This is a genomic window from Vibrio sp. D173a, assembly GCF_030248475.1.
In genome coordinates this window covers 1-45199 of record NZ_JAHGAH010000076.1, presented here as the reverse complement: position 1 = coordinate 45199, position 45199 = coordinate 1, and the positions used below count along the sequence as shown (strand labels likewise).

Genomic DNA, 45199 nt, shown 5'->3' with positions numbered 1-45199 from the left:
GGTCCAAGTGCACTGAATGTGATCACCAAAATGATGGGTTTGATCCTAGCCGTGATTGGTACCCAAATGTTTATTGATGGCGCAGCAGAGGCGTATAAAACCGTTTTTTCCTACCCCCCCCCCCCCCCCCGTTTCTACTGCTTAGAATCCACATTGACTACTCAGTTGATGTGGATTTTTTGATCCTAAGTTTCCACTTAAAAAGCAAGAAACACATAGACTTCGCCTATCTCAGTAATAAGAATAACCGATTGTTGCTGTAGCACGAATTTCAGTAATCTTTTTAACGTCTTTATTGGGGGGAAACATGGCAACAAAAGCAATCGTAGTCGAAGGTGGTGCAATGCGTGGTGTCTTTGCTAGCGGCGTATTGGATGCATTCTTAGAACAAGACTACAAACCATTTGATTTTGCGATTGGCGTATCGGCAGGGGCTTCAAATTTGATCGGTTATTTGACCGATTACCCGCACCGTAGCATCAACGTCATTACTAAATTAGCAACCAGCAAACGCTTTTTCGATCCTACTCGTTTTTTAAAAGGCGGTGATTTGATCGATGTGAAATGGTTGTTTGAAGAATCAAATCGTTTGTACCCAGTCGATGAAGCGAAACTGTTTGAAGGCATTCCTTTCTTAGCGGCGACAACGAACGTAAATACGGGTAAAGCGGATTATTACCGTGTAAATCGTCATAACTTCCATAATGCGATGGAAGCGACGACGGCACTGCCTATTGCGTACAAGCATACTCCTTGCTTCTCTGGTGGTTGTTATACCGATGGTGGTGTGGCGGATTCCATTCCGGTTCGAGAAGCGTACCGCCGTGGTGCTCGTGATATAACAGTGGTTCTCTCACACCCGTTGGCCTACGAGAAAAAGCCGGTAAAAACGCCTTGGTTGATGAAGAAGTTGTTCGCTGAGCATCCACAGATGGCAGAGGCAATGCTGCACCGTTCAGAGAACTACAATGAATCGCTAGATTTCATTCGTAACCCTCCAAAAGACACGCACATTCGCGTTATCGCACCACCGGATGAATTCAGTGTACAACGTCTATCAATGCGCCAGACGGTATTGCTAGAAGGTTACGAAATGGGATTGGAAGCAGGGCGCGCTCACCTTACCAACCGGGCCGGTGAACACGGCTTAGACAGAGAAAACTGCCACTTCTGTATTTAGCTTTTGATATGTAAAGAGGTTAGTTCATATCGACTTCAAGTGCTCCCCAAGATGAAGGCTCTCCTTCTCTCGTTAGAGGAAATAGGCGAGAGTCTGGTTTGGCATAACTTAACCGATGTAGACGTTGCGTGACGTGGTAGCTATCCAGCCCGGAAATGGTCACTAAGTCGAGCAGCTCTAGGTCGAGATAACCATCGGGCATGATGGCTCTTTCAGGTGCGTGCACCGCCAACACTTCACCAATCAACATCTCTGTCTGATTGCTTTCGATCTTGATGTGCTCTCTCAACACCAACCCCATTTTGAGATTGCTCTCCAGGACGAAAGGCGCAGGAAACGCATCATCGTAGTAAGGAGTAAGTCCTACCGCTTCAAACTCTGATATCTGTTTTGGGTAGCGGGCGGAGGTCTGGTGTGCTTTTTGGACGAAATCGACGCCGATGGCATTAATGGTGAAGTGCTTGGTATCGAGGATGTTTTCTAATGTATGACGACGGCTTTTGCGTGGACGTACAATAAAACCAAACAGTGGTGGATGTGAGCCTAAGTGGATCACAGAGCTTACGATAGCCAGGTTCTCTTGTCCTTGCCTGTCTCTTGTTCCGATGAGGTTCGCGCTTTTGTATCCTGCAAGGGAGTTGACCAATCGAGTTCTTTGGCGCTGCTCCATCGTTTGTATATCGTGCTTTGAAAGTTTGATGTTTTCCATGTCCTAAAAAGGGGCGAGAAACCTCGCCCTTCCATGTTATGTCGCTATTTCGGCATGATGACGGTGTCGATCACATGTATCACGCCATTCTTGGCTTTAACGTCAGTCGCAATGACAGTTGCGTTATTTACCATGACTTTGTCGCCCATGGTTTTTATCATCACGTCTTGTCCTTGGACTGTCGTCGCTTTATTCATTTTGACCACGTCTGCGGCCATCACTTTTCCCGGAACCACATGGTAAGTGAGAATCGCAACCAGCTTATCTTTGTTCTCGGGCATGAGTAGCATTTCGACTGTTCCATCTGGAAGCTTAGCAAATGCTTCATCCGTGGGAGCAAACACAGTGAATGGACCTTTACCTTTCAGCGTATCCACTAAGCCTGCGGTTTTGACTGCTGCGACCAACGTATTGAACGAGCCATTTGCTGCAGCCACATCAACGATGTCTTCTTTCATCATTCCATGTTCATGTGCTTTCGCTGGCAGTAAAAAAGTTAGGGTTGCGAACAAAACCGTGGTCGTAACCAAGATGCGTTTCAACATAATGCGTTCCTTTTGTTGTTTGGGTACTGCTCTCTCCCTGATAAAGTCCCTGTTTGTACGCACGCCTTTTTCTTGGCGATCAACTGGCTTTCTTTTTATTAGAAGGACGGACGTGCTGAGCTAAAATGCGTGTGCCTTCCATTTTTACGTCGACACGTTTTCGCCAAGCCCATAAGCGTTCTCTGGCTGCTTTCGCACTCGCTTCTAAATCGATTGTTGGGGCGAGGTATTTTGAATCCGGTTCTAACTGGTACATTACGACTTCCATTGCGGTCATTTTCCAAGGTTCAAACAACAGTGGGGCGGGCACCTTAGCGAGCTCCGGAATCCACTTATGAATGAATTCACCATCTGTATCGTGTTCTTGTGCTTGTTTCGTCGGATTGTAGATACGGATGGTATTGGTGCCAGTCACGCCAGCCTGCATTTGAAATTGTGGATAATGGATACCTGGCTCAAAGTCGAGAAATAGCTGCGCTAGATGAGTTACGCCATCGCGCCAGTCCATGTTCATATGATGTGTTAAAAAGCTCACTAACATCGCACGCATGCGAAAGTTGATGTATCCGGTGTGATGAAGGCAGCGCATACAGGCATCGACGAGAGGTATGCCAGTGATTCCCTCCTTCCAAGCATCTAGTCGGATTGGGTCGTTGTTGCTCGCTTGGCGAAGCAAAGGGTCATAGGCTTGGTTCACACAGCGAAATTCCATCTCACATTCAGATTCAAATTTCTGCATAAAATGACAATGCCAATGAAGCCTTGAAGACAACGCAATTAGGCTGCGACGAAACCCCGTCACTTGCCAATGTTGCAACAGGTACTGATACACTTCTCGAAGCGAAATATTACCCCATGCAAGATAGGGAGAGAGGCGAGTACAGGCTGTCCGAGATGCAGTCGGGCTAGAAATACTTCGGTAGTAATCTCGTCCTCGGCGTTGAAAAAAGTCTTCCAATGTTTGCCAAGCGAGTGAGCTCCCGCCAGTTTGCATGCCTTTTACTTTTTCTAACCAAGAAGGGGGAGGAGTAAAGGTGAAACCAAGCGCTTCGACATCGAGAGTAATAAGAGAAGCGCTTTCAAGCTCAACCTCTTCTATCGGAGAACGCATAATGGTATCCCAATGTTTGTCCCAGCCGAATCGGTCTTTTGCGCCTCGCACAACTGCGCCATGTTCAAACTCATGCCATGGAATGCCTTGTGCTTGAAGCCATGCTGATACTTGTTTGTCTCGCTCAAACGTACAATTCAATCCAATTTCTTGATGGGAGAAAACGGCATCGATGCTGAATTGGTTTTGAATCGCACTCAAACAATCCCGAGCATTGCCAAACATTACTGAGACTTTTTGGCCGTATGAAGTAAGTTGTGCGTTCATGTCTTGGAGTGACTGCCAAACAAAGCGCCAATGACGTTCGGAGTAATGTGGGTCATCCAGCAGCATGGGCTCGAAAATATAGAGCAGCACTGTTGGATTCTTAGAAGATAGAGCATGCTGCAAAGGGAGGTGGTCGGTCAGGCGTAAGTCGCGTTTTAGCCATACTAAGTTGATTGTTTGCATCGGAGCCCTCACTGGTTTTCCGATTTCTACGCATGAGAGAGGCAAATTTCTCACTCGGTGATCGATTTTATTGCAGTTGACGTACTGGCACGGAGCAAGGAGGTGCTTTATGTCTATGCCACTCAGTAAACTGGAAAAATTTTTCTATATCGACAAGCTTGTCATCCACTCTCTCGATCTCGCTTTGTATCAAGTCTCGGTTCTAGTCGACGGGAAGGAACACTTTGTTACTGATGATAAAGGGCAGTTTTTAAGGGCGCATTCGATATTGGAGTTGCAAAAGCAATGTCGTAACTTGAAAGTGAACAAACAGGTGCTTCGCCAGCAAAGTGCCTATGATGAAATGGTTGGGCAGCCAAGTAGGAGTGGTACTAATGAGCTGGAAGTGTTGCTGAAAGACAACGAGCTCTATTGAAATTAGATCTAAAGGAGAGAAAGTGCGAGCTGGGTTTGTTAGCTCGCACCTTACTAGTTACGCTTGTTTACGTTGTGCGTCTTTCTTTGCCAGTTTTTCAGCGCGTCGTTGCTGACGTTGTTTGGCACTCTCACCGCCGACGTGCTGCTCGCCACGAACCGCAGCTAACGACACTTGCTTTTCACGTTCGCGGAAGCGTGCTACCTGTTCTTCGCTGTGTTTACCAAAACATTTTGGGCAGCTTACGCCTTGCTCAAACTGCTCTGATCGTTTGTCTTCTTCTGTGATTGGCAGTCGGCAAGCGTTACACAAGTCGTAGTCTGCTTTTTCCAACTGATGGTTAACCGCAACGCGACCGTCGAATACGTAGCAGTCGCCTTCCCACATGCTTTCTTCTTCTGGTACTTCTTCAAGGTATTTCAGAATACCGCCTTCTAGGTGGTAAACCTCATCAAAACCCTGCTCTTTCATGTAAGCAGTCGACTTTTCACAGCGAATACCACCAGTACAGAACATCGCGACTTTTTTGTGTTTCTCTGGGTCCATGTTTTGTTTTACATAGTCAGGAAATTCGCGGAACGTGTCCGTATTTGGGTTAACTGCACCTTTAAATGTTCCGATCTCAATTTCATAGTCGTTACGAGTATCAACCACAAATACCTCTGGATCAGCAATCAGATCGTTCCAATCTTGAGGCTTCACATAGGTGCCAACGACATGGCGAGGATCGATGCCTTCAACGCCCAATGTCACGATCTCTTTCTTGAGTTTTACCTTGGTGCGGTTAAACGGTTGAGTATCTGAGTATGACTCTTTGTAAACAATGCCATTGAGGCGAGGCTCGTCATTTAGCCATGCAAGCAGTGTATCAATACCTTCGCGTTTCGCTGCAACCGTACCATTAATACCTTCACTCGCCAGTAGCAACGTTCCATGTACACCGTGGGCTTCCATTAGGGCAAGCAATGGCTCGCGTAACTCTTGGTAGTTTTCCAGTTCCACAAACTTATACAGGGCGCAGACAACATACTGACTCATGATTATTCCTTACTTTAAGGTTCGATGGTTCGACACGTCGCTAGTTTGACGACTCGATACCTAACAATTTTAGCGGCTCGGAGTATACCTGAGTAATTTAGTCGGAAATACGGACAAACTATGCGGATATTTCTTCCATCAATACAGCACCGTGCTATTGAGGGTTATTGGATTGAATCACCCTAAATTCTTTGTGGGTGTTCAAGTTATCAGTAAAAACCCAGAAAAGTGTAGAAAACGTACTCGACATGGATGGTCGAAATTTGTACTGTTGATTTGCTTCACATTCCTAAAACTTCTTATCCGATAACCAGTTGAAGCAAAGATCTGTGCTTGATGCAGATCGGTTGGCAAAGGAATTCAATATGCAACAGTTCCATATCAGAAGATTAAGAGAAGAAGACGTACCACTGTTGAAAACGCTCTTAGTTGAACTCGACACTTCCCACTATGAGGCCGAGCCAGACTTCTACCGCTCACCGGAGGAAATGGCAAAGCTCAGAGAGGAACGTAATACCTTCGATAAATACTTTGATGGCAGCATCACGGCTTTTATTGCTTGTTCACACCGAGAAGTGGTTGGTTTTATCTCTGGTGCCGTTCGAGAGGTTAACTCGATGCTTTCTCCGGAAAAGCGCGTCGGTTATATCAACGAGTTGGTGGTGTCTGAAAGCCACCGAAACTTAGGTATTGGTTTGTCTTTGATGGATAAAATCGAGAGCGATTTATGCAACCAAGACATTGAAGAAATTGGTTTAACCGTGGCGTCATTTAATCACGAAGGCGAAGATTTCTACCATAAGATGGGTTACCGCGTGATCACCAAAATGATGACTAAACGAGTCAAAGACTAGCGCTAATTTAAACCTGAATCGAACCAAAAAACGCCTCTCTATCTTGTGATAAAGAGGCGTTTTTCTATCTAGGTTTTCTAAGCGTTAGCCGCTTATTTCAGTGTCGCTTTGGTCTGTTTTCCTATCGCAATTAACTTGTCGAGAATGCGCTCGCCATCCGCGCGAAGACCGTTATGCTCATATTCGTTGGTGATCCACGCTTTTGAGTTCGGTATTGCAGCGAGTGTTTCACGGCTAATGTCCATTTCTACAAACATATCGTCGGCATAGACGGCACAGCTCACAGGCACCTTATTGTTTGCCAGTTGCTGCGCATCGTATAACGGCGTCCAATCGGCTTTCTCTGCCAGTAATTCCGCCGCTTCTTTCAGTGGCTTTAAGTTTAAGTATTGATCGAACATCCAAGGGAAGACCATTTCTCCAGTGAAGAAGAACGGCTTACCTTGTTCGTAATTGAACGCATCATGCTCTTGGCGCACTCGGTGAGCGCTCCATCGAGAAGCAAACCCTTGGCAGTAAATCGACTCGTGCAGAATCGCGTAAATTGGATTGGTCTGGAAGTTTTGCTGCGCCAACATGTCGTTGAGGAATTCATAACGAAGCTGAGGCTTACCGTTCACCTCAATCAACGCACTTTCTAGCCAGTAGTAAGTTGGCAAGAAGGTATCACTGACACCAAAGTTAATCCCGATTTGTTGGAACTGTTCGGCAGTAAAACGCTGACCATTCGGTAGAAACTCTTCATTCTCCAACAGATGATTAGCAATGTTCTGGCACAGCTGCTGCGCTTGTGGGAATTGCTGGAAGAAGGCTTGGTTCTTCTCCATCGTACGTTTGAAGGTGGCGTGATAGACATCATCCGCATGACGAGAAACCGAAGGCACACCACCTGTGATATAGCTTTGCAGCAAACTGTCTGGGAATAGCGATAGGTAAGTTAATGAACAGAAACCACCAAAGCTCTGACCTAAAATCGCCCACTTCTTAACGCCAAATTGTTCGCGGATAAATTCCGCATCGCGAACAATGTTGTCTGCGCGGAAGTGGCTTAAGTAGTCTGCTTGTTGCTCCGGCGTGAGGTGCGTAAGAGTCTGATGATTGATCACGCTGCTGTTGCCAGTGCCGCGTTGGTCGAGCAGCAGTACACGATACTCACTCAGCGCGCGCTTGATCCAGCCGTTGTTTCCGTTTGGACGAGGAGAAGGGAAGCCTGGACCGCCTTGAAAATACACTAGCCATGGTTTGTTTGAGTCTTTATCGCCGACTAAACAAACGGAGCGAGCGAAGACGTTGATCGTGCCTTTGCTTAGATCTTGGTGATCCAGTGGCACGGTGAACGAGTGGGACTTGTAATGCAATCCTGCGTCGATAAATGATTGAGCGTTCATTGTTATGGTCTGTCCTTGTTTATAGTCGCTTTACGATATCGAATTCCTCATTAGAAACAATAGATTTGTTGTAAGAACTCGATTTTTGAAGCCGGAAAGGCAAGGAATGACACTCAAAACAGAAACTCTTCGATCTTTCCATGTTGGTATGCACTGAGTGAACTATGATCTGATAGGTGCAGTTTAGACTTCACTGTCTTACCGTTTTTATGAAACGAGACAATTGGCGGTCATTGACCATGGAGGATGCTTGATGAACACGTCATTAACCCGAATCACGCTCGCTTGTTTATTACTACAGACCATCAGTGCCCCTGCATTGGCAGTCGTAACGCCGAATCCGCCTCAGTTGCAGGCAAAAGGCTATGTTTTAATGGACTTTCAGTCCGGTGCCATCATAGCGGAGCAAAACGCGCGTGCCGGATTAGCCCCTGCCAGTTTAACTAAGTTGATGACCGCTTACGTCGTGGGGCAAGAAATCAAATCTGGGCGGCTCCAATGGGACGATAAAGTGACGGTGAGTGAGAATGCATGGTCAGCTAAATTTCCAGACTCCTCCAAAATGTTTATCCAACCCAAAGATGAAATCACCGTCGCCAACCTAATGCGTGGTGTGATCATTCAATCTGGTAATGATGCTTGTGTGGCGCTCGCCGAACATGTTGCCGGTGGTGAAGGGGCGTTTGTTGCGTTGATGAATGGTTGGGCAGATAAACTCAGCTTGAACGATACCTACTTCGTTAACTCGCATGGTCTGGATAGCGAGGGCATTCAAACTTCTCCTAATGACATGGCGACGCTGATGCAATCCATCATCAATGACGTGCCTGAAGTCTATGCGCTCTATAGTGAGAAGGTATTCAAGTGGAACAAGATCACCCAATACAACCGCAATAAGTTGCTATGGGACAAATCGATGGATGTCGATGGAGGTAAAACGGGCTACACCAGCAATGCGGGGTACAGTTTGGTGAGCTCTGCTAAACAAGGAAAGATGCGATTGATCTCGGTAGTGATGGGGACGCCAAGTAAACAATCGCGAATCACCCAGTCTAAGAACTTACTCAGTTACGGCTTCCGTTTTTATGACACCAAACAAGTGGCAAAACAGGGAGAGGTGCAGGCGAGTGCAAAAGTGTGGAAAGGCAATGTCAGTGAGATTGATTTGGGCTTCGCTCAAGATGCGTACCTGACGCTGCCTCGTTCCCTAACCGCTGGTTTAGACAAGAGCGTGGTCGTGAATGAACCGTTGATAGCACCCATCGCGAAAGGCGATGTGGTTGGTAAAGTCGTGTGGAAGAGTGACGATCAAACAGTAGCAAGCTATCCATTGGTAAGTAACCAAGCGGTGGAAGAGGGCTCATGGATTGGTAAGTTATGGGACAGTTTGGTGCTGTGGGTGAAATCGTTGTTTAATTAGCGTCAGATAAATTTTCAAATTTATTTTGAAAAAGTTATTCGCTTAGGTCGATTTTTCTCTTGGGTGGAAAGGAGTAGATTGTTGGAATATAGAAACACACTCAAAGAGATAAAAAATGATCCATCTAGTCGCAGAAATTAAAGCTTTTCCTGACCATATTGAACAGGTGACTCAGTTACTTACTGAACTACTCGCTCCCACTCGTGAAGAAGAGGGATGTTGCCAATACGAGCTGTATTTGGATGAAAAAATCGAAGGCCTGTTTATGTTCCAAGAAATGTGGGCATCGCAAGAAGCTTTAGACAAGCACTTACAAAGCCCTCACATTACCCAATGTTTTTCTACATTAGAAAAGAACGGCCTACTTGAGTACACCCATATCCGACCGATGACGTTCGTTGGTTAACGCTCTGAACAGAATGTTGTCAGTACAGACTTCCTTTGCTGGCAACATTTCTCTTGGATAAAATCTCGGAAAGTACGAATCGTTGGTGTTAGCAATCGACGATCAGCGCACACCATGTAAAGCGGTACGGAACCACAATCCCACTCAGGCAGTACGCGTACCAATCTTCCTTCAATCAAATCTTGGCTGATGTCCATCAGTGATTTATTGGCAATGCCTCTGCCTTTAATTGCTAAGCGATGGGATAAGTCACTGTCGTTACTGAGTAGCTTGCCACTTACGACAACCTGTTCTGTTTCACCTTCGCGAGTCAGTGTCCATTTGTTGTAAACCGAGTCCGCTACCATGAAACACAAGCAGTTGTGCTGGTGGAGATCTTCTGGTTTGGTCAATTCTGGATTGCTTGCAACGTATTCTGGGGAGGCACATAAGATCCGTTCGTTCGCACCGCATAATGCCAGCACAACTAAGTTAGAATCTGCGGGCTCACCGTATCGAATCGCGATATCGACGGGTTTGGTGTACATATCCGTCAAGCTGTCAGACAGCTCTAACTTGATGGAGACGTTCGGGTAGAGCTCGATAAACTCATCGACCCAATCAAGCAGCATGTTACGACCAAAGTCAGATGGTGCCGTGATGTGCAATTGACCTGATAGCTCACCACGCGCGCTTGAGATCTGATCCAAACCTTCTTGCAATGTTGCCAATGCTTGGGTGGTTTTATCTAGGAACAGTTCACCTTCGGAGGTTAGGCGCAGGCTGCGAGTCGAGCGTACAAACAGCGGAAAGCCAATCTGCCCTTCAAGACGTTTGATCGATGCACTGATGGCTGCAGGTGTCATGTCCATGCTGTTGGCGGCTTTCGAAAAACTGCCTTGGCGTGCGGTTTCGACAAAGATATTCAGATCGTTGAGGGCTTTCATAATGAAAAGGGGCTTTTAAGAAGTTTGAACTACTATAGGGGAGAGTCGCAGGGCAATTCAAGGCTAAAACATTAGGTTGCACGGCGAGTTTGAGTTAGATTAGCGCGCAACTTCACTTTACTGGATCCATAGCATGAGCCAACAGCAGCCGAATAACCCACTTCACGGGTTGAGTTTAGAAAAAATCCTTACCCGTTTAGTTGAGCACTTTGGGTGGAAGGGAATGCATGAGCGCGTTCGTGTTAATTGTTTTCAGAAAGATCCTTCGATTAAATCGTCGTTGAAGTTCCTGCGTAAAACGCAATGGGCGAGAGATAAGGTGGAAGCGCTGTACATCGAGACGTTCTGTTAGTTGTATTTGATGAGCGTCTCAAAGAGAGATTCCGGATGGCTCGCTCGGGCTCGTCCGGAATGACGTCTGAGCTCGTATTGTAGGGGCTAACACCCAAGCGAGAATCTACTCTCAGAATATATTGAGGTAATTCATAGCTCTATAGTTCGCAGCAGGCTGTAATAAGATTCTTAGTCTCGCCTTGGCTCGCTAGAATGACACAACTTTTCTCATCGAATAGGCTGGAAGAGTTCCTCTGCGTCATTCCCGATAGCGACGAAGGAGCGCAGTCGGAAATCTCGATTCTAATCTCTCGCATCTCGCCTCTTTATTGTTCCAAATGATGCGTACTGCCTACGTTGCTTTCCAGTTCTAAAATCGACTGGCGAACATGGTCTGGAATTGCGGCTTTCACGTTGTTCTTAAAATCAAACATCACACCAGTGGCGGTGGCGACAGTCACAATCTTGCCCCACTTCTTGCTAAGCACTTGGTATTCCATTGTCATGCGATCGTCTTGCATGTCGATAACGCGTGAGCCAATTAAAAGCGTATCTGGAAAAGTAACGGGCAGCTTGTAACGGCATTGAGTTTCACTTAAAACCGGACCGATGTGAGACGTCTGCAAATCTACCAATAGATTAATCTTGTTGAAGTAGTCCAAGCGCGCGGTCTCGAAGTAACGAAAATACACCGCATTGTTAACGTGTTGCAGGGCGTCCATCTCTCCCCAAGCGACTTTGATTTCCGTAATCACTGGGAATTCTTTTAATAACGTATCCATTACTCATGTTCCTTTTTCATCGACGTTGCCGCAATTTGCTAAGCGACTTATCACTTTGAGTATTTATTCTAGATGGAACTGATTAAATTGTAATAAAATTGTATCTAAATTGTGAAATGGAATGGTTGCTTGTTTTTGTAAACTAAAAACTTTACATAGTCAGTTGTGAGGCGTAGGTTTAAGTAAGTGCAACCAAAAGGAGATGTCCGATGACAGAGCTGAAAGGTTTCAATCTTGCCAGAGTAGAAAAACGAATCGACTGGACAGGTGAGCTGTTCAGTTTAAGGGTGTCCGGTGCGCCTCTCTCCTTCAAAGCTGGGCAATTTACTAAACTTGCTCTGCTCGACGAACAGGGCAACTCAATCAGTCGTGCGTACTCGGTGGTAAATGCCCCCAGTGAGCAGTTTGAATGGCTTGAATTCTTAATTGTCGCGAATCCAGAAGGGCAACTAACTCCAAGGCTGCAGCAGCTTCAAACAGGCGACAGCATCTATGTGGGTGAAACCGCTCATGGCGATCTGGTCCACGACACCATCCCAAAACACGCCAATGATCTCTGGCTACTTTCTACGGGGACGGGGATTGGTCCTTTCCTTTCTTTACTCGATGACATCAACTTGTTGCCGCACAGCGACCATATTGTGTTGGTACATGGCGTGCGTTATGAAAGGGACTTGGTGTACAAATACTTGATAAAACAGCTTCAGCAGCGTTATGACGGTCGCCTGCGTTACGTGCCGATTGTTAGCCGAGAAAATGCTCCGAATAAGTTACAAGGTCGTATTCCAGCCTTGATTTCTTCAGGGGAGCTGGCTAATCGTGCTGACCTACCTTTTTCTAAAGAAAACAGCTTTGTGATGATGTGCGGTAATCCTGAGATGATCAAAGATACCTCGCCTGTTTTGCAAGAGTTGGGGTTAGAAAAATATCGAGCTCGTACGGGTGGTAATATCATTTACGAGAGATATTGGTAAGCACTGACTAATTTTTAGACCATCTCACTTCTGAGAGAGCGTCACAAATATAACGTCTCTTAATTGAGCATGGTCAATCTCGTCCCTAGAATGCATCAGATTGCATTTGAGGGGATTAGGTATGAGTCGTTCTATTGCCAAGAGAAAGCAAAGGATTATTGGCGGTTTCATCGATCTGATGATCGTAACGGGATTCGTGTTGCTGATCGCGTTGACCATCAATTCATTTGTCAATGGCTTTGAACTCTCCTTGAGTGAAAACCTTCAGTTAGTAAAAGATACCAAGGCTAGCTATGTGCTAACCATACCTATGTTGATGCTAGTGAATTGGAATTTGCTTAGGGAAGGGCAAACCATAGGTATGCGGCTCGTTGGTATTAAAGTCGTTATGAAGAACGGTCACGATACGACGAAAGTCACTGCTTCACTTCGATTGTGTCTAAGCTATTTGATTGAGATGCTTATACCATTTACTTCACTAGTGAACATCGTTTTGCTTTTTTGCCATCCAGAGCGACGTTTGTTGCACGACATGCTTTCGGGCACCAAAGTCGTCAATTGCTAAGCCACTCGCTTATCCTGCATTACAATCTTTGTTTCATTCAGAGTTGCGATCGAGTCAACTTTTCATATCTCCCTTCCTACAACTACACTTACTTCAGACATAAATTCAATCGCTTAGGATTCAAGGATGATGAAAAAAGCAGGTTGGGCAGTGTGCCTTGCGGCGCTCACTTCTTTTGCTACGATGGCTGGCGAATGGGAGGTGGAAATGGGTGGCTTTTTCTCTCGCACTGATACAAAACTCAACGCTTACGACCCTTACCTCGACAAAATTCGCACCATTGATTTCGAATCTGATCTCGATTTGAAAGAGTTCACCGTGCTGCCTTATGTCGAAGTAGAGTATTACTTCAACAAAAAGCACAGCGTGTACGTAGATTGGCGTAGTTTGCACCGGGAGGCAACTCGCACGGCGGTGACTAAGCCTTTTGAGGTCACTATAAATGGAACAACTTATGCGGTTCAGGCTGGTTCAAAACTGACCACAGAGCTGAATATCGATATCGCTCGCCTAGGCTATGGTTACCAGTTTTATACTAGCGATAAATGGGCCGTGGACGTGTTGGCAGGCTTGCACGTGATGTGGTTGTCGTTAGGCTTGGACGGCAAGCTTGGCGCAAAGGTGAGTGGCGTTGATGAGATCCCAGTGATGTTCGTCGATGACGCGGTGTTGAGCGATGTTACGGCGCCTTTGCCTGATTTAGGAATCCGAGCCGAATACTCACTGAATGAAGATTGGATCTTGAAAAGTCATGCGCAGATTTTCTATCTCGCAGTGGATGATATCGAGGGCTATTTATTAGAGCTCGATGTCGGTGCGAAATACTTCTTTACCGATCAGTTCAGTATGACGGGGTCATTCAACTATTACGAAGTCGGCGTGGACTATGAAAGTGATAAGTCCGCGCTCGATGTTACCTACCGATTCTATGGTCCAATGCTGACCTTGGCGTATAAATTCTGAATTAAAAAAGCCACACTCGAGTGTGGCTTTTTGCATTGAATCTTTCGTTAACTACACAACGGGCTTATTGCTGGTTGATGTAGTCTTTAAAGCGCGCTTGTGTCTCAGCGTCCGCTTTTTGGTACCAGAAATGCAGCATTTCTTCAGCTGTAGAATCTGCTTTCATTGTCGCAGGCTTAGTTTGCTTCATGTCTGCTGGAATTTTTGCAGGAAGTGTTACAGGTTGAACCGCTGCTGTTGCAACACCGATTGCCGCTACGCCACCAGTCTTGTTGTAATCTTCCACTTCGCGCACGTAATCACGACCGATTTGCATGCCAGGTTTGATTAGCTTGTCTTGCTCTACCGCAATTGCGTTGCCAGAAGCATCAATCAGTTTCCAATCTAGGTCTTTGATTTTGTCTTCCGCTTGGCGAAGGTCACGGTATTCAGGAACTTGTAGGCTTAGTTCTGCGTCCGCTGCGTCGAAACGAGTTACGATAACGTCACTTTCCACGCTTAGGCGATCATTGCCTTGGCTGAAGTATGGTGAGTAACGGAATACAACTTGGTTAATGCCATCTGGTAGAGTTAGTGAACGTTCAGAAGCAAAGAAGCCACCCGATAATTTCACTTTCTCGCCGTTAGCCGCCAAAATAGAAACGTCGTCAGGAACGGTTACTGTCACATCCGCGAAAGCCATGCCACTCATTGCCAGAGCAAGCGCGCAAGTTAAAGGCTTGATCAATTTCATTGTTTTTATCCTAAGCACTGTATTAGTGGTCATCGAGAGTGCATCGTTCATTGCCTGATTGCAACTCCCTAATGTAAGAAGATTGAAAATTTAACAAGAACGTCATTTTAATCGGATAGCAAACAATGAAAATGTGAACTTAGTTGCGCAAACCGCTGCAAATGCAGCGGTTTGTTTCAATTGATGAGGTGATTAATAAAGATTAGATGCCCGCACCGTGTCCTGATTCGGCTTGTGCTTCATCCTGCTCTTCTCGCAAGCTCTCTTCTTGCTGTTGTGCTTTCTCAATGCTCAACCACCAAACGAACAGTTCGTACCAAATTGCTAGGATAACGGCACCCAAGAACAGACCAACGATGCCGTAGAAGAGCATGCCGCCGATAGCACCAAGCAGAATCACTGGCATTGGAACATCAACACCGTGGCCCATCAACATTGGTTTAAACAAGTTCTCAGACAGCGCAGCGACCACAACCCAAACCGTAAACATGGTTGCTGTGCTCGTGTCGTTGGTCATATACATGTAGCCAACCACCGGCAGTACAGCAAGCAGTGCAGGGAGCTGAGCGATACAAAGAATCATCAGGATCAGAGTCAGTAGGCCTGCTGCCGGAACGCCAAAGATAAAGAAGCCCGCACCAATCAGTAGCGCTTGGATTGCAGCGACACCCACTACGCCAAGCAATACACTCTTAATGGTTGCGGCAACAAGCGTTGTCCAACTCTTCGCGTTATCACCTGCCGTACGCACAGCAACGGTTCGCAAGCCAGAGGCGATTGACTCCGAGTAAGTCATAAAGCCAGCAGCAATCGCCAGTGAAATGATAGAAAGTAGCAAGCTACCTAGAGCACCACCGACCATGCCAAGCAGAGACGTTAGACCCGACTTGATTTGTGGCATGAAGGTTTGAATTGCTTTTTCTAAGTTAAAAGCTCGGATAAAGTGCGGTTTCTGCGACCCCAATCTTGGCGCTTTGTGCGCGAGCCTGCATCTCTGATACTTGAAGATCAGGTCGACGCATCACTAAGCTCGCATCCACTTTGTCATCGAGTCGAGGTGGGCGAGGTACGATGGAGCGCTCGTCACTGCCTGATAAAGCAGGCTTTCTGCCGGATGATTTGAACTGGTTTTCATAATCCGCCATGCGCTGAGCGAAGCCTTCTGATTGCAGCAGTTTCTCCATCTCTTCCGGTAGTACGCCTAAAAGCAGTGCTAATGCCGTGCGGGATTGTTTCATCGCGATTTCAAGAGAAGGCTGTGCCGCTTTGGTGTTGAAGAGCTGGTTCTTCGCTTGCTGAACGTCGAGTTCAGTTACGTTACCCGAATCAAACTGCACCTGAGTAATATTCACCACACGCTCTTGGATCTCGATGTTTCGACGAGAGAGCAAAATACGCTCTTGGAAAGTGCGGTAGTTGATGTAGTTACGCGCGACTTCGGCAGTGATGGTCACCATGATGTCGTGGTAAGACGCAATCGATGCATAGTATCCCGCTTCGGCAGATTCAATGCCGCGTGCGTATTTGCCCCAGATGTCCATTTCCCAGCCTGCGTCAAACGACAAGGCAGCGTTATTCACACCTTGGTCGTTAACATAAGCTCTGGCTAGGTTACCGGAGACGGTTTGCACTTGTGGGTATTGCAATCCTGTGGAAATACCCAATAGTGAACGTGCTTGGATGATACGTAGCCCCGCCGCCTCAAGATCGAGGTTTTGTTGGCTCGCCATCTCAATCAGTTGATTCAGCGTTGGATCGTTGAACTGCTGCCACCACTGCTGCAGTTTTTGCTCGGATTGCAGTGTGTCTTGCGCCGCTTTTTCTACCGGCCAATCACTTGGCAAGGTGCTTTGCTCTGGGTGGACGTAATCCGGACCCAAAGTTGTACACGCACTCAACCCGAGAACAGAGAGTATGGCGAGGCTTGGTTTAGTTAGTTTTAGAAGCATCATATCCTCACCTTTAAAACCGCTTCTGACGTAAGTTCACCCAATCGATATCCTCGTAGGTTTGCTTGCATTGATTTATCGCTTCGAACACGTTTCGTTTTAAATTCAGCAAGATATAAAAACCAGCTATCTCTGAATAAGCGCAGTCAGATAAATCCAACTCACTAAAGAAATCTTCTAGTTTATTTTCAAAGGATTGGTAATCCTGGCTGTATTGTTCGAACACAGAATCGAGTTCGTCGGTCGTCTGGTGGCTTGCTAATGCACCGGCCATCAGAGGTAATATGGAATCGGTATGTTTGCTACGTAACTGTTTGATAAGTTGGTTACTTAATAGCTTTTGCTCGGCGGCAATCAAGATGTTTACGTGGTTGCTTAAGGCGTCACAAGACTTGTTGAATGCGCCAATTGCTTCTGGCTGTGTCTTGTCGAAGAGCTTGTGGTTGATCTTCGACCCCCACACTTTGAGCTTTTTAGAGGAAACGTTCAGCGTCACCAAGTGCAGTGAGCGTTTCATCTTATTAAATGTGGATTCAGACTGTTCATGATAGCTGGCAAATAGGTCGCCAACGTGCCTGAAATAGCGCTCTTTCAGTGTTAAGAACAAGTGTTCTGGACGAGAACTGAAAGGGAAGTAGTGCGCGAAGATGATCATGAAAACCACCATGTAGAACAAAGTCATGATCGTCATCAGAATACCAAAGTGATAGGTCATGTTGTTGTCTAGACCGAGGACAAACAAGCCAATCATGTAGAAGATGGTCACCGGTCCTTTAAACAGGTAAAAACCGATAAAGGTGTAGATGAAGATGAACAAGCCCAGTTCGCCTCCGAGTTCCAATCCCGGTAGGATGAATACGTATGAAGGCACCGCAAACAAGAAGCCAAACGTAAACAAGATCAGCAACATAAATGGGTGAACCGGAACAAACGACAGCAGTGACATGAAGATGGTGGAGAAGGTAACAAACGAGTAGCCACCGGTTGGATTGAAGTAAATCCAAATCAATCCTGCTACCCAATAGGTGGTGAAGGTTTTTACTGCGGTTTTGAAATTCTCTGCATCCCACCAAAGGAATTTACTCTTCTGCTTCGGCAGATCTTGTTTGAACGAGACATTATTGGTGACCGAATCAATACAGCTGATGCTCTCCGCAAGGCGAGATAAGCTCTGATGCATTAGCTTGAGTAAGTGGCCCAGTGTCAGGGCGGAGCCTTTGACTAGATTGGGAGCGTCTGACAAAGCTTGTTGGTTGTAATCAACCTTAAATTCCTGAGCGAGGTAAGCTGGCCCCTCGTTGTCCCACATCTCTTGGCAGGTTTTGAATAGCGCTTGAATTTCTTCGATGGCTTGATCGAAGTTATTGATGCAGCTTCGGTCTTGCTGGTGGCTAAAGTGGCTGTGTGCTGCCACGCTGAGTTCTTGGGTAATTTGCTTGTTGAAGTGAACAGCGAGTTGCCATTCTTTCATGTAAGCCGATACGTCACTGCACTCGACACTTACGGCTGCGAAGCGTTGCTCTAACGCGTTTTGTGCGGCGAATACTTTGTCTAATAGGTCTTCTATGGTGGGGTGAGGCTCTTCATCTTCCTCTTCAGTATCTTGTTTGCCTGAAGCTGGGACTCCCCCTTGCTGCTGAGCTTGCCTCTCTTCGAAGTTCTGTAAGATTGCCGCGAACAGCGCTTGCTGAGCTTGGTTGAGCTGTTCAATTAGCTAACGAAGGTTTTGTTCTGTCTTCGTCGGCCATAAGAAAGTACCCACCAAAGTGTAAAGCACTACGCCAAAGATGGTCATGTAAGCACGGTCAACCCCATACATGAAGGCACCTTCTGCATCGCCACCATTTGACATCATCAAGGTCATCACACCGGTTAGCGCCAGCAAGGTTGGGTCTTTTTGATAGGCGTTACGGAAATAAAAGATAAAGGACACGACCACAGAAACGCTGAGCATGTACATAATGCCGGTCTTGAGCGAACATGCCCACGAGCAATAAACCAATAACAGCCCCAACCAGGGTACCAAGCACACGCAAAGTACCTTTAGCTAAAGATTCACGTCGGCTGCCTGTTGAAGCGATCAGCATAACAGTGGTCGCCGCCGTAGACGCTTACAGCCAACCCATTGAAAACGGTATAAGATAAGCCAGAGTCAGGCTAAGCGCTACTTTTGTGGCGAATTTGCTTTTATCGTTCATAGTGTCACAGTTAGCTCAGGTTTATGGTTGTAAGTCGATGAATTTATTCAATTAATAATCAGAGTTTCGTTCTGAATAAATCGCGGAGGCGGAATATAGCGATTGAAAAGAGGTGGTTTGTAATTCCTTTGTCAAAACCAAATGAGGTAAAAGTGCCCAAATCACCGTTCACTCCCCACCGCTTATGGCATGAGGGAAAAATGAGCAAGAAAACGTTTAACTAGAAAATCTCATTACTGATACATATTTGCAGGAATTACCACACCAAATCTTTAATCGATATTCACCGCCAATGCGTCAGGCGTTGTTCGTTTCCACAGTACGGTGAAAACAAATGCCTAACAAAAAGCATAGATGATGGGAGATAAGCTGAGAGGAAAGTTATTATTTTTTATTGGCTTGCGGGGTTGGTTTTGGATTTTTGAGAGCGAGATAAAAATACCAATGCAATGCCGCCAAGAATAACTGAGCTGGTAGTGATGGAATGTACAGTCAGCACTTCACCCAACAGAAAGCTTCCTAGCACTAAAGCAATAACTGGCACGGAAAGTTGGCTTACCGCCGCTTGCAATAATGTTAGTTTCTTCATCACTTGATACCAAAGCACGTAACCGCAACCAGAAGCGATGGCTCCTGATGCCACTGCTAACAGTATGCCTTTCGGCGTAAATTGTATCGATCCAAGTAAAAAAGGTGAGAGCAAAAGTCCTAAGATAGAAGCAGTAATGAATCCCCAAGTAATACCGCTGGTTGGTGTTGGCGCTTGCTTACCTAAGGCGGTAAACCCTGCCCAACAGATACCAGAAACCACCATTAATAGGGCAGACCAAACATCTGGGCGTGTTGCAGATGGCAACATTAGCCACGCAAATCCAATCAAAGAAACGGCAATACCAATCACTTCGAGGGGTTTAAAGCGCTCTCCTTGCCACCAGTAAATCACGAGTAGAGTCAGTTGTACGGCACCAAAAAGTAGCAGTGCGCCCGTTCCGGCTGCTAGTTTTACATAAGCAAAAGAGAACAGTGCAGCATAGCCAAATAAGGTCATCCCAGCGAATAAACTGAATCGACGAGAAGGGATCTTGCTGCGCCAGTTTCCGCGCAGAAGTATGATGACCATTAAAGTGACTGCGCCAGAGAACAAACGGATAAGAGTGAAACTGCCCGCGTCAATCAAATCGGCTGCCAGTGCTAAACGGCACAGCAACGAGTTAGCAGCAAACGCCAACATAGCAATTGCGGTCAGTAAAAATGTCGACATTCCTTATCCTCACGTTCGGTCAGAGCTGCAGTGTAGCGTTAAACAGAAAGCGTTAATTAGTTGATAAAGCGATTAGTTATAGCTGAAAACATAGTGCAGCATTGAGTCAAAAAGTCATCATGTTGCGAAATTGAGTAACAACCACAAGTGTTATAGTATAACAATTTGGTTTTAATGCTCGATATAGAATGAGGAATTCAGATTGAATCTATTTGTTAACGATCTCACGGTTATTGATGCTTCATACCTGTGTCAAACACGAGGCATGGTGGGTGAGAGTTGGATTCTGGACGTAGTAATGCATGGTGATCTCAATGAGATGAGCATGGTGCTGGATTTCTCTAAAGTGAAAAAACAAATCAAGCAATTGGTGGATCAATATGTTGATCACCGTTTGCTTATACCCGTAAAGAACGAGGCGGTGGAAATTACCAATGCCAAAGCGGGGTATTCTCAAGTGGATCTTATGCGTGGAGAAAAGAGTATTCACCTGCATTGCCCCGATGAAGCATTTTGTTTTGTGAATTCGGAAGACATCTCAATAGAGAGTGTAACGCAGCACATTCACGATGTTTTGCAAGGTCATCTGCCAAGTAATGTCGCATCGATTGATCTGACCTTGCGTCATGAAAAACTTGATGGTGCTTACTATCACTACACCCACGGTTTAAAAAAGCACGATGGCAATTGTCAGCGCATTGCACATGGGCATCGTTCACCGATTAAAATTCTGGTTGATGGTCAGCGAGATACCGCTCGTGAGCAAGCTTTTGCACAGCGTTGGCAAGATATCTACCTCGCATCCATCGAAGACCTAGTCGAGATTGGCCACCTGGAGCTAAGCGAACATGCAAGCCTCATCAACTGTGACACGCATTTTGGCTTCCGATACACCACTTCACAAGGTGACTTCCAACTCGCTATCGCGCACAGCGAAACCGAGGTGTTGAACACCGATACGACGGTAGAGTTGTTGGCTGTGTTTATCGCCAATGAAATCGCTCCTTCATTGGATGCAGGACAGTCGTTACAAATCATTGCTTATGAAGGCGTAGGGAAAGGAGCAATGGCGTTTCGCTAAGAAGGCGCCGCCGAATCTCAATCAAAACTCACTTTTACTCAATATTTGGAATATCACTTTTATGGACAAACTTAATCGTGTTCTGCTCGTAGCTGGTACGCATGGTAATGAGCTTTCTGGCATTTATCTTCAAAAGCTCATCAAAGATCGTCTTTACGATGCTGAACGCTCAACGTTCAGCACTCACTGTGTGCTTGGCAACCCGGAAGCGGTAAAGCAAAACGTTCGTTATGTTGAGACGGATTTAAACCGCGAGTTTGCGCTTGCGAATTCATCAGCCTCTTCTCATGGTGAAGGCGGGAGCCTGCAAGAGACAGAATTGGCAAAGCAATTTACCCAAACTCATGCCGCTGAAGAAAAGCAACTTATTGTCGACCTACATAACACCACCAGTAACATGGGCGCGACCTTGATTTTGGTTTCTAACGACGTGTTCTATCGCAAGATGGGGGCTTATGTGAAGCAACGCATGCCAGAAGCCAACATCTTGTTTGAAGACAGAAAAGCGTGGGATGATCAACCTTACTTGTGCACCACTGGGCAGCATGGTGTGATGATTGAAGTTGGGGCTCAAGCGCATGGTTCGCTAAAGTACGAGACTCTTGAGCTGATGAAAAAGATGCTTACTATGGTGCTCGATTACCTTGAACAGCATAACCTTGGTCGAGTTGGTGAGTTGAACGACTACGACGCGTATTTTTACACCGAAGAAGTGATGATCCCTGTCGACCACGATGGTATGCGTGCCGCAATAGTGCACCCTATGATCTGTGGACGAGATTTCGAAGTGGTGAAACCTGGAGAACCCTTACTCGCAACTTTCTTTGGTTACGACATTTTTTGGGAAGGCAAACAGGAGATCTATCCGCACTTCATCAATGAGAGTGCGTACAGCAAAGCCAATATCGCTATGGCACTTGCTGAGAAAAGGCAGGTTAATGTGGAATAAGTAGCGGCTGATTTGAAGAGCAATTTGAAACTCTAAGTGGGATGACATTTTCACCCCACTTAGCTGCTAGTTGCTCGTCACGATTGGCTGGAAAAAAGCGACTTAATGGTATTTCGTAACTACACCAGTTTTGGATTGTACGCATTACGTTTGTGCCAAAGCATGGTGAACGGGATCAGCAGTTTATCTTGTTGAGTTTGTTCCAATGGAATGGGTAGGCATACCAAATCTGGATGCAGTTTCTTGGTGTAACTCTCACCGTATTGCGGTGCGGTGGTCAGCATATTGTGGTGTGGTTGCGCGGCCATAAACAGAGACTGCTCGAAGCTCGACATGGTTAAGCCAATAGAGCGCTGTAGGCCAAGTTCACTCAACACTTCATCTAAAGCCCATGTTTCACTCTTTTCCCAAACAATGTTGATGTGTTGATAGCTCAAAAAGGTCTCAAGATTCCATGCCTGCTCCAAAGCAGGGTGATTCTTGTGCAAGTAGACCATAGGTAGGTCTGAGAACAGCACTTCAAAATCGAGGAAGTAAGGGAGCAGGTCGAGTGACTCTTTCGAGCGGGGATGGCTCTCTCTTCCGGTAAAGCCGATGTCTGCTTCTCCACGCACAATCGCATCGAGTGAATCGTAATCCCAGTTACTGGTTTTGACTTTAGCATCCGGGTAACGCTGGTGGATTGCAACAAGAAGATCATCAAGAATCGTCAGCACTAACGGGGATTCAATAGTCAGATCAAAGCGTACGCCTTTTGGGGCTATATCGCTGCGTTTTTCCGCAATTTGGCTGCCATTCCCGCGAGATAGATAGAGAACGCGATATGTAATTGTGACTCGTTGGCGTGTAAATCGGCTGCAATTTGTGGCAAACCTACAAGGTAAAGATCAATCGCGGTAGGATAGAGTAATACAAGGGAAAAACTACAAAGCAGAAAACGGAACATAATAACCTCACTGACAATTGGCGAGGATAATAAAATGTGCAACGTTTGCCTGCGAGTGGGAATTACGACCGCAGGTATTTCCATTTCCGACATACCCTGTATAAATCGAACGGAAATTCAACAAGGATGACCATGATTACCATTGAAAAGTACACGCCATGCCGTCATGAGCAAACCATTGAGCTACAAGTCTTGGAAGAGCAGGCTCAGTTTACGATTGAGGATATTGGTAAGAAATTAGAAAGTCTTAAACCGACAGAGCTGCCCCATTTGATCCTAGAAAATGATCGTGTGGTCGGGTTCTTTTTATTTGATGCTGCGTACAGTGAAGATTATGACTTTTGCCCTCAAAGAAGTTTAGGTGTTCGCTCATTACTGGTGGATCATCGCCATCAAGGCAAAGGTATTGCGAAGCAAGCAATCGGGCTGTTTGGGGATTTTGTTAAGTTGTATTATCCAACGTTTGAATTTCTCTACCTAACGGTTAATTGTCGAAATATCCCCGCCTACCAGTGTTACCTAAAGGCGGGGTTTGAAGATACTAACGAGCTTTATCATGGTGGTCCGGTTGGGCCTCAGCATATTATGCGACAAGCCTTGTAATTATTTTTCCAGATACTAAAAAGCCGCCCAGTTCCACACTGTGCGGCTTTGCTTTAGGCATATTGTTGGATTAGCGAATGAAGGCTTTGCGGCCAGCAAACATCGCCATTGAGCCTAACTCGTCTTCAATGCGCATGAGCTGGTTGTATTTTTCGACACGTTCACCACGGCATGGTGCGCCTGTTTTGAGGTGACCTGTGCGAAGTGCGACTGTCATATCGGCAATGAAGCTGTCAGTGGTTTCCCCCGAGCGGTGAGAAACAAACGCGCCCCATGCAGCGTGATGACACATTTGAATCGCTTCAATGGTTTCGGTTAAAGAGCCAATCTGATTCAGTTTGATCAATGCTGAGTTGGCAGCATTCATCTCAATCGCTTTCTGTATGTACTTGGTATTAGTAACGAGAAGATCGTCACCGACGATTTCGATCTTACCGCCAAGCTTCTCATTTAGTAGTGGCCAGTTGTCCCAATCGTCTTCTGCCAAGCCATCTTCAAGAAGGACGACCGGAAAATCTTCAACCAACTTCTCGTAGTATTCAATCATCTCTGCGGAGGTCAGTTCACGGTTCTCTGAGCGCAACTTGTATTTACCATTCTCATAGAATTCACTAGAGGCTGGGTCCATACAGATACCTACATCGACACCGGGTTTCAGTCCAGCTCTCTCAATCCCTTTGACAATCAGCTCCAATGGTTCGCGGTTTGACTTCACTGCAGGAGCAAAGCCACCTTCATCACCGACACCAACAGAGTAATCTGACTCAAGCAGAACCTGACGTAGGGCATGATAGACTTCGCTGCCCCATTGCACCGCTTGTCTGAAGTTTTTAGCTCCATATGGCGCGATCATGTATTCCTGAAAATCCGGGCCTTGCCAGCGAGCATGTACACCACCGTTGAGGATGTTCATGCAAGGCACGGGTAGAAGGTTAGCGCCTACACCACCGAGATACTGATAGAGTGGGATGTCTGCTGTCATCGCGGATGCGCGAGCTACGGCCAAAGAAACCCCAAGAATGCCGTTTGCGCCCAGACGAGACTTATTTTCGGTGCCGTCTAACTCGATCATAATGCGATCAATCAGTGCTTGATCTCGAGAGTCTAAACCAACAATAGCCTCAAGCACTTCGGTGTTGATCAGTTGAACGGCATTGAGTACACCTTTGCCACCAAAGCGGGTGTCGTCACCATCTCGCAGTTCAACCGCTTCTCGTGAACCAGTACTGGCACCCGAGGGCACCGATGCTCTTGCTGCAATGCCGCAACCGAGTGTGACTTCGACTTCCACAGTCGGATTTCCGCGTGAATCTAAAATTTCGCGCGCCAGAATATCCTCAATCAAGAAATCCATATTTTGTCCTTAATGATCATTTAGATGGAGAAACGATTTTAGAGTGTAGACTACGATTTATAATGTGGGCGGCTTTTGATAGCTTTGATGTTCAAGGATGTTGTTTATGTAGCTGTTTTCACATAAATTTCATAAAGATTTACCCCTCGTCATCAAGGAAGACATGTGAAAATTGAAGTCGACAATTTAGAAAGAACAGCCGTAATCGCATTACTAGAAGAACATCTACAAGACATGTATGCCACATCGCCACCAGAGAGCGTACATGCGCTAGATTTGGATAAACTGAAAGCGCCAGAAGTGACATTTTGGACTGGATGGAAAGAGGAACAGCTACTTGGTTGTGCTGCAATTAAGGAATTGGACGAGCAACACGCAGAGCTGAAATCAATGCGCACTACGCCATCGGCAAGAGGCCAAGGTGTAGCGTCTCAATTATTGATTCATGTGATTGAGCAAGCAAAGCAAAAAGGGCTACGACGATTAAGCCTAGAAACGGGTTCGATGGAATTTTTTGAGCCTGCCCGTCTGCTGTATGAAAAACATGGCTTTGTCTACTGTGAGCCGTTCGGGGATTACGAACTCGACCCGAATAGCCAATTTATGACCCTAGAGCTGAGCTAGGGCCATGGAGTTTTAGCAAACGAAATGCAGCGGTTTTAGAAGTTCAAATTGAAATTAATGGTTGGTGTGAGCAGTTGTGAGCGCTCATCTGCTAGCCTTTTTCTCTTTTCTTTTAATCGCTTAGCATTTTCTTTATCAGGATTGTTGTCTAGCTGATTGTCGATAACCGAGATTTCGGTATCGATTTGTTGGATACGCTGTTGGCGTTGATATTCCTGACGACCTAATTGGTAATTTTCAAGAAATTGCTTGTTGCTGCATACGCCATAATATTCTCCGCCCTCACTTCCCACGGTGTAACCGTTGTCTGGAGAGCAATAGATGATAGTGCCTTTATCGAAGCCTTCTTTCCACTGCGCGCGATTTGGAGTCACCCCGGCTTCGTTACAATCTTCAGTATAACTATTAATAATGCTTGGCGCGTTGCCGTTTAAGCCATTTTGGTAGCCGACGTTGTACCAGTCCGCGGTTTTACATTCTTCGGGAGACATGCTGGCACAGCCAGAGAGCAAAGTGATTAACGTTAAGGGGAGTAGTGCTCTTTTCATCCGTTATTGTCCTTTAAACTGATTCCAGCCAAAGAGTGTAAAATGAACACTGTTCATATCAATGGGTGAAATCATTGTATTCGCAAATGTAGTGAGTCATCAGTGCGGGTGATAAGTTCCATTATTTGAATGAATTTTGTTTTATTAATATCTCTCGCGGACTTTGCCATTGCTGTATCAATCCGATAGCCTTTGCATCAAAGTAAGGGATAACCCCAACACAAAAATAAATATCGTCAACGAGGTTAAGACAATGAGCGACCAATCAACCGTCGTTATTATTGAGGATGAATCTGCCATTGCAGAAAACCTCATTCATGTATTAGAGGTGGATGGCTATCATGCGGCGTGGTTTGCAACGGCAGGAGAGGGTTTAGCCTTTTTGCAACAAAACCCAGCAGCGTTACTTGTGTTGGATGTTGGTTTACCGGATGGCAATGGTTTTGAATTGTGCAAAACCATCCGTGAGTTTTCTGATATTCCGATTATCTTTCTCACAGCAAGAAGCGATGAAATTGACCGTGTAGTGGGCTTGGAGATTGGCGCGGATGATTACGTGACTAAGCCATTTAGCCCGCGTGAAATGTTGGCTCGCATTAAACTTAGAATCAAAGCCAAAGCGCCGATGATGGAGCACAAACCGGAGTCTGTGGCTGTTCCAGAACAACCTCAATTGAACCATGATTTGGTTGCACAAAACTTCGACTATGGTATTGGCGGGCAAATGCTTGGGTTAACTGCGGTGGAATTTAAGATCCTCGAAAAACTGATTTCTGTCTCTTCCAATGTATTGAGCCGAGAGCAGCTCATGGTCGCTGCAGACATGGCGCCAGAGGCTGCATATGAGCGTAATATCGATACTCATATCAAAGCGATTCGCCACAAGTTGAAGCCGTTTGAGATGTCTGAACGCATCTGTACTAAGCGTGGCTTTGGGTACTTTTACTGCATTAAAGGTGAATGATGAATCGCTGGCCGAAGATCCCGCTTGGACTCAGACTGTTTTTTCTCTACTTCATCTTAGTCGGAATGACGGCTTACATGGTGAGTAAAACTGTCGTCCAAGAGCTTAAGCCAACTGTGCGTCAAACCACCGAAGAGACGCTGGTGGATATGGCGAACTTACTCGCGGTATTGGCTGAAGAAGACGTCGCGAACGACAAGTTATCTGAGAGTCGCTTTTCCAAACTGCTAGCGGCTTATGGGCAGCGAGAACCTCAAGCGCGCATTTGGGAAATCGGCAAAAAAGCGATTAACCATCGAATTTACATCACCGATAAACAAGGCATTGTGATTGCAGATTCTTGGCAGCAAGATGTAGGCAAAGACTACTCGCAATGGAATGATGTGTATCTCACGTTGCGTGGTCAATACGGCGCGCGCAGTACCATTGAAGACCCGAAAGATCCACTCTCAACCGTTATGCACGTTGCTGCGCCCATTTACCACAAAGGCGAAGTAACGGTGGCAAAATCCAATCGCTCAGTACAACCTTTCATCGATCTTTCTAAACGCAATGTGTTGTTTTGGATGGTGTGGATGAGTGGCTTAGTGCTACTGGCAGGGGCATTGTTTGCTTGGCGAATTCACTCGGCACTGAACAAGCTAGAAGACTACGCGACCAAAATGGGTGAGGGCGAAAAGGTCTCTAAGCCGACATTTCGTATCTTCTATGAGTACGGCACGCTAAGCGACGCATTGGAGAAAATGCGCAACCAACTCGACGGCAAACAATATGTGGAAGAGTACGTACAGACGCTGACTCATGAGCTGAAAAGTCCGTTATCAGCGATTAAAGGCGCGAGTGAAATATTGCAAATGCCGTTGCCTGAAGAAAAGGTCACGCGCTTTGCTGGCAACATTGAGCGAGAAAGCGACCGCATGCAGTCATTGATTGATAAGTTGCTAGAACTTGCTCGTCTTGAAAAGCGCCCCGAGCTAGAACAAGTCGAAGCTATCTCGCTAAAACAAATGGTCAATGAAGTGGTTCAATCGGCGGATGCGCGTTTGAGTGCTAAGTCGGTCACTGCCAACATCCAAATTGATGACCATCTCGCCGTGCTTGGTGATGCCTTCTTACTGAAACAAGCCGTTTTTAACTTGATGGATAATGCGCTGGATTTTGTTCATTCAGAGGGACGTATTGAATGGAAAGCTGAGGTCACGAAAGAGAAAGTGTGCTTATCGATTTTCAATTCAGGTCCTCACATTCCCGACTACGCGATGCCTCGTTTGACCGAGCGCTTCTACTCCCTCGCTCGGGAAAATGGCGTTAAGAGCACTGGGCTTGGGCTTAATTTTGTTGAGCAAGTGGTCAAGCTGCACAAAGGTAAGTTGCAAGTAGAAAACGTCGATTCTGGTGTGAAAGTGACCTTGATTTTACCAACTCCATAGAAACTCCACATTAGCTCCATTCGTTCTCCAAATTTCTGATTTAGATTACTCCCATCAGCAAATGGAGAATGAAATATGAAAAAGATCCTCAATAACCAACTCGGCACGAAGTTCGCCTTCGTGCTGTTTTTGTTTGTTTTACTGCAAATCCCACTTTCAATGGTCACAGGGCTGATCTCAGAACGCTCATATCGCCAAGATGAAGTCAGAAATGACATCGCACGCAGCAGCAGCGGCGAACAGCGCATCATTGGTCCATTCATCATGGTTAACTACACCGAAACCAGTTACCGAGATGACAAAGTACAGATTAAAGAGCGTCGTAAATTCCTCCTACCTAGCACTTTTGATATGAGCGCAAATCTGGACAGTTTTGAAAAGTACCGAGGTATTTACCGTGCGCGTTTATACAAAGCGCAAGTGTCGCTGAAAGGCGCTTTTGATGCAGACGATGTCGCGGCGTTGCAGGGGCTTGATATTGAAAACATGAGTCTAGTGGTTGGCATTGAAGACAGCCGCGGATTGATTCGTTTGGATGACATGACCATGGCGAGTGCTGATATCGAAGTCGCACCGGGAACAGGGCTAGACCAGTTACCACAAGGCTTCCACAATGCTCTGACACTTGCAGACCTAAACACAGCGCAACCTTTGGCGTTCGATCTTAACTTCTTGCTGCAAGGGATGGGGCAGCTTCAAGTCACACCAATCGGCAGTCAAACAACGGTTGAGCTCTCTTCAGCTTGGGCACATCCAAGCTTTATCGGTGATTACTTACCGGTGTCGTCAGAAGTATCTGAAGATGGATTTAACGCACAATGGGCGAGCAACAATTTCTCAACCAATATCGCGCAGCTGTTCCAAAGCTGTTTGTCATCGAATCACGCTTGTCACGAGCTTGAACAGCGACAAATGGGCGTAGATTTAATTGATCCCGTGGACCACTATTTGAAATCTCACCGAGCAGTGAACTATTCACTGTTGGTTATCACATTAGTATTTGCGAGTTTCTTCTTGCTGGAGCTGTTCCAAGCGCGTCCGGTTCACCCAGTACAATACGGCTTTATTGGTCTGGCTTTAGCGCTTTTCTATCTGTTGCTGATTTCGATGAGTGAACACCTTGGCTTCAACTGGGCATATGTGGTGTCGGCAGTCGCATCGACTGGGCTTTTAAGTGTGTACGTGAGCGGTATGTTGAGTAACACCAAACACGGCGCGATATTCGGAGCGTGTTTGCTCACTCTTTATGGATTGCTGTTTGGCTTGCTACAAGCAGAGAGTTACGCATTGGTCATGGGGACATTACTGTGTTTCGCTATTTTGAGCTTCACTATGGTTATTACACGCAACATCGACTGGTACGCACGAAATAAGAAAGCGGAAGAAAGCGCAAAGGCGAATCATGAAGATGTTTAAGCGAGCCACTCTCGCTGGTCGGCCAAGCGATATGGTGATAGAGACGTCCGCTATCCACTTGCAATTTTCTGCAAAAAATGGACTCAGAAGCTTGGTGTGTTTTATCGCATTGGTCGTTATCGCGCTCTTTGTTCGAGACAGCTTTATTCGTCCGACATTTGGCGATGTTCTGGTTGTGGTTTGGCTCTACTACTTTCTCGCAAGCTTGTTTTCCATGTCCGTTAACTGGCTGGTTTCATTGGTGGTGTTGATTGCGTTTGCCGTCGAGTTGGGGCAATTGTTACGGGTTGCTGCTTGGCTTGGTATCGAACCTTCATCGCCTCTGGCTGTAATTTTGGGCGCCACATTTGATTGGAAAGATCTGCTAGCTTACTGCATCGGAGGTTTACTGTGTTGGTGGATGGAAAAGAAATGAAAACCGAGCTGAAAGCCATTACTTTGCCAAGCCGACTGCGCTATTCCAAACGAGGTATTCGTAAGAGGTTCAAAATCAGTTTACTCAAGCGCGTGTACCTTTGGTCACTGCCCAATAGAGAGCTGCTGTAGCGCTACTTCTTTATCTGAAACACAAAAGGGAATCTTAAACTCACCGGCGCACAGGGTGAGTTAAGATTCCCTTTATTGTTCATTGAGACGTCTAGCTGCTACTTTTAATTAGCTTTCAAATGAAAGTTTCTCGCCAAACGTCTCTTTCCAGTCTTTATCGAACTGTTCAACCGCCGGTTTTACTGCTGGGTGAGCGAACATTTGTGCCGCCACATCTGTTGGTAATGTAATGGCTTCGATGCCCAGTTTCATCACCTCCATCGCTTGTTGAGTGTTCTTGAAGCTGGCTGCCAAAATCTTCGCTGGTAGTTGGTTTTGATCGAGCAACAATTGAAGATCCGCAACCACTTCAATACCGTTGCCGTTCATCGTATCAATGCGGTTTACGTAAGGTGCTAGGTAGTCTGCGCCGCACAGTGCAGCTAGGAAGCCTTGTTGAGCCGAATAGATAGCGGTAGCAAGAACCTGAATTCCCTCTTTTTTCATTAGCTTAATTGCGGCTAAGCCGGTTTCTGTTGCTGGTACTTTTACCACCATATCGTAAGGTAATTCATTCAGTTGGCGCGCTTCTGCCACCATGCCTTCGACGGTTGAACTCACGACTTGAGCGTGAAAGCGAGGTGTACCGCCAAGTGCTTCTTGCATGCCTGTTAGGGTTTCATTCAGTCCCTGTTTTGACTTCGCCAAAATGCTTGGGTTTGTCGTCACGCCTTTTAGCGATAGGCACTGGTTAAAGCGTTTTACTTCTGCCACATCAGCAGTATCTAAATAAAGTTCAATCATGGTTTCTACCTTAAACAAAATCTTCGTTTTGATGATGGGATCACTATAGATCTGACAATCGAACGAGATCTTGACTCTGATCAATTGAAATTTCATTTGAAACCACAATAATTTCATTAGGTGAAAGTTAAGTGAAACTTGTAAACGCTCAAATGAAGCTTTCAGTTCGAACAAAGAAAAGCCGCTGATAAGACTTGACCAGCAAGAAACGGATTAAGTACACAGCGGTAACACAGACCAAGAGGCAAGCAGAGATGTATTTCAATATTCAACGATTCTCTACCCATGATGGCGATGGCATTCGTTCCATTCTTTTTCTTAAAGGATGCAGCTTGTCTTGCCCTTGGTGTCAAAACCCAGAAAGCCGCAGCGAAAAGCATTCACTGTTGTTTGATCAGCGAAGCTGCATGGAAGGTTGCCCGCTGTGCGTTTCTGCTTATCAAGCCACAACTGAACCCACAGCGGGTAGTGAAACGGTGGGTGATGCTATTCAACGCATCGACAACCAGATCATCATCAATCGAAAAGCAATCAAAGAAGACCAACTGATCGCGCTGCGCAATGTCTGTCCGACGCAAGCACTGACCGTCTGCGGTGAAGAAGCGAAATCAGACATGTTGTTCGACACCTTAATGAAGGACAAACCTTTCTACGACCAAAGCCAAGGTGGTGTGACCTTCTCCGGTGGTGAGCCACTCATGCAAGCGGATTTGGTGGCAGAACTCGCACAGCGTCTGCATGACAACCAAGTCTCTACCGCTATTGAATCGTGCATGCATGTGCCGTGGAAGAACGTCGAAAAAGCCGCGCCGCATATTGATTGCTGGTTGGCGGATTTAAAACACACTGATGAAGAAAAGTTTCTTAGCTGGGCGAAAGGTTCACTAAAACGCATCAAAGACAATTTCCGAAAACTGGCACCTATCACGAAACGCATTGTGATTCGCGTTCCCGTTGTGCCGGGGTTCAATGACACCATCGAAGAGTTGAAAGAGATCATCGATTTTGCGGCTTCACTAGAAAGCTGCCAAGAACTTCACTTGCTGCCGTACCACACGCTCGGCATCAATAAATACCGTTTGCTCGATATGCCTTACGAGTGTTCTGACAAGCCATTAAACAAACCAGAACTGCTAGAAAGCGCCATGCAATACGCAAGCGAAAACACCCAACTTAACGTGATTGTAAGAGGTTAACTATGGACCTGAATTACCTTCCTGAGCGTATCAAAGCGCACAAATCGGCACTGGTAAATATCGTAACGCCACCTGTCTGTACCGAGCGTGCAGAGGCATACACTCGTGCTTATCAAGCAAACGAAGACAAACCTGTGATTGTCCAACGTGCGTTAGCACTGCAAGAGCACTTACGCACTCGTTCGATTTGGATTAAACACGATGAGTTGATCGTCGGTAACCAAGCGAGCAAAGTGCGCGCTGCGCCTATTTTCCCAGAATATACAGTCCGTTGGATTGAAGCGGAAATTGATGAGCTAGCCGACCGTCCTGGTGCAGGCTTTGCTGTTACCGAAGAAGATAAGCAAAGCATCCACAGCATCACTCCGTACTGGCGCGGTAAAACTGTTCAAGACCGTTGTTATGGCTTGTTTACTGATCAGCAGCAAGAAATCTTAGCCAGCACCATCATTAAAGCCGAAGGCAACATGACTTCGGGTGACGCGCACCTAGCGGTGGACAACGAGAAAATCTTGAAGTTAGGCATGAACGGTTTGTTAGAGGATGTTCGTCAGCACCGTGCTAACAATGATGTTTCGACCTTTGAAGGCTTGAAGAAAGAGCAGTTCTACAAGTCGGTAGAAATCGTACTGCTTGCCATTCAAGATCACATGGTGAGCTACGCTGAATTGGCAGCAAAAATGGCGCTTGAAGAGACGCGCCCGCTGCGCAAAGCTGAGTTAGAAAACATTGCGGAAAACTGTCGTCATGTAGCGAGCCACGCACCAGAAAACTTCTGGCAAGCACTGCAATTGAGCTACTTCGTTCAGTTGATGCTACAAATCGAATCGAACGGTCACTCGGTTTCTTTCGGTCGTATGGATCAATTCCTCAACGAATTTTATGTTCGCGATATTGAAAACGGCGCGATTGAAAAAGACTTTGCATTAGAGCTGCTGCAAAGCTGTTGGTTGAAGCTGCTTGAAGTAAACAAGATTCGCTCTGGCTCGCACTCAAAAGCCTCCGCAGGTTCTCCGCTGTACCAAAACGTGTGTATCGGCGGTCAGAAGTTGAATGAAAAGGGTGAGCCTGAAGACGCAGTGAATCCGCTTTCTTGGGCGATTCTGGAATCTTGTGGTCAGTTGCGTTCGACGCAACCTAACTTGAGTGTGCGTTACCACGAAGGTTTGAACCAAGAGTTCTTAATGGGTTGTATCGAAGTGATTAAATGTGGCTTCGGTATGCCTGCGTTTAACAACGATGAGATTGTTATTCCTGAATTCATCAAACTTGGCGTAGAGAAAGAAGACGCTTACAATTACGCCTCTATCGGCTGTATCGAGACAGCGGTTCCGGGCAAATGGGGTTACCGTTGTACGGGCATGAGCTTCATTAACTTCGCTCGTATCCTGCTCGCTTCATTGAACGAAGGTGTGGATGCAACAACGGGTAAAGCTTTCTTGCCGCACGATAAGTCATTAGCAAAAGGTAACTTTGAGAACTTTGAGCAAGTGACAGCTTCTTGGGCAGAGCAAATCCGCTACTACACCCGTAAATCGATTGAGATTGATACAGTCGTCGACAGCGTGCTTGAACAACAGGCACAAGACATCTTCTGTTCAACGCTGGTGGATGATTGTTTAGCTCGCGGTAAAACCGTGAAAGAAGGTGGCGCGAAATACGACTGGGTGTCTGGCTTGCAAGTCGGTATTGCAAACTTGGGTAACAGCCTAGCTGCAATCAAACACCTTGTTTTCGATAACGCGCAAATCACTCAACCCCTTATCTCACAACAACAGCTGGCAAAAGCATTGGCAGAAGATTTCGACGGCATGGAGAACGAGCAGCCTCGCCAACGTCTTATCAACTTTGCACCAAAATACGGTAACGATGATGATGCGGTAGACCAACTACTGGCAGACGCGTATCAAGTGTATATTGATGAGCTAGAGCAGTTTGTTAATACGCGTCATGGGCGTGGTCCAATTGGCGGCGGTTACTACGCAGGTACATCAAGTATTTCGGCAAATGTCCCATTTGGCGCCTCAACCATGGCAACGCCGGACGGTCGCAAAGCGAAAACGCCATTGGCAGAAGGCGCAAGCCCGTCATCTGGCTCAGACCGTTTAGGTCCAACGGCAGTGTACAACTCGGTTGGTAAGATTCAAGCGAATAAGATCCTTGGTGGCGTGCTGCTTAACCAGAAGTTAAGCCCGGCAGCGGTTGAGTCTGAAGGGGATAAGCTCAAGCTCTCTATGTTGATTCGCACCTTCTTCAACCACCACAAAGGTTGGCACGTGCAGTACAACATCGTCTCTCGTGAGACCTTGCTAGCGGCGAAGAAGAACCCAGAGCAATATCGTGATCTTGTGGTGCGAGTTGCAGGCTACTCAGCCTTCTTCACCGCGCTATCACCAGATGCGCAAGACGACATCATCGCACGTACCGAGCACGAGCTGTAAGTACACTGACTAACTAAAACAAAAGGCACCGATTGGTGCCTTTTTAATGGATGATGGAAACTAAGTGCAGTTAATATGAAACTTGGCGTGTATTTTGAAGTGTGTCACATTTTAGAACTTATTAATCGAGTTCTATCTCACATATTAACCCTATGCCCTACGATTAATTATGCAACTTAATGAGTATTTTGGAGATACATTTTTATGGGGAATGAATATGAGAGAAATGGAATATGACTATCCTTCTAACTATAACTTAATTTCTATCACCGACCCGTCTAGTTACATCAAGTATGCGAGCGCTAACTTCAATGAGGTCGCGGGCTTTGATGATGGCGAGTTAATTGGTCAGCCTCATAATGTTGTTCGGCACCCCGATATGCCCAAACAGGCTTTTAAAGATTTATGGTCGCACCTGAAAAGTGGCAAACACTGGATGGGGATGGTCAAAAACAAGAGAAAGAATGGCGGGTATTATTGGGTGGATGCGTTTGCTTCCCCAATAAAGAGCAATGGAAAAACAGTAGAATATCAATCTGTTAGGTTTAAACCAGAACGGGCATATGTAAAAAGAGCAGAGAAGGCGTACTCAAAGCTAAATGCAGGTTCTAAACCAATTCAAATGTATTTTCCAAGAACGCGCCTTTGGATGAGAGCCGCATTTTTTATTTTAGTATCTAGTGCTTTGGGTATGACGCTCGAAACGTTAGGTCAGCCCTCTTGGGGTGCTTTCATGGCGGTTTCTTTGTTGTCAATATTAGCGATTTATGTTTTGACACGACCATTAGAAAAGCTAGCAAAACAATCAAGAAAGGATTTCGATAATCCTCTAATGGAGTACATTTATTGCAATAAAATTAATGATCTAGCAGAGATTGAGCTAGCAATGAAAATGAGAAAGCAATACGCAAATGCTTTGCTCGGAAGAATTAGTATTTCAGTCAAAGATTCATGTGACTCGACTCAGCAAAACGCAGATAAAGCTGCAGTAAACAGCGAAAGCGTTACTGAAAATCTCAATGAAATGCAAGCATCTTCATCTGAAATATCGGTGAATGCTCAAGCGACGGCAGATGCGACGTTAAAAGCCCAGCACACAATGACAGAAAGCCGCACTGTGATTGATGGAGTTAACCTTTCAGTTCTGGATCTCGTGGATGAGCTAGGACAAATATCTGAGGTGGTCACGCGTTTAAACAACCAAACAGAACAAGTGGGTTCAGTTGTGGAAGTAATCAGTGATATTGCTGAACAAACCAACCTATTAGCATTGAATGCCGCTATAGAAGCAGCCAGAGCGGGCGAGCAAGGTCGAGGTTTTGCTGTTGTTGCTGATGAAGTAAGAACACTAGCTAAACGGACTCAAGAGTCGACGACGTCAATAAAGACAGTAATAGAGAATATTCAGCAAGGTAGTCAATCAGCAGTACTCGCGCTCAAGAAAGGGAACGAGAAATCAACGGGTACAGTATCTTTGCTAAATTCGTCTTTAGATTGTATTCAACAGCTTGAAGACCTTGTGCAGGATGTGGTTGAACGCAATCAACAGATAGCAGTCGCAATTGAAGAACAAGTATATGTAACTGATGAAATTAATGAAAATATTCAAACCATAAACCTTAAGTACAATGAGTCTTATGAGTTAATGACAGAAACAAACAAAATGAATGAAACAGTAAGAAAAAGTACAGAGGACTTGGCAGAAATGATTCAAAAGTTCGCTTAACTATAGTAGCAAAGGCTAAAAGTAGTGAGGAGATCAATTATCCGGAGTTTGTTGGTTTTATCAACAGACGCAATGATAAGAATGTTAGATTGACTCAGACAAAAAGGCACCGATTGGTGCCTTTTGCGTTTTGGAACGCGTCTATTTACCCATGTGCTCGTGGCGCATTTAAACTCGCGAATGGCATCACCCCTTTGCAGTGGAAGAAAGATAATCAATTATCGAGCTAGGTGCTTAGTAAATCTATTTGAGCTTTATCGTATTTAGTTGCATAGGTGATTGATTAGTTGGGTTGTTTCAATAGGGTAGGAGAAAATTCAAAACAAGGGTAGAAGAACGGATGTTTTTACTCATCGCAATACTTGCAGGGTTAGCGGCGTTCGCGTGGTTTTACCGACAAGGGCAAGACGTCGGCTTAAACCGAATTCTCGGTATGCTTTATTTCATTGCGTACACTGTGGTGTATTTGTACGTCCCACCATTCCTTGAGGCTGGTCATCAATATATAGGTAAAACCTACGAGCTTGTCCCAATCGTTTGTTTTTACTTTATTTTGCAACCGGATCCTGAAGAGGCATCGGTAGAGCAAAAGGCCATGACATTCTTCGCATGGTGTGGATTGCTATTCATCACATGCTTCTTGTTGTATTTCAAAATGAATGTTTGGTAAAAAGTTATATTCAAGGATTAAAGATGAGTGCCAGTCACTATGTAAAAGAGCTACGCAGCAAAGTTGGTAATCAAGTATTAATGATTCCGGGCGTTGCAGCCGTGATCCTTAATGAAAGTAATAAACTGCTTTTGCAAAAGAAAGCGGATGGCAGTTGGAGTTTACCTGCAGGCATGATTGAGCCAGCCGAATCACCTTCGCAAGCCGTGATTCGAGAAGTCAGAGAAGAGACCGGACTCAAGGTTAAAGTTGAACGTGTGCTCGGTGTTTTCGGTGGAGAGGGATTTGGTTTCACTTATCCAAACGGCGACCAAGTAGAATACACAGTTGTCTTATTAAAGTGTCTGCAAACGGGATACTTTGACGGACAGCTAGATGACGAGACTATCGAGCTGGCTTGGTTCTCTAAAACAGATATGCCGACACTTGCTTTGCCTTATCCCTTTGAGTGCTTATTTGCAGAAAACATCGAACCATTGGTTTCGTAACGAATGCTCACTCAAACTAAACAAGGAAGAAAATGCAAATAGTTAAAGCCAACCTCAGCCATTTAGAAGCGTTTGAGCGGTATGTTGAAAAGTGTGCTCAGGTGGGAATGGAAATGTACGTTGCCGCCCACAGCGATAGTGAAGCGCTTTTGAAAAAACGAATTAGATACTCAAAGGGCGAAGGTTTACCGGAAGGTTGGACGCCGTCTTCGACATACTTCTGTATCGAAGAAGGGGTGATACTTGGTTCGATTCGAGTTCGTGAAGGGAACAACGATTACCTTGAAAATGTGATAGGGCATATTGGTTACGAAACTGCGCCAGATGCTCAAGGTAAAGGCATCGCCACATTGATGTTGAATTGGGTGAAAACCGAGGTCGTTGAGGACTCTGCAATCGTAACTTGTGATGTGGGCAATATCGCATCAAGACGCGTGATCGAAAAAGCGGGTGGCGAGTTCCTCAATACGTTTTATTCAGAACAAGATAAATACGAAGTGCGCCGCTATCGATTGTCGGCAGAGTAAACTCATTGAGATGAACAAACGCCCGCGTGATTGAGGGCGTTTGTTATTGGGAATGCTCCGTTCTGAAGTGAGAGGTTAGAACTCTTCCTCTTCAAAGCGCCCAGTGTTCTCTAGCCATAAACCATTGATGACACCAAAGGCGCAGGCGAGTAATACGCCAAGTACCCAACACATGTACCACATACTTGCCTCCTTAATAGAGTGATGAGCTGTTGCTGCGGATGTAGTTGTTATCCAAACGTCCGAACATTTTGTAGTAACACCATGCGGTGTAGCCCAGAATCACAGGTACAACGATGATGGCAACGATAGAAATAATGCCGAGAGTTTTCTCACTCGATGTCGCGTCCCATAACGTTAAGCTGTGCGATGGGTTGATGCTTGATGGCATGATCATCGGGAATAACGTGACGCCTGCGGTTAAGATGATGCAAGCGATCGCAATACTCGACATAGTGAACACCACCCCAGCACGGCGAGAGACCGTTGCCCAAAAACACACCAGTAAGCTCGTTACCGCAGTGAATGGAATCAGCCAGAGTTGCGGCATTTCGCTGAAGTTATGCAATAAGTCACCAGCAATGCTCACCACTTGTTTGTTGAGTGGATTAGAAACACCGTCTTTTAGCATTGCGCCGATGATGATGTAACCCGATTGAGATGCCGCGAACAAACCGCCAAACATAAACAGCAACATGGTTGCACCCGCGCCCCACAGCGTGATGTTTTGTGCTCGAGTGCGTAGCTCATGTTTGGTTTTCATTTGAAGGAAAGCAGCCCCTTGTGTCACCATCATGGTCAAACTCACCAAACCACACAGAATTGGGAATGGAGTGAGCAAGTCAAAGAACCCGCCTTGATAATCGAGCATCAGCAAGTTGTTTAACTCGAACGGTACGCCAACCAACAAGTTACCGAAGCCAACCCCAAAGATAATCGGTGGAATCACACCACTGATGAACAAGGCGATATCACATGCGTTGCGCCATTGCGGATTATCGATTTTAGCTCTGTAATCCATACCGATAGGACGCAACCAAAGGGATGCCAGCACCAACAGCATGGCAATGTAGAAGCCGGAAAACGCTGCGGCGTATACCAAGGGCCATATCGCAAAGATGGCACCGCCAGCGGTGATCAGCCAAACTTGGTTGCCGTCCCAGTGCGGCGCGATAGCGTTAAGCATTACGCGGCGCTCTAGGTTCTTTTTCCCCATAACAGGGAGCAGCGCGGCTACCCCCATATCGAATCCGTCGGTGATGGTAAAACCAATCAACAGCACACCAACGATCGCCCAAGTAAATAGGCGTAGGTTTTCGTAATCAAACATAGTGCCTCCTTAGTGCTGATCAATCAGTTTGAATGTGTCGGATTGTTTGTCTTTTTTGTTGTTTTCTTCGTGGTGATAGCGACCCGTTTTAAGCACGCTTGGTCCACGTTTGGCAAACTTCACCATCAAGAACATTTCTACAATCAAGAACGCTGTGTAGAGCACATAAACAAAGCCGAGCGAAATCCAAATGTCACTTGGCGCGAGGTTAGATACTGCCATATTGACCGGAAGCACCTCACCAATTGCCCATGGCTGACGTCCGTATTCGGCAATGAACCAACCTGCTTCACAAGCTATGAAAGGCAATGGAATCGCCCATAGTGCCGCTCTCAATAACCAAGGACTCGAACCTAATTTTCTGCGGCAGACTTGGACGAAAGACAAACCGATAATGGCGAACATTAATACCCCACACGCCACCATGATTCGGAAGCTCCAGAACAGAGGTGCCACTTGAGGAATTGTGTCTTGCGCCGCTTGTTTGATTTGGCTTTCGGTCGCGTCGGTGACGTTCTCGGTGTATTTTTTCAAGAGCAAACCGTAGCCGAGGTCTTTCTTCATCTCATCGAATTGAGCGATGTTTTCAGGGCTGTCGTTACCTGCGCGAAGTTCCTCTAGCATGCCGTAAGCTTGGATACCATCGCGGATACGATCTTCGTTCTGTACCATCAGATCGCGTAAGCCCATCACTGGTTCATCCAGCGAGCGAGTTGCGATGATCCCCATTAGATATGGAATCTTAATGGCGTAGTCGGTTTCCATGGTTTCTTGGTTTGGTAAGCCAAATAGCGTGAAAGAGGCGGGCGCTTCTTCGGTGTGCCACTCGGACTCAATCGCCGCCAGTTTTACCTGTTGCACGTCACCAAGCTCGTAACCCGATTCATCACCCAGCATCAATGTCGACACAATCGCTGCCATGCCAAATGCGGACGCCACCGCAAACGAACGGCGAGCGAAAGAGATATCTCGACCTTTGAGTAAGTAGTAAGCACTGATGCCCATCACAAACAAAGCACCTGTGGTGTAACCGGCAGCCACGGTATGAACAAACTTCACTTGCGTGACAGGGTTAAACACCACATCAGCAAAGTTGATCATCTCCATTCTCATGGTCTGGTAATTAAATTCTGCGCCGACTGGGTTTTGCATCCAGCCGTTCGCCATCAAAATCCACAATCCAGAGAAGTTAGAACCTAGCGCTGTCAGCCAAGTGACCGACAAGTGCTGGCGTTTTGATAATCGATCCCAACCGAAGAAGAACATACCGACTAAGGTGGATTCGAGGAAGAAGGCAATTAAGGCTTCGATGGCGAGCGGTGCCCCGAAAATATCGCCCACATAGTGAGAGTAATACGCCCAGTTGGTACCAAATTGAAACTCCATGGTAAGACCGGTCGCGACGCCCACGGCGAAGTTAATCCCGAATAACTTACCCCAGAACTTGGTCATGTCTTTGTAGATGGTTTTTCCCGTCATGACGTACAAAGACTCCATAACGGCCAGCAAGAAAGACAAACCTATGGTCAGTGGGACGAATATAAAGTGATAGAGTGCGGTACTAGCGAACTGAAACCGCGACAGATCAACGACATCTGCAAACATAAGGACTCCTTCCCGCTACCAGAGTAGCGGGTTAGATAAGGTTATTATTGGTCTGTTTAATTAAGCGTTAACACTTGGGGCGCTTGAGTTAGGCTTTTGCTGGTGTGCGAGAGAAAGGTTTTCTCAACCAGTAATCCAAGCTTACGTAGCGACCACCGCCGTAGAAGAACAGCACCAGCAACATCACAAAGTAGGTCGCTGCGAACTCCATACCGTTGTTGAGCATTACTGGGTCACCCAATTCGGTGATGTAGTTGTATCGACCTGGGAAGTTGGTCGCTAACCATTCAATAAAGCCGTTCAAACGCACCGTTGCTTCCATGGCGCCAGTTGCGATGGCATCCCAACCGTGTTTCCAGTGCACCATTGCGCTCGCAACACTCATCAAGAAAATCATCGGAATCGACATCACTCGGGTAAACAAACCCAAAGCGATACAAATACAGCCAAGCACTTCCGTACCTGCGGCAAGAAACGCTTACAACTCGGGAAATGGTAAGTTCAAACCACCATCTGCGGTGGACGCGCCAAACCACGCGACGGTGCCAGAGAAACCCAGCACCTTAGAGCGAGCGCCAACAAAAATGACCGGAATGAGGTAGAGACGAATCGCAAGTAACGCTAAGTAATCGTATCTTTTGCATTTCTCGACGAGACCGTCGAACCAATTGAGGGCTGACTTAATCATAATTTTTCTCCTGAAGGGCGGACGCTGACGAGTCCTAGTTCACTGAAGTGTTGAGCCCACTCCATGAAACTGAATCTGGCGAGTTGCTGAGCAATCATTTGTTGTAGTTGCGCCAGAGTCAGGTTTGGTTGCTGTTGTAATAGTTGAATCAATGCGACATCCACTTCTCTGAGCTTTTGCGAGATCACATGATGCTGTGAGTTCCGAAACACGCCATAAAACACAGGGTGACGCCTGTCAGTTAGGAAAGTTGCGGAGTCTTGATGCAGCAAGAAAGGCACTTCGACCAGCTTTAATGTTGGGTTGAGTTGCAGCACTTGGTTCTCGTCGAATATCGGATTCGAGGGTGAATTGAATGCCGCGACTAAGGTGTCAATTTCTACATTGAACGCCACCCATTCATATTCCAATAACGCCTTCTGATCGGCAGAGATGGAGCTGGAATCTTGATGCGCTTTCTGCTGCAAAAACTGAACAAACTCGGTGGCAATATGATGAAACTCAGGCTCGGAAGCGCCATGCATCACCACAAAGTCATCCACCATGCGTTCAAGTTGTTCATCAGCGAACTGCGAAGAAAATAGAGGGAACGTATTCGCAACGACACCCAAGATGTTGTCGCGGATAAATTCGCTATATCGACACAGCGCATGCTGATTCATAGGCGTGCGAATTAGAGCAGTTAGGGACTCGGTTTGCGCGCGCATTTTGCTCGGAGGATTAAGCATTGAGCACCTCCTTACACAACACTTCGAGTGTTTGACTGAAATCCAAGATCTCACCATGAATGCTGCGAAGCTCTTCGGCCAGAACAAGCAGCGACGGCACATTGTGGTCGCGCTCAAGAAGCAAAGGCTTGCTGCCATGCACCGAGTAGGTGTAACGAGCCAGATCAATCACTTCATCCGGCACTGGCTTTCCATGGGTATCGAGCAAGAAGTCATCACGCTCTTTCAAGTGACCCGCAATGTGGTAATAACGAATCGCGTCGCTTGGTAAAGTGCTCAGCATGTCGTAAGGGCAGAAATGATGATTTCGGCTGTTGACGAACACATTGTTGATGTCGATAAGCAGCTCACATCCACTACGGTCACTCACTTCAGCGATGAACTCGCCCTCTGGCATTTCATGTCCGTAATCGTGGTAGTAAGAGATATTCTCTAACGCCAATGGACGCTGAATAATGTCTTGCACGCGTTGAATACGTTCGACCAAATATGGAATGTTCTCTTTATGTCGAGGGATCGGAAGCAGTTCATACAAATAGCCCTGATTGTCTCTAGAGAAACTCAGATGTTCGCTATAGATGTCGATATTAAATTCATCGAGAAAGCGTGCGACGTCTCGTACAAAAGACTCGTTTAACGGTTGGCAATCACCAATCGATAAGCTCAAGCCATGAGCGACAAGCGGATAATATTGAGCAATGTCTTGCAGTTGTTCACGTTTCAAGCCGCCAATATTCATCCAGTTTTCCGGTGCCAATTCGAGGAAATCGATATCTGGGTGCTCGGGCAACTGACACAGCAAATCAACGTGTTCGCTGCGCAGCCCAATCCCTTTTGATGTATCGGTTATTGTCCGCATACCCCACCTGTGATTTTGCTTTTGGTTAATTTGATGGTTTCAGCTGAAGGGTTAATGCCTTCGCCAGTCACGCCACATTTGCCGTCACGAGCGCGTACCAAACGGCCTTGCGGATCATCTTTTAACTCTTGTTTCTCGAAGCGTTTCTCTGTACCACATTTACCAGCCGCGCACTTACCGCCATGTTGAGAGCTGGATTGAGCTTCAACAGGAGCTTCGGTTGGTGCATCGGCAAACGCCATGCCTGAGTTCAAAGTAATGACAGACGTCATCGCGATAGATAGAGCGAGTTTATTGTTCATGAGACATCTCCTTCGCTGCGCTCATTGGGTAGCTGGATAAGTCGTGACCAGCGATAACTTGACCTTGGTAGTACTCTTTAACGATCTTGATGGAAACGGGTTTGAGTTTTAGACCCAAGCCCATCCAGTGGTTAAGCACCAAGAGTTTTGGGTTCACTTCTGCGGCGATCTTGCCGACAACCGATGGCTTAGCGTGCATAAATGACGAAACTTCGTCGGCTTCTTCATGAATAGCTAATGGCATCAATAAAATGTCGGCACCTTTAGCAAAGTCGATGAAGTCAGGGTTACTGCCGTTTTGGTCGGCGGAAATCACCATCACGCCTTCGGCACTTTCGATTCGGAAAGCGAGACAAGGTACGTCGCCGTGTGGGATACCCAGTGCGTAAATGGTTAACCCATCTTGCTCATACACCTTGGTGCCTTGGGAAGTTTTGTATGGCACATCAGTAATGGTGACGGGGAATAAGCCATCGCTACCGTCAAACAAACCGTTCAGATATGCGTAAGCGCCTTCATCACCGTCGAAAAGCGCTTTCATGTAACCGGTTAAGCTAGGAAATGCAGAGCCTGCTTCTGGGCCTGCGATATCGAGAGGATCTTGACGATCAAAGAAGTAGCCACCTTTTAATAAGGCAGGAACGTCAGCGACGTGGTCGGTGTGAAAGTGGCTTAAACCAAGGAAGTCTAAGTCTTCCAGTTTGCCGCCCGCTTGACCAAAACGCAGATAAACACCGCCACCGGCATCGATCATCACGCGTGATTTTCCTTTCCACCAAATCAGTTCACCAGACGAGGCACGCAGGTCATCAGAGATTGGTCCACCGGATCCGAGTAGCTGCAAAGTAAAATCTTTTTCGAGCGGTTCGACAGTTAATGCGTAACAGTTGGCTGCGCCTAAGGATAACCCTAGAGCCAGCACTAACGCTTTTAAAGGCTGTTTCATATTGAATGCCTATGAGTTTGATTTTTCTTATTTATTTTCTTTGGGTGAGCATCCAAAGAAGTGTTGAAGAGGCAGGAAAAACGATTTGTTTTTGATGTCCGTCAAAGCACGGGAATATGATATCCAATATGAATGGTTAATTATATCTAGTAATTTTAAAGTTTTGTTCAGGTAAATTGAACGTTATTGGTTTGAGCTGAACAAGCATCAGAATGTAAAAAGGCACCGTGAAAGGTTAACTCCTATCAC

Annotated in this window: 44 protein-coding genes and 6 pseudogenes; 25 read left to right on the top strand and 25 right to left on the bottom strand. The window is 46.2% G+C overall.

Annotation, left to right across the window (positions count from 1 at the left end; translation table 11 throughout):
• Both KIV40_RS09085 and KIV40_RS09080 read left to right on the top strand, forming a co-directional pair.
• On the top strand, nucleotides 1-183 hold a 183-nt coding region (locus KIV40_RS09085), incomplete at its 5' end, for a MarC family protein (RefSeq protein ID WP_285348773.1).
• A 124-nt stretch (nucleotides 184-307) separates the two neighbouring features.
• On the top strand, nucleotides 308-1180 hold the full coding sequence (locus KIV40_RS09080; RefSeq protein WP_045383718.1) for a patatin family protein: 873 nt from the start codon (nucleotides 308-310) through the stop codon (nucleotides 1178-1180).
• A gap of 19 nt (nucleotides 1181-1199) precedes the next feature.
• On the opposite strand, the gene KIV40_RS09075 is transcribed toward KIV40_RS09080, so the two are convergent.
• The 3 genes from KIV40_RS09075 to KIV40_RS09065 form a co-directional block, all read right to left on the bottom strand.
• On the bottom strand, nucleotides 1200-1889 hold the full coding sequence (locus tag KIV40_RS09075; protein WP_285348769.1) for a flavin reductase: 690 nt from the start codon (nucleotides 1887-1889) through the stop codon (nucleotides 1200-1202).
• Between the two features lie 44 nt (nucleotides 1890-1933).
• Nucleotides 1934-2434, bottom strand: a complete 501-nt coding sequence (locus tag KIV40_RS09070; RefSeq protein ID WP_285348768.1) for a fasciclin domain-containing protein — start codon at nucleotides 2432-2434, stop codon at nucleotides 1934-1936.
• A gap of 79 nt (nucleotides 2435-2513) precedes the next feature.
• On the bottom strand, nucleotides 2514-3995 hold the full coding sequence (locus KIV40_RS09065; protein WP_285348767.1) for a deoxyribodipyrimidine photo-lyase: 1482 nt from the start codon (nucleotides 3993-3995) through the stop codon (nucleotides 2514-2516).
• A 109-nt stretch (nucleotides 3996-4104) separates the two neighbouring features.
• Here KIV40_RS09065 and KIV40_RS09060 point away from each other — a divergent pair, with 109 nt between their 5' ends.
• A complete protein-coding gene (locus tag KIV40_RS09060) occupies nucleotides 4105-4410 on the top strand; it encodes a DUF6482 family protein (RefSeq protein ID WP_021018100.1) in 306 nt (101 codons plus the stop codon).
• Nucleotides 4411-4467: 57 nt separating this feature from the next.
• Here the strand turns inward: KIV40_RS09060 and KIV40_RS09055 are convergent, their stop codons facing one another.
• Nucleotides 4468-5448, bottom strand: coding sequence for a rhodanese-related sulfurtransferase (locus tag KIV40_RS09055; protein WP_038891950.1), 981 nt, complete (start codon nucleotides 5446-5448; stop codon nucleotides 4468-4470).
• Nucleotides 5449-5813: 365 nt separating this feature from the next.
• On the opposite strand from KIV40_RS09055, the gene KIV40_RS09050 reads away from it, so the two are divergent.
• Nucleotides 5814-6302: a GNAT family N-acetyltransferase gene (locus tag KIV40_RS09050; protein ID WP_152685173.1), complete on the top strand. Its 489-nt coding sequence runs from the start codon at nucleotides 5814-5816 to the stop codon at nucleotides 6300-6302.
• Between the two features lie 92 nt (nucleotides 6303-6394).
• On the opposite strand, the gene KIV40_RS09045 is transcribed toward KIV40_RS09050, so the two are convergent.
• Complete coding sequence (locus KIV40_RS09045) at nucleotides 6395-7690, bottom strand: alpha/beta fold hydrolase (protein WP_228174273.1); 1296 nt, start codon at nucleotides 7688-7690, stop codon at nucleotides 6395-6397.
• A 253-nt stretch (nucleotides 7691-7943) separates the two neighbouring features.
• Here KIV40_RS09045 and KIV40_RS09040 point away from each other — a divergent pair, with 253 nt between their 5' ends.
• Complete coding sequence (locus tag KIV40_RS09040; protein WP_012130053.1) at nucleotides 7944-9110, top strand: D-alanyl-D-alanine carboxypeptidase family protein; 1167 nt, start codon at nucleotides 7944-7946, stop codon at nucleotides 9108-9110.
• Between the two features lie 115 nt (nucleotides 9111-9225).
• Complete coding sequence (locus KIV40_RS09035) at nucleotides 9226-9516, top strand: putative quinol monooxygenase (RefSeq protein ID WP_012130052.1); 291 nt, start codon at nucleotides 9226-9228, stop codon at nucleotides 9514-9516.
• Here KIV40_RS09035 and KIV40_RS09030 read toward each other — a convergent pair.
• Nucleotides 9513-10442 (bottom strand): LysR family transcriptional regulator, encoded by a 930-nt coding sequence (locus KIV40_RS09030; protein ID WP_051117168.1) that lies wholly within the window; start codon nucleotides 10440-10442, stop codon nucleotides 9513-9515. The two genes, KIV40_RS09035 and KIV40_RS09030, sit on opposite strands and share 4 nt — an antisense overlap.
• Nucleotides 10443-10575: 133 nt before the next feature.
• Between KIV40_RS09030 and KIV40_RS09025 the strand changes: the two genes are divergently transcribed.
• Nucleotides 10576-10794: a VF530 family DNA-binding protein gene (locus KIV40_RS09025; RefSeq protein ID WP_005429327.1), complete on the top strand. Its 219-nt coding sequence runs from the start codon at nucleotides 10576-10578 to the stop codon at nucleotides 10792-10794.
• A gap of 307 nt (nucleotides 10795-11101) precedes the next feature.
• Here the strand turns inward: KIV40_RS09025 and KIV40_RS09020 are convergent, their stop codons facing one another.
• The gene (locus KIV40_RS09020; protein ID WP_285348762.1) at nucleotides 11102-11557 is read right to left on the bottom strand and encodes a thioesterase family protein; all 456 of its coding nucleotides are present in this window, start codon (nucleotides 11555-11557) and stop codon (nucleotides 11102-11104) included.
• A 209-nt stretch (nucleotides 11558-11766) separates the two neighbouring features.
• Between KIV40_RS09020 and KIV40_RS09015 the strand changes: the two genes are divergently transcribed.
• From KIV40_RS09015 to KIV40_RS09005, 3 genes are all read left to right on the top strand, one after another.
• Nucleotides 11767-12531 carry a ferredoxin--NADP reductase gene (locus KIV40_RS09015; RefSeq protein WP_228174271.1) on the top strand — a complete coding sequence of 255 codons (765 nt, stop codon included), beginning with the start codon at nucleotides 11767-11769 and terminating at the stop codon, nucleotides 12529-12531.
• A 121-nt stretch (nucleotides 12532-12652) separates the two neighbouring features.
• Nucleotides 12653-13096: an RDD family protein gene (locus KIV40_RS09010; RefSeq protein WP_228174270.1), complete on the top strand. Its 444-nt coding sequence runs from the start codon at nucleotides 12653-12655 to the stop codon at nucleotides 13094-13096.
• 126 nt (nucleotides 13097-13222) lie between these two features.
• The gene (locus KIV40_RS09005; protein ID WP_134977345.1) at nucleotides 13223-14059 is read left to right on the top strand and encodes a DUF481 domain-containing protein; all 837 of its coding nucleotides are present in this window, start codon (nucleotides 13223-13225) and stop codon (nucleotides 14057-14059) included.
• A gap of 64 nt (nucleotides 14060-14123) precedes the next feature.
• Here KIV40_RS09005 and KIV40_RS09000 read toward each other — a convergent pair whose 3' ends face one another.
• From KIV40_RS09000 to KIV40_RS08980, 5 genes and pseudogenes are all read right to left on the bottom strand, one after another.
• Nucleotides 14124-14792 (bottom strand): DUF2057 domain-containing protein, encoded by a 669-nt coding sequence (locus KIV40_RS09000; RefSeq protein WP_021018102.1) that lies wholly within the window; start codon nucleotides 14790-14792, stop codon nucleotides 14124-14126.
• A 202-nt stretch (nucleotides 14793-14994) separates the two neighbouring features.
• Nucleotides 14995-15726: pseudogene (locus KIV40_RS08995) on the bottom strand (AI-2E family transporter); the annotation flags it as partial.
• A pseudogene (locus KIV40_RS08990) lies at nucleotides 15722-16744 on the bottom strand (TolC family protein); the annotation flags it as partial. The pseudogenes KIV40_RS08995 and KIV40_RS08990, both read right to left, overlap by 5 nt.
• A gap of 10 nt (nucleotides 16745-16754) precedes the next feature.
• Nucleotides 16755-18939 (bottom strand): annotated as a pseudogene (locus KIV40_RS08985) (FUSC family protein).
• A 391-nt stretch (nucleotides 18940-19330) separates the two neighbouring features.
• Nucleotides 19331-20200, bottom strand: coding sequence for a DMT family transporter (locus KIV40_RS08980; RefSeq protein WP_285348756.1), 870 nt, complete (start codon nucleotides 20198-20200; stop codon nucleotides 19331-19333).
• A 202-nt stretch (nucleotides 20201-20402) separates the two neighbouring features.
• Between KIV40_RS08980 and KIV40_RS08975 the strand changes: the two genes are divergently transcribed.
• Nucleotides 20403-21281 (top strand): 6-carboxytetrahydropterin synthase, encoded by an 879-nt coding sequence (locus KIV40_RS08975; RefSeq protein ID WP_285348755.1) that lies wholly within the window; start codon nucleotides 20403-20405, stop codon nucleotides 21279-21281.
• Between the two features lie 61 nt (nucleotides 21282-21342).
• Nucleotides 21343-22230 (top strand): aspartoacylase, encoded by an 888-nt coding sequence (locus KIV40_RS08970; protein ID WP_285348753.1) that lies wholly within the window; start codon nucleotides 21343-21345, stop codon nucleotides 22228-22230.
• A gap of 119 nt (nucleotides 22231-22349) precedes the next feature.
• Here the strand turns inward: KIV40_RS08970 and yidZ are convergent.
• Nucleotides 22350-23024, bottom strand: a pseudogene (gene yidZ, locus KIV40_RS08965) (HTH-type transcriptional regulator YidZ); the annotation flags it as partial.
• Nucleotides 23012-23176 (bottom strand): annotated as a pseudogene (locus KIV40_RS08960) (multidrug transporter subunit MdtL); the annotation flags it as partial. The pseudogenes KIV40_RS08960 and yidZ, both read right to left, overlap by 13 nt.
• A gap of 132 nt (nucleotides 23177-23308) precedes the next feature.
• Here KIV40_RS08960 and KIV40_RS08955 point away from each other — a divergent pair.
• Nucleotides 23309-23779: a GNAT family N-acetyltransferase gene (locus tag KIV40_RS08955; RefSeq protein WP_285348752.1), complete on the top strand. Its 471-nt coding sequence runs from the start codon at nucleotides 23309-23311 to the stop codon at nucleotides 23777-23779.
• Between the two features lie 70 nt (nucleotides 23780-23849).
• Here the strand turns inward: KIV40_RS08955 and eno are convergent, their stop codons facing one another.
• Nucleotides 23850-25133 (bottom strand): phosphopyruvate hydratase, encoded by a 1284-nt coding sequence (gene eno, locus KIV40_RS08950; RefSeq protein WP_012130036.1) that lies wholly within the window; start codon nucleotides 25131-25133, stop codon nucleotides 23850-23852.
• A gap of 165 nt (nucleotides 25134-25298) precedes the next feature.
• Between eno and KIV40_RS08945 the strand changes: the two genes are divergently transcribed.
• Complete coding sequence (locus KIV40_RS08945; protein ID WP_134977355.1) at nucleotides 25299-25757, top strand: GNAT family N-acetyltransferase; 459 nt, start codon at nucleotides 25299-25301, stop codon at nucleotides 25755-25757.
• Between the two features lie 35 nt (nucleotides 25758-25792).
• On the opposite strand, the gene KIV40_RS08940 is transcribed toward KIV40_RS08945, so the two are convergent.
• On the bottom strand, nucleotides 25793-26305 hold the full coding sequence (locus KIV40_RS08940; protein ID WP_285348749.1) for a DUF2799 domain-containing protein: 513 nt from the start codon (nucleotides 26303-26305) through the stop codon (nucleotides 25793-25795).
• A gap of 253 nt (nucleotides 26306-26558) precedes the next feature.
• On the opposite strand from KIV40_RS08940, the gene KIV40_RS08935 reads away from it, so the two are divergent.
• The 5 genes from KIV40_RS08935 to KIV40_RS08915 all read left to right on the top strand — a co-directional run bounded on the left by KIV40_RS08935 (nucleotide 26559) and on the right by KIV40_RS08915 (nucleotide 30661).
• Nucleotides 26559-27269 carry a response regulator gene (locus tag KIV40_RS08935; protein WP_285348747.1) on the top strand — a complete coding sequence of 237 codons (711 nt, stop codon included), beginning with the start codon at nucleotides 26559-26561 and terminating at the stop codon, nucleotides 27267-27269.
• Nucleotides 27269-28699, top strand: coding sequence for a two-component system sensor histidine kinase CreC (creC, locus tag KIV40_RS08930; protein ID WP_285348775.1), 1431 nt, complete (start codon nucleotides 27269-27271; stop codon nucleotides 28697-28699). Before KIV40_RS08935 ends, creC begins: the two co-directional genes overlap by 1 nt.
• Nucleotides 28700-28774: 75 nt before the next feature.
• Nucleotides 28775-30115, top strand: a complete 1341-nt coding sequence (gene creD, locus KIV40_RS08925) for a cell envelope integrity protein CreD (protein WP_285348746.1) — start codon at nucleotides 28775-28777, stop codon at nucleotides 30113-30115.
• The gene (locus KIV40_RS08920; protein ID WP_285348745.1) at nucleotides 30102-30530 is read left to right on the top strand and encodes a DUF2809 domain-containing protein; all 429 of its coding nucleotides are present in this window, start codon (nucleotides 30102-30104) and stop codon (nucleotides 30528-30530) included. Before creD ends, KIV40_RS08920 begins: the two co-directional genes overlap by 14 nt.
• On the top strand, nucleotides 30527-30661 hold the full coding sequence (locus KIV40_RS08915) for a hypothetical protein (RefSeq protein ID WP_285348744.1): 135 nt from the start codon (nucleotides 30527-30529) through the stop codon (nucleotides 30659-30661). Before KIV40_RS08920 ends, KIV40_RS08915 begins: the two co-directional genes overlap by 4 nt.
• Before the next feature lie 108 nt (nucleotides 30662-30769).
• On the opposite strand, the gene KIV40_RS08910 is transcribed toward KIV40_RS08915, so the two are convergent.
• A complete protein-coding gene (locus KIV40_RS08910) occupies nucleotides 30770-31444 on the bottom strand; it encodes a fructose-6-phosphate aldolase (RefSeq protein ID WP_285348743.1) in 675 nt (224 codons plus the stop codon).
• Between the two features lie 254 nt (nucleotides 31445-31698).
• Between KIV40_RS08910 and KIV40_RS08905 the strand changes: the two genes are divergently transcribed.
• The 6 genes from KIV40_RS08905 to KIV40_RS08880 all read left to right on the top strand — a co-directional run bounded on the left by KIV40_RS08905 (nucleotide 31699) and on the right by KIV40_RS08880 (nucleotide 38492).
• Nucleotides 31699-32640, top strand: coding sequence for a glycyl-radical enzyme activating protein (locus KIV40_RS08905; protein ID WP_285348742.1), 942 nt, complete (start codon nucleotides 31699-31701; stop codon nucleotides 32638-32640).
• A gap of 2 nt (nucleotides 32641-32642) precedes the next feature.
• Nucleotides 32643-35081: a formate C-acetyltransferase/glycerol dehydratase family glycyl radical enzyme gene (locus tag KIV40_RS08900; protein ID WP_285348741.1), complete on the top strand. Its 2439-nt coding sequence runs from the start codon at nucleotides 32643-32645 to the stop codon at nucleotides 35079-35081.
• A 217-nt stretch (nucleotides 35082-35298) separates the two neighbouring features.
• Entirely contained in the window at nucleotides 35299-36807 is a 1509-nt protein-coding gene (locus KIV40_RS08895) for a PAS domain-containing methyl-accepting chemotaxis protein (protein ID WP_285348774.1), read from the top strand.
• 340 nt (nucleotides 36808-37147) lie between these two features.
• The gene (locus tag KIV40_RS08890) at nucleotides 37148-37477 is read left to right on the top strand and encodes a hypothetical protein (RefSeq protein ID WP_134977360.1); all 330 of its coding nucleotides are present in this window, start codon (nucleotides 37148-37150) and stop codon (nucleotides 37475-37477) included.
• A gap of 23 nt (nucleotides 37478-37500) precedes the next feature.
• Entirely contained in the window at nucleotides 37501-37965 is a 465-nt protein-coding gene (locus tag KIV40_RS08885) for an NUDIX domain-containing protein (protein ID WP_134977361.1), read from the top strand.
• 32 nt (nucleotides 37966-37997) lie between these two features.
• A complete protein-coding gene (locus tag KIV40_RS08880; protein WP_134977362.1) occupies nucleotides 37998-38492 on the top strand; it encodes a GNAT family N-acetyltransferase in 495 nt (164 codons plus the stop codon).
• 75 nt (nucleotides 38493-38567) lie between these two features.
• On the opposite strand, the gene cydX is transcribed toward KIV40_RS08880, so the two are convergent.
• From cydX to KIV40_RS08840, 8 genes and pseudogenes are all read right to left on the bottom strand, one after another.
• Nucleotides 38568-38675: a cytochrome bd-I oxidase subunit CydX gene (gene cydX / locus KIV40_RS08875; RefSeq protein WP_010453186.1), complete on the bottom strand. Its 108-nt coding sequence runs from the start codon at nucleotides 38673-38675 to the stop codon at nucleotides 38568-38570.
• Nucleotides 38676-38685: 10 nt separating this feature from the next.
• Nucleotides 38686-39822, bottom strand: a complete 1137-nt coding sequence (cydB, locus tag KIV40_RS08870; protein ID WP_285348738.1) for a cytochrome d ubiquinol oxidase subunit II — start codon at nucleotides 39820-39822, stop codon at nucleotides 38686-38688.
• Between the two features lie 9 nt (nucleotides 39823-39831).
• A complete protein-coding gene (locus KIV40_RS08865; RefSeq protein ID WP_285348737.1) occupies nucleotides 39832-41427 on the bottom strand; it encodes a cytochrome ubiquinol oxidase subunit I in 1596 nt (531 codons plus the stop codon).
• Nucleotides 41428-41515: 88 nt separating this feature from the next.
• Nucleotides 41516-42115 (bottom strand): annotated as a pseudogene (locus KIV40_RS08860) (DoxX family protein).
• Nucleotides 42112-42843, bottom strand: coding sequence for a putative DNA-binding domain-containing protein (locus tag KIV40_RS08855; RefSeq protein WP_228174258.1), 732 nt, complete (start codon nucleotides 42841-42843; stop codon nucleotides 42112-42114). Before KIV40_RS08855 ends, KIV40_RS08860 begins: the two are co-directional and overlap by 4 nt.
• Nucleotides 42836-43702: a DUF692 domain-containing protein gene (locus KIV40_RS08850; protein ID WP_005453112.1), complete on the bottom strand. Its 867-nt coding sequence runs from the start codon at nucleotides 43700-43702 to the stop codon at nucleotides 42836-42838. Before KIV40_RS08850 ends, KIV40_RS08855 begins: the two co-directional genes overlap by 8 nt.
• Nucleotides 43690-44004 carry a hypothetical protein gene (locus tag KIV40_RS08845; protein ID WP_005436274.1) on the bottom strand — a complete coding sequence of 105 codons (315 nt, stop codon included), beginning with the start codon at nucleotides 44002-44004 and terminating at the stop codon, nucleotides 43690-43692. The genes KIV40_RS08850 and KIV40_RS08845 overlap by 13 nt, the downstream gene beginning before the upstream one ends.
• A complete protein-coding gene (locus tag KIV40_RS08840; RefSeq protein ID WP_285348735.1) occupies nucleotides 43994-44950 on the bottom strand; it encodes an MBL fold metallo-hydrolase in 957 nt (318 codons plus the stop codon). The genes KIV40_RS08845 and KIV40_RS08840 overlap by 11 nt, the downstream gene beginning before the upstream one ends.
• Between the last annotated feature and the right edge of the window lie 249 nt (nucleotides 44951-45199).

Bases quoted from the DNA above. Each gene is read 5' to 3' on its own strand.
- KIV40_RS09080 (WP_045383718.1), top strand. From the start codon at position 308: ATGGCAACAAAAGCAATCGTAGTCGAAGGTGGTGCAATGCGTGGTGTC.
- KIV40_RS09075 (WP_285348769.1), bottom strand. From the start codon at position 1,889: ATGGAAAACATCAAACTTTCAAAGCACGATATACAAACGATGGAGCAG.
- KIV40_RS09070 (WP_285348768.1), bottom strand. From the start codon at position 2,434: ATGTTGAAACGCATCTTGGTTACGACCACGGTTTTGTTCGCAACCCTA.
- KIV40_RS09065 (WP_285348767.1), bottom strand. From the start codon at position 3,995: ATGCAAACAATCAACTTAGTATGGCTAAAACGCGACTTACGCCTGACC.
- KIV40_RS09060 (WP_021018100.1), top strand. From the start codon at position 4,105: ATGTCTATGCCACTCAGTAAACTGGAAAAATTTTTCTATATCGACAAG.
- KIV40_RS09055 (WP_038891950.1), bottom strand. From the start codon at position 5,448: ATGAGTCAGTATGTTGTCTGCGCCCTGTATAAGTTTGTGGAACTGGAA.
- KIV40_RS09050 (WP_152685173.1), top strand. From the start codon at position 5,814: ATGCAACAGTTCCATATCAGAAGATTAAGAGAAGAAGACGTACCACTG.
- KIV40_RS09045 (WP_228174273.1), bottom strand. From the start codon at position 7,690: ATGAACGCTCAATCATTTATCGACGCAGGATTGCATTACAAGTCCCAC.
- KIV40_RS09040 (WP_012130053.1), top strand. From the start codon at position 7,944: ATGAACACGTCATTAACCCGAATCACGCTCGCTTGTTTATTACTACAG.
- KIV40_RS09035 (WP_012130052.1), top strand. From the start codon at position 9,226: ATGATCCATCTAGTCGCAGAAATTAAAGCTTTTCCTGACCATATTGAA.
- KIV40_RS09030 (WP_051117168.1), bottom strand. From the start codon at position 10,442: ATGAAAGCCCTCAACGATCTGAATATCTTTGTCGAAACCGCACGCCAA.
- KIV40_RS09025 (WP_005429327.1), top strand. From the start codon at position 10,576: ATGAGCCAACAGCAGCCGAATAACCCACTTCACGGGTTGAGTTTAGAA.
- KIV40_RS09020 (WP_285348762.1), bottom strand. From the start codon at position 11,557: ATGGATACGTTATTAAAAGAATTCCCAGTGATTACGGAAATCAAAGTC.
- KIV40_RS09015 (WP_228174271.1), top strand. From the start codon at position 11,767: ATGACAGAGCTGAAAGGTTTCAATCTTGCCAGAGTAGAAAAACGAATC.
- KIV40_RS09010 (WP_228174270.1), top strand. From the start codon at position 12,653: ATGAGTCGTTCTATTGCCAAGAGAAAGCAAAGGATTATTGGCGGTTTC.
- KIV40_RS09005 (WP_134977345.1), top strand. From the start codon at position 13,223: ATGATGAAAAAAGCAGGTTGGGCAGTGTGCCTTGCGGCGCTCACTTCT.
- KIV40_RS09000 (WP_021018102.1), bottom strand. From the start codon at position 14,792: ATGAAATTGATCAAGCCTTTAACTTGCGCGCTTGCTCTGGCAATGAGT.
- KIV40_RS08980 (WP_285348756.1), bottom strand. From the start codon at position 20,200: ATGTCGACATTTTTACTGACCGCAATTGCTATGTTGGCGTTTGCTGCT.
- KIV40_RS08970 (WP_285348753.1), top strand. From the start codon at position 21,343: ATGGACAAACTTAATCGTGTTCTGCTCGTAGCTGGTACGCATGGTAAT.
- KIV40_RS08955 (WP_285348752.1), top strand. From the start codon at position 23,309: ATGATTACCATTGAAAAGTACACGCCATGCCGTCATGAGCAAACCATT.
- eno (WP_012130036.1), bottom strand. From the start codon at position 25,133: ATGGATTTCTTGATTGAGGATATTCTGGCGCGCGAAATTTTAGATTCA.
- KIV40_RS08940 (WP_285348749.1), bottom strand. From the start codon at position 26,305: ATGAAAAGAGCACTACTCCCCTTAACGTTAATCACTTTGCTCTCTGGC.
- KIV40_RS08935 (WP_285348747.1), top strand. From the start codon at position 26,559: ATGAGCGACCAATCAACCGTCGTTATTATTGAGGATGAATCTGCCATT.
- creC (WP_285348775.1), top strand. From the start codon at position 27,269: ATGAATCGCTGGCCGAAGATCCCGCTTGGACTCAGACTGTTTTTTCTC.
- creD (WP_285348746.1), top strand. From the start codon at position 28,775: ATGAAAAAGATCCTCAATAACCAACTCGGCACGAAGTTCGCCTTCGTG.
- KIV40_RS08920 (WP_285348745.1), top strand. From the start codon at position 30,102: ATGAAGATGTTTAAGCGAGCCACTCTCGCTGGTCGGCCAAGCGATATG.
- KIV40_RS08915 (WP_285348744.1), top strand. From the start codon at position 30,527: ATGAAAACCGAGCTGAAAGCCATTACTTTGCCAAGCCGACTGCGCTAT.
- KIV40_RS08910 (WP_285348743.1), bottom strand. From the start codon at position 31,444: ATGATTGAACTTTATTTAGATACTGCTGATGTGGCAGAAGTAAAACGC.
- KIV40_RS08905 (WP_285348742.1), top strand. From the start codon at position 31,699: ATGTATTTCAATATTCAACGATTCTCTACCCATGATGGCGATGGCATT.
- KIV40_RS08900 (WP_285348741.1), top strand. From the start codon at position 32,643: ATGGACCTGAATTACCTTCCTGAGCGTATCAAAGCGCACAAATCGGCA.
- KIV40_RS08895 (WP_285348774.1), top strand. From the start codon at position 35,299: ATGAGAGAAATGGAATATGACTATCCTTCTAACTATAACTTAATTTCT.
- KIV40_RS08890 (WP_134977360.1), top strand. From the start codon at position 37,148: ATGTTTTTACTCATCGCAATACTTGCAGGGTTAGCGGCGTTCGCGTGG.
- KIV40_RS08885 (WP_134977361.1), top strand. From the start codon at position 37,501: ATGAGTGCCAGTCACTATGTAAAAGAGCTACGCAGCAAAGTTGGTAAT.
- KIV40_RS08880 (WP_134977362.1), top strand. From the start codon at position 37,998: ATGCAAATAGTTAAAGCCAACCTCAGCCATTTAGAAGCGTTTGAGCGG.
- cydX (WP_010453186.1), bottom strand. From the start codon at position 38,675: ATGTGGTACATGTGTTGGGTACTTGGCGTATTACTCGCCTGCGCCTTT.
- cydB (WP_285348738.1), bottom strand. From the start codon at position 39,822: ATGTTTGATTACGAAAACCTACGCCTATTTACTTGGGCGATCGTTGGT.
- KIV40_RS08865 (WP_285348737.1), bottom strand. From the start codon at position 41,427: ATGTTTGCAGATGTCGTTGATCTGTCGCGGTTTCAGTTCGCTAGTACC.
- KIV40_RS08855 (WP_228174258.1), bottom strand. From the start codon at position 42,843: ATGCTTAATCCTCCGAGCAAAATGCGCGCGCAAACCGAGTCCCTAACT.
- KIV40_RS08850 (WP_005453112.1), bottom strand. From the start codon at position 43,702: ATGCGGACAATAACCGATACATCAAAAGGGATTGGGCTGCGCAGCGAA.
- KIV40_RS08845 (WP_005436274.1), bottom strand. From the start codon at position 44,004: ATGAACAATAAACTCGCTCTATCTATCGCGATGACGTCTGTCATTACT.
- KIV40_RS08840 (WP_285348735.1), bottom strand. From the start codon at position 44,950: ATGAAACAGCCTTTAAAAGCGTTAGTGCTGGCTCTAGGGTTATCCTTA.